The organism is Pseudomonas sp. GW821-FHT09C09 (assembly GCF_059418105.1).
The window spans coordinates 114521-171423 of record NZ_JBWKPF010000011.1 but is presented as its reverse complement, the minus strand read 5'-3'; the positions used below and the strand labels follow the sequence as shown (position 1 = coordinate 171423).

General features: G+C 62.2%; 51 protein-coding genes and 1 pseudogene (2 of these 52 running past the window's edge). 28 read left to right on the top strand and 24 right to left on the bottom strand.

All coding sequences use genetic code 11. The annotated features are described in order from the left end of the window. Positions 1–184, top strand: partial view of a hypothetical protein gene (locus AC07NR_RS28115; RefSeq protein WP_305836526.1) — the 3' portion only. It extends 89 nt beyond the left edge of the window; 184 of the gene's 273 nt are visible here — the last part of the coding sequence; its start codon lies beyond the left edge, outside the window; it ends in the stop codon at positions 182–184. A 23-nt stretch (positions 185–207) separates the two neighbouring features. Here the strand turns inward: AC07NR_RS28115 and AC07NR_RS28110 are convergent, their stop codons facing one another. The 3 genes from AC07NR_RS28110 to AC07NR_RS28100 all read right to left on the bottom strand — a co-directional run bounded on the left by AC07NR_RS28110 (position 208) and on the right by AC07NR_RS28100 (position 1835). Further along, positions 208–375: a metallothionein gene (locus AC07NR_RS28110; protein WP_085686659.1), complete on the bottom strand. Its 168-nt coding sequence runs from the start codon at positions 373–375 to the stop codon at positions 208–210. Positions 376–886: 511 nt separating this feature from the next. Beyond that, positions 887–1342 carry a DMT family transporter gene (locus AC07NR_RS28105; RefSeq protein ID WP_495079925.1) on the bottom strand — a complete coding sequence of 152 codons (456 nt, stop codon included), beginning with the start codon at positions 1340–1342 and terminating at the stop codon, positions 887–889. Positions 1343–1346: 4 nt separating this feature from the next. After that, positions 1347–1835 carry a DMT family transporter gene (locus AC07NR_RS28100; RefSeq protein WP_114884216.1) on the bottom strand — a complete coding sequence of 163 codons (489 nt, stop codon included), beginning with the start codon at positions 1833–1835 and terminating at the stop codon, positions 1347–1349. A 111-nt stretch (positions 1836–1946) separates the two neighbouring features. Between AC07NR_RS28100 and AC07NR_RS28095 the strand changes: the two genes are divergently transcribed. Next, entirely contained in the window at positions 1947–2882 is a 936-nt protein-coding gene (locus tag AC07NR_RS28095) for a LysR family transcriptional regulator (RefSeq protein WP_305836524.1), read from the top strand. A gap of 21 nt (positions 2883–2903) precedes the next feature. On the opposite strand, the gene ctpM is transcribed toward AC07NR_RS28095, so the two are convergent. Together ctpM and AC07NR_RS28085 are read right to left on the bottom strand one after the other, a co-directional pair. After that, positions 2904–4586, bottom strand: a complete 1683-nt coding sequence (gene ctpM, locus AC07NR_RS28090; protein ID WP_248740977.1) for a methyl-accepting chemotaxis protein CtpM — start codon at positions 4584–4586, stop codon at positions 2904–2906. A gap of 195 nt (positions 4587–4781) precedes the next feature. Beyond that, entirely contained in the window at positions 4782–6101 is a 1320-nt protein-coding gene (locus tag AC07NR_RS28085; protein ID WP_495079924.1) for a Na+/H+ antiporter family protein, read from the bottom strand. Positions 6102–6415: 314 nt separating this feature from the next. Here AC07NR_RS28085 and AC07NR_RS28080 point away from each other — a divergent pair. Further along, positions 6416–7705, top strand: a pseudogene (locus tag AC07NR_RS28080) (PDC sensor domain-containing protein); the annotation flags it as partial. 102 nt (positions 7706–7807) lie between these two features. Next, complete coding sequence (locus AC07NR_RS28075) at positions 7808–8563, top strand: methyl-accepting chemotaxis protein (RefSeq protein ID WP_371321017.1); 756 nt, start codon at positions 7808–7810, stop codon at positions 8561–8563. Between the two features lie 40 nt (positions 8564–8603). On the opposite strand, the gene AC07NR_RS28070 is transcribed toward AC07NR_RS28075, so the two are convergent. From AC07NR_RS28070 to AC07NR_RS28055, 4 genes are read right to left on the bottom strand one after another with little or no spacing between them, the layout of a single operon-like run. Beyond that, positions 8604–9917, bottom strand: coding sequence for an ATP-binding protein (locus AC07NR_RS28070; protein WP_495079923.1), 1314 nt, complete (start codon positions 9915–9917; stop codon positions 8604–8606). Further along, entirely contained in the window at positions 9914–10582 is a 669-nt protein-coding gene (locus AC07NR_RS28065) for a response regulator transcription factor (RefSeq protein ID WP_119428500.1), read from the bottom strand. Before AC07NR_RS28065 ends, AC07NR_RS28070 begins: the two co-directional genes overlap by 4 nt. 3 nt (positions 10583–10585) lie before the next feature. After that, the gene (locus AC07NR_RS28060; RefSeq protein ID WP_085712535.1) at positions 10586–10912 is read right to left on the bottom strand and encodes a PepSY domain-containing protein; all 327 of its coding nucleotides are present in this window, start codon (positions 10910–10912) and stop codon (positions 10586–10588) included. After that, positions 10912–11223, bottom strand: a complete 312-nt coding sequence (locus AC07NR_RS28055) for a PepSY domain-containing protein (protein ID WP_085712536.1) — start codon at positions 11221–11223, stop codon at positions 10912–10914. The genes AC07NR_RS28060 and AC07NR_RS28055 overlap by 1 nt, the downstream gene beginning before the upstream one ends. Before the next feature lie 147 nt (positions 11224–11370). Between AC07NR_RS28055 and AC07NR_RS28050 the strand changes: the two genes are divergently transcribed. From AC07NR_RS28050 to AC07NR_RS28020, 7 genes are all read left to right on the top strand, one after another. Further along, positions 11371–12450: a patatin-like phospholipase family protein gene (locus AC07NR_RS28050; protein WP_495079922.1), complete on the top strand. Its 1080-nt coding sequence runs from the start codon at positions 11371–11373 to the stop codon at positions 12448–12450. 86 nt (positions 12451–12536) lie between these two features. Continuing rightward, positions 12537–12893 carry a 6-carboxytetrahydropterin synthase QueD gene (queD, locus tag AC07NR_RS28045; RefSeq protein ID WP_007955941.1) on the top strand — a complete coding sequence of 119 codons (357 nt, stop codon included), beginning with the start codon at positions 12537–12539 and terminating at the stop codon, positions 12891–12893. Between the two features lie 84 nt (positions 12894–12977). After that, positions 12978–13790 (top strand): alpha/beta fold hydrolase, encoded by an 813-nt coding sequence (locus tag AC07NR_RS28040; RefSeq protein ID WP_495079921.1) that lies wholly within the window; start codon positions 12978–12980, stop codon positions 13788–13790. 170 nt (positions 13791–13960) lie between these two features. Then, entirely contained in the window at positions 13961–15232 is a 1272-nt protein-coding gene (gene codB, locus AC07NR_RS28035; RefSeq protein ID WP_495079920.1) for a cytosine permease, read from the top strand. A 14-nt stretch (positions 15233–15246) separates the two neighbouring features. Further along, positions 15247–16482, top strand: a complete 1236-nt coding sequence (codA, locus tag AC07NR_RS28030; RefSeq protein ID WP_495079919.1) for a cytosine deaminase — start codon at positions 15247–15249, stop codon at positions 16480–16482. A 114-nt stretch (positions 16483–16596) separates the two neighbouring features. Next, the gene (locus AC07NR_RS28025; protein WP_495079918.1) at positions 16597–17253 is read left to right on the top strand and encodes a carboxymuconolactone decarboxylase family protein; all 657 of its coding nucleotides are present in this window, start codon (positions 16597–16599) and stop codon (positions 17251–17253) included. After that, complete coding sequence (locus AC07NR_RS28020) at positions 17157–18956, top strand: glucan 1,4-alpha-maltotetraohydrolase domain-containing protein (protein WP_495079917.1); 1800 nt, start codon at positions 17157–17159, stop codon at positions 18954–18956. Before AC07NR_RS28025 ends, AC07NR_RS28020 begins: the two co-directional genes overlap by 97 nt. A 10-nt stretch (positions 18957–18966) precedes the next feature. Here the strand turns inward: AC07NR_RS28020 and AC07NR_RS28015 are convergent, their stop codons facing one another. Then, positions 18967–19962 carry a diaminopimelate epimerase gene (locus AC07NR_RS28015; protein WP_305836515.1) on the bottom strand — a complete coding sequence of 332 codons (996 nt, stop codon included), beginning with the start codon at positions 19960–19962 and terminating at the stop codon, positions 18967–18969. Positions 19963–20158: 196 nt separating this feature from the next. On the opposite strand from AC07NR_RS28015, the gene AC07NR_RS28010 reads away from it, so the two are divergent. Beyond that, the gene (locus AC07NR_RS28010; protein ID WP_495079916.1) at positions 20159–21310 is read left to right on the top strand and encodes an MFS transporter; all 1152 of its coding nucleotides are present in this window, start codon (positions 20159–20161) and stop codon (positions 21308–21310) included. A 42-nt stretch (positions 21311–21352) separates the two neighbouring features. Here the strand turns inward: AC07NR_RS28010 and AC07NR_RS28005 are convergent, their stop codons facing one another. The 4 genes from AC07NR_RS28005 to AC07NR_RS27990 form a co-directional block, all read right to left on the bottom strand. Next, a complete protein-coding gene (locus AC07NR_RS28005; RefSeq protein WP_495079915.1) occupies positions 21353–23776 on the bottom strand; it encodes a TonB-dependent siderophore receptor in 2424 nt (807 codons plus the stop codon). A gap of 98 nt (positions 23777–23874) precedes the next feature. Beyond that, the gene (locus AC07NR_RS28000) at positions 23875–24858 is read right to left on the bottom strand and encodes a FecR family protein (RefSeq protein ID WP_423203910.1); all 984 of its coding nucleotides are present in this window, start codon (positions 24856–24858) and stop codon (positions 23875–23877) included. Positions 24859–24898: 40 nt separating this feature from the next. Next, positions 24899–25399 carry a sigma-70 family RNA polymerase sigma factor gene (locus AC07NR_RS27995; protein ID WP_045121794.1) on the bottom strand — a complete coding sequence of 167 codons (501 nt, stop codon included), beginning with the start codon at positions 25397–25399 and terminating at the stop codon, positions 24899–24901. Between the two features lie 110 nt (positions 25400–25509). Next, the gene (locus AC07NR_RS27990) at positions 25510–26223 is read right to left on the bottom strand and encodes a class I SAM-dependent methyltransferase (protein ID WP_495079914.1); all 714 of its coding nucleotides are present in this window, start codon (positions 26221–26223) and stop codon (positions 25510–25512) included. A 180-nt stretch (positions 26224–26403) separates the two neighbouring features. Between AC07NR_RS27990 and AC07NR_RS27985 the strand changes: the two genes are divergently transcribed. Genes AC07NR_RS27985 through AC07NR_RS27975 form a run of 3 tightly spaced genes read left to right on the top strand, consistent with a single transcriptional unit; the run spans position 26404 to position 30322 of the window. After that, a complete protein-coding gene (locus AC07NR_RS27985; RefSeq protein ID WP_495079913.1) occupies positions 26404–27573 on the top strand; it encodes an aromatic ring-hydroxylating oxygenase subunit alpha in 1170 nt (389 codons plus the stop codon). 39 nt (positions 27574–27612) lie between these two features. Continuing rightward, complete coding sequence (locus tag AC07NR_RS27980) at positions 27613–29274, top strand: choline dehydrogenase (RefSeq protein ID WP_495079912.1); 1662 nt, start codon at positions 27613–27615, stop codon at positions 29272–29274. A gap of 13 nt (positions 29275–29287) precedes the next feature. Beyond that, entirely contained in the window at positions 29288–30322 is a 1035-nt protein-coding gene (locus tag AC07NR_RS27975; protein ID WP_495079911.1) for a GlxA family transcriptional regulator, read from the top strand. A gap of 1 nt (position 30323) precedes the next feature. On the opposite strand, the gene AC07NR_RS27970 is transcribed toward AC07NR_RS27975, so the two are convergent. The 4 genes from AC07NR_RS27970 to AC07NR_RS27955 all read right to left on the bottom strand — a co-directional run bounded on the left by AC07NR_RS27970 (position 30324) and on the right by AC07NR_RS27955 (position 38728). Continuing rightward, positions 30324–31052 carry a class II aldolase and adducin N-terminal domain-containing protein gene (locus AC07NR_RS27970; RefSeq protein ID WP_305836507.1) on the bottom strand — a complete coding sequence of 243 codons (729 nt, stop codon included), beginning with the start codon at positions 31050–31052 and terminating at the stop codon, positions 30324–30326. Between the two features lie 145 nt (positions 31053–31197). Further along, entirely contained in the window at positions 31198–35667 is a 4470-nt protein-coding gene (locus tag AC07NR_RS27965) for a hemagglutinin repeat-containing protein (RefSeq protein ID WP_495079910.1), read from the bottom strand. 94 nt (positions 35668–35761) lie between these two features. Continuing rightward, entirely contained in the window at positions 35762–37489 is a 1728-nt protein-coding gene (locus AC07NR_RS27960) for a ShlB/FhaC/HecB family hemolysin secretion/activation protein (RefSeq protein WP_495079909.1), read from the bottom strand. 105 nt (positions 37490–37594) lie between these two features. Further along, positions 37595–38728 (bottom strand): MFS transporter, encoded by a 1134-nt coding sequence (locus AC07NR_RS27955; protein WP_495079908.1) that lies wholly within the window; start codon positions 38726–38728, stop codon positions 37595–37597. A gap of 97 nt (positions 38729–38825) precedes the next feature. Between AC07NR_RS27955 and AC07NR_RS27950 the strand changes: the two genes are divergently transcribed. From AC07NR_RS27950 to AC07NR_RS27940, 3 genes are all read left to right on the top strand, one after another. Beyond that, a complete protein-coding gene (locus AC07NR_RS27950) occupies positions 38826–39590 on the top strand; it encodes an AraC family transcriptional regulator (RefSeq protein WP_495079907.1) in 765 nt (254 codons plus the stop codon). Positions 39591–39686: 96 nt separating this feature from the next. Further along, positions 39687–40808: an HlyD family secretion protein gene (locus AC07NR_RS27945; protein WP_248740959.1), complete on the top strand. Its 1122-nt coding sequence runs from the start codon at positions 39687–39689 to the stop codon at positions 40806–40808. Further along, positions 40805–42397 carry a DHA2 family efflux MFS transporter permease subunit gene (locus AC07NR_RS27940; protein WP_096822022.1) on the top strand — a complete coding sequence of 531 codons (1593 nt, stop codon included), beginning with the start codon at positions 40805–40807 and terminating at the stop codon, positions 42395–42397. Before AC07NR_RS27945 ends, AC07NR_RS27940 begins: the two co-directional genes overlap by 4 nt. A 4-nt stretch (positions 42398–42401) precedes the next feature. Here AC07NR_RS27940 and AC07NR_RS27935 read toward each other — a convergent pair whose 3' ends face one another. Next, positions 42402–42842: a carboxymuconolactone decarboxylase family protein gene (locus AC07NR_RS27935; protein ID WP_265813819.1), complete on the bottom strand. Its 441-nt coding sequence runs from the start codon at positions 42840–42842 to the stop codon at positions 42402–42404. Positions 42843–43071: 229 nt separating this feature from the next. Here AC07NR_RS27935 and AC07NR_RS27930 point away from each other — a divergent pair, with 229 nt between their 5' ends. From AC07NR_RS27930 to AC07NR_RS27915, 4 genes are all read left to right on the top strand, one after another. Next, positions 43072–43578: a sigma-70 family RNA polymerase sigma factor gene (locus AC07NR_RS27930; RefSeq protein WP_305836501.1), complete on the top strand. Its 507-nt coding sequence runs from the start codon at positions 43072–43074 to the stop codon at positions 43576–43578. Then, positions 43578–44537 (top strand): FecR domain-containing protein, encoded by a 960-nt coding sequence (locus AC07NR_RS27925; RefSeq protein ID WP_495079906.1) that lies wholly within the window; start codon positions 43578–43580, stop codon positions 44535–44537. Before AC07NR_RS27930 ends, AC07NR_RS27925 begins: the two co-directional genes overlap by 1 nt. A 99-nt stretch (positions 44538–44636) precedes the next feature. Continuing rightward, a complete protein-coding gene (locus AC07NR_RS27920; RefSeq protein WP_495079905.1) occupies positions 44637–47060 on the top strand; it encodes a TonB-dependent siderophore receptor in 2424 nt (807 codons plus the stop codon). 81 nt (positions 47061–47141) lie between these two features. Further along, positions 47142–47438, top strand: a complete 297-nt coding sequence (locus AC07NR_RS27915) for a hypothetical protein (RefSeq protein WP_134827502.1) — start codon at positions 47142–47144, stop codon at positions 47436–47438. 58 nt (positions 47439–47496) lie between these two features. Here the strand turns inward: AC07NR_RS27915 and AC07NR_RS27910 are convergent, their stop codons facing one another. The 5 genes from AC07NR_RS27910 to AC07NR_RS27890 all read right to left on the bottom strand — a co-directional run bounded on the left by AC07NR_RS27910 (position 47497) and on the right by AC07NR_RS27890 (position 51814). Next, the gene (locus tag AC07NR_RS27910; protein WP_495079904.1) at positions 47497–49068 is read right to left on the bottom strand and encodes a diguanylate cyclase; all 1572 of its coding nucleotides are present in this window, start codon (positions 49066–49068) and stop codon (positions 47497–47499) included. Positions 49069–49259: 191 nt separating this feature from the next. Then, complete coding sequence (locus AC07NR_RS27905; RefSeq protein ID WP_495079903.1) at positions 49260–49781, bottom strand: hypothetical protein; 522 nt, start codon at positions 49779–49781, stop codon at positions 49260–49262. Next, positions 49781–50509 carry an alpha/beta hydrolase gene (locus AC07NR_RS27900; RefSeq protein ID WP_495079902.1) on the bottom strand — a complete coding sequence of 243 codons (729 nt, stop codon included), beginning with the start codon at positions 50507–50509 and terminating at the stop codon, positions 49781–49783. Before AC07NR_RS27900 ends, AC07NR_RS27905 begins: the two co-directional genes overlap by 1 nt. Positions 50510–50512: 3 nt before the next feature. After that, entirely contained in the window at positions 50513–51010 is a 498-nt protein-coding gene (locus AC07NR_RS27895; protein ID WP_495079901.1) for a PAAR domain-containing protein, read from the bottom strand. A gap of 138 nt (positions 51011–51148) precedes the next feature. Then, positions 51149–51814 carry a ribonuclease T2 gene (locus tag AC07NR_RS27890; protein ID WP_265813814.1) on the bottom strand — a complete coding sequence of 222 codons (666 nt, stop codon included), beginning with the start codon at positions 51812–51814 and terminating at the stop codon, positions 51149–51151. Between the two features lie 169 nt (positions 51815–51983). On the opposite strand from AC07NR_RS27890, the gene AC07NR_RS27885 reads away from it, so the two are divergent. From AC07NR_RS27885 to AC07NR_RS27860, 6 genes are all read left to right on the top strand, one after another. Then, positions 51984–52466, top strand: coding sequence for a hypothetical protein (locus AC07NR_RS27885; RefSeq protein ID WP_114884309.1), 483 nt, complete (start codon positions 51984–51986; stop codon positions 52464–52466). 95 nt (positions 52467–52561) lie between these two features. Then, positions 52562–54265: a copper resistance system multicopper oxidase gene (locus tag AC07NR_RS27880; RefSeq protein ID WP_495079900.1), complete on the top strand. Its 1704-nt coding sequence runs from the start codon at positions 52562–52564 to the stop codon at positions 54263–54265. A gap of 11 nt (positions 54266–54276) precedes the next feature. Further along, positions 54277–55134, top strand: a complete 858-nt coding sequence (locus AC07NR_RS27875; RefSeq protein ID WP_495079899.1) for a copper resistance protein B — start codon at positions 54277–54279, stop codon at positions 55132–55134. Between the two features lie 31 nt (positions 55135–55165). Continuing rightward, positions 55166–55540, top strand: coding sequence for a copper homeostasis periplasmic binding protein CopC (copC, locus tag AC07NR_RS27870; protein ID WP_495079898.1), 375 nt, complete (start codon positions 55166–55168; stop codon positions 55538–55540). 3 nt (positions 55541–55543) lie between these two features. Next, positions 55544–56407: a copper homeostasis membrane protein CopD gene (gene copD / locus AC07NR_RS27865; protein WP_495079897.1), complete on the top strand. Its 864-nt coding sequence runs from the start codon at positions 55544–55546 to the stop codon at positions 56405–56407. Between the two features lie 59 nt (positions 56408–56466). Beyond that, a protein-coding gene (locus tag AC07NR_RS27860; protein WP_495079896.1) for a transporter substrate-binding domain-containing protein crosses the window boundary here: on the top strand, positions 56467–56903 show its 5' portion. It continues 349 nt past the right edge of the window; only the first 437 of its 786 coding nucleotides appear in the window; its start codon is at positions 56467–56469; the stop codon falls past the right edge of the window.

The window sequence follows — 56903 nt, the reverse complement described above, 5'->3', positions numbered from 1 at the left end:
CCTGGAACCCGTCGAAAACGATCCCTACTGCTTCGCCCTCCGCGTCCCGGCCCCGCAACCGGCAGACCTTGAACAAGCCACAACCGTCGACGTCCGGGTCGAAGGCCGACGCCTGCAAGGCACCGTCCGCCACACCGAACGCCTGGACGACGACAGCCTGAAACTGCAAGTGGAGCCTGACTAGGCTCCACTTTTTCATGCAGTGCGTTATTTCGGGTGCGCGCAATGGCAACCCTTGCCAGAGCACTCTTCACCGCCCTTGTGGTGATGAGCGCAGGCCTCACAGCAATAGTGCTTGCCGTGCGCCACGTAGGAATGCTCGCCTTCCTTGATCTTGCAGCTACATCCCGGGCAATCGCATTTTCTATCGGCCATGGAACAGACTCCTTTGGTGGTGGTTGTCTGAGGCTGAAGGAACAAGCCGTGCTACCAGTGTAGAAGGTGAAAAGCACCAGACAACCCAACAACCCAACAACCAAACCACCCACTCCCCCACGACTCACCACTCACTACTCACCACTCACCACTCACCACTCACCACGATGAGCGTTAGCTCGAGTACCGCTTTTGCCGTGCCGGCCCCTTCGGCAGGCTGAGTGAAGGGATTCATCCGGGGGGTAGGCGCGCAGCGCCGTTCGACGAAGTCGAACACATCGAGAGGAGGTGCAGCGAAGCAAACCGGAGGCGATGCCCCCGGATGAATCCCGTAACGAAGGAACCCCGAGCCCCAGCGAGCGGGCCGTACGCCGGGGCCCAGACCTTTGGTTACTTTGGGGCGTTTGCCAAAGTGACTCGCTGTAAGAGCGAAACCGCCAGCGCCAGCACCCGAAGAAACGGATATGTACCCAATAACCCGGGAACCTGGTCGGCCCAAAGGCCGCCACGTTCAAACAGCCTGCCGAACACTACTGCGATACATGAATACCAGCGCCAGCCCCAGACAGACCATCGCCAAAACCCGCGCCCCCGACAGCTCAATCGCCGGATTCCCCAACCACCCAAAATTATCGATCAGCATCCCCATTCCAAGCTGCCCGACAATCACCGCCACCGTGGCCACGGCCGTACCAACGCGCGGTACCGCGCCAACCATGACCATCATGTAAACCACGCCAAACAACGCGCCACTGAGTTGCCACTTCGGCACCTCCAGCAAACTCACCGCCTGCTCAGGCTCAAAAAACAGAATCAACAACCCCGTAGAAACCGCCCCCACCACAAACGTCAACAAACTGCTGCGCAACACCCCAACAGTCTCCCCCAACCGCCCGTTGATCGCCGCCTGCACACTCAACACCGCACCGGCCAACACCACCACCGCCAGCAAAATAATCAGACTCATCTCATCAACCCCGCGCAATCAAAATCAGTGCCGCCACAATCAACCCCAACGCCAGCCATCGCTCACCGTTGACCTTCTTGCGCGTAGCGCCAAACCAGCCGAAATGGTCGATCAGCACACTCTTGCCCACCTGCCCCGACAGAATCGCAATCATCGTCATCGCAATCCCGATATGCGGCGTCGCCAACGTCAGCACCACCACGTACATCGGCCCCAGAAACCCGCCGATCAACTGCCAGCGCGGCAGATCCGTCAGCGCCGGCCCCTTCTGCGGCCCCGCAAACAGCAACAGCAAAAACAGAATCGCCGAGCCGACCCCGAAAATGCTCAAAGTCGCCCATAAGTGCCCGACCTGCTCACCCAAGGGCCCGAGCAACCCGGCCTCCACCGACAAACCCATGCCGGCCAGAATCACCAGCGGTAACAGCAACAAGCGCAAACCCGGCCGGGCGACCGGGGCCGGCGCGGCACTTACTTCATCAAACGACTGCATCAACAAAACCTCTGAAGGAAACGATGGCGCGGATTATCGGCTGGCGCAGCTGTGCGATAAATGGGAGCATCCTGACAACACTTTTGCGCAATTCGCACAGCAGGACAGACGATGCACGGGCTCAACGAACTGGGATTCAAGGCGCTAAGGCTGTTTGTGGCGGTGCTCGACCACGGCAGCTTTTCCGAAGTCGCCCGCCGTGAAGGTGTGGCGCCCTCCTCGATTTCCCGACAGATCCAGTTGATGGAACAGGCGCTGAACCAGCAACTGCTCTACCGCCACACCCGCGCAGTCACGCCGACCGAAGCCGGGCGCATGCTCGGCCACCACGCACGGCTGGTGCTGGTGCAACTGGAGGAAGCCGAACAGGCGTTGCAGGAACAGCAAAGCGAGCCCACCGGTCTGGTGCGCATCAACGCCCCGGTGGTGTTCGGCCAGCGCCATCTGACGCCATGGCTCGGCCGTTTGTGCGAGCGCTATCCGAAGCTGCAACTGGACATCCAGCAGACCGATCACTACATCGACCCGCTGCAGGAAGGCGCCGACCTGCTGTTCCGCATCGGCCCATTGCACGACTCGAGCATGCAGGCACGGATCCTCGCGCCGCACCGGTTTCAGGTCGCGGCCAGCCCGGCGTATCTCCAGCGCTTCGGCACGCCGCAGCATCCCGAAGACCTCGCCCGCCACCAGTGCCTGGCGTACAAGGGCGCGACCGGCCAGCAGCGCTGGTTCTTCCGTCAGGATCAGGGCGAGTGGACGCCGTACTCGGTCAAAGGCCCGATCACCGGCAACCATGCGGACACCCTGACCCAGGCTGCCGAACAGGGTTTGGGGCTGGTGATGTTTCCGTCATGGCTGATTGGCGAGGCGGTGCGTGAGGGTACGCTGGTGCCGGTGCTGGGGGCGTATCAGGTGTCGAACAGTGTCGAGCCGCAGCAGATTGCGGTGCTGTGGCCGGGGAGCCGGCGGTTGTCGGTGAAGGTGCGGACGGTGATTGATTTCTTTATCGAGTGTTTTGGGGAGGTGCCGTATTGGGACAGGCCCTGACGGCCTGCCCCGGCAACGCCATCAGATACGGAACTGGCCGACCAGCTTGCCCAGCCGCTGTCCCAAATCCGCCAGACTCCGCGAAGTCTGCGCCCCCAACTGTGTCTCATCCGCCACGTTATCCACCGCCACCGCAATCTGATGCACGCTGCGATTGATCTCTTCGGCCACGGCCGTCTGCTCTTCGGCAGCACTGGCGATCTGGGCATTCATCGAGTTGATGGTTGCAATCAGATCCGCCATGGCATCCAGCGATGCTCCCGCCTGATTGGCCTGAGCCGAGGTACCGTCACCCGCCTCGCTGGACCGGCGCATCGCCTCGACCGCCGACTGCGTACCCGCCTGCAAGCGATCAATCATCCCCTGAATTTCCTGAGTGCTGATCTGCGTGCGCGACGCCAGCGCCCGCACCTCGTCCGCCACCACCGCAAACCCGCGCCCGGCCTCGCCGGCCCGGGCCGCTTCGATCGCGGCGTTGAGCGCCAGCAGGTTGGTCTGCTCGGCAATCGAGCGAATCACCCCGAGCACGCCGACAATCGACGACACGTCCTGCTGCAGGCTGTCGAGGGACACGCCGCTGCTGCGGATGTCGTCCACCAGCGCATGAATCTGCTTGATGCTGCCGGCCACCACACGTTTGGCGGTCTGGCCTTCTTCATCGGTCTGCTGCGCGGCGACGGCGGCGTTCTGTGCGCTCTTGGCGACTTCTTGCGCGGCGGCGGACATTTCGTTGATCGCCGTGGCCACCTGATCGGTTTCGTGACGCTGGCGCTCCATGGCCTGATCGGAACGCTGGGCCTGATCCGAGACTTGCGTCACCAGCCCGGTCAGTTGTGTGGTCATCTCGGTGATCTGCCGCACCAGGCCGTGGATCTTGTCGACGAAGCGGTTGAACGAGCCGGCCAGTTCGCCGAGTTCGTCCTGACTGGTGATGGTCAGGCGCCGGGTCAAGTCGCCCTCGCCTGCTGCGATGTCATCGAGGTTGGCTTTCATCAGGTTCAGCGGCCGCAGGATGGTATTGGCCAGCACCAGCCCCGCCACCGCGATTACCAGCAGCACGACCACCGCCACGCCGACGATGCTCAGCACCACGCCCTCCATGCGTTCCTGAACCTGGGCCTGGACCAGCGCCACTTGCGCCTCGATGCCGTCGAGGTTGACCGAGGTACCGACCGCCATGTCCCACTTCGCCAAATATTCGGTGTAGCCGAGTTTCGGCACCAGCACCTGCGCATTGCCCGGCAGCGGCGAGCTGTATTGCAGGTAGTGAGTACCGTCCTTGGCCACTTTCACCAGGTCGCGGTTGACGTAGACGCCGTTCGGGTCGCGGTTGTCCTTGAAGCTCTTGCCCACGCCTTCGGGATCGGTGGACTTGAACAGACGCACGGTCTCGGAGTCGTAGCCGAAGAAGTAGCCGTCCTTGCCGTACTTGATGCCCGACAGCAGCTTGATCACCTGCGCCCGTGCCTCGGTGTCACCGGGGGCGGCAGCGTCGTAAAGCGGTTTGATGGTGGTCATGGCCACCGCGACGTAACTGGCCAGAGTGGCTTTGGCGTCGCCAAGCAGGCGTTCGCGGGTCTGTTCGACTTCCTTGTGCGCCTGTTCCTGGAGAATGAACAGCGTGGTCAGGCTGATCACCAGCGCAAAGAGCAAGACCGGAAGGACGGCAAGGGACAGGACTTTAGCCTTGAGACTCAGGCGCATGGGGGCTCACTCTTTTGGTTTTATTGGCGTGGTTAAAGGCGTTAACGGCACGCGAAAGCAAAAGTTGAGCTGAGTCCTGACGCTATTCCCTGTGGGAGCCAGCCTGCTGGCGATAGCGGTGTATCAGTCGCCAAATGTGTTGACTGATCCGGCGTTATCGCCAGCAGGCTGGCTCCCACAGGGGAAATGGGGGTGTTACAAGACCATCGCGGCTATCCAGCCGGCCGCCAGCAACGGCAGGTTGTAGTGCAGGAAGGTCGGCACCACGGTGTCCCAGATGTGGTGATGCTGGCCGTCGATGTTCAGGCCGGAGGTCGGGCCGAGGGTCGAGTCCGAGGCCGGCGAACCGGTGTCACCCAGAGCCCCGGCAGTGCCGACGATGCAGACGATCGCCATCGGGCTGAAGCCCAGTTGCACGCACAGCGGCACGAAAATCGCCGCGAGGATCGGCACCGTGGAGAAGGACGAACCGATGCCGATGGTCACCATCAGCCCCACCAGCAACATCAGCAGCGCGCCAATGGCCTTGCTGTGATCGATCTGCGCCGCCGCGCTTTCGACCAGCGTGCGCACCTCACCGGTGGCCTTCAATACTTCGGCAAAACCCGAAGCGGCGATCATGATGAAGCCGATCATCGCCATCATTTTCATGCCTTCGGTGAACAGGCCGTCAGTCTCGCGCCACTTGACGATGCCCGACGCCGAGAAAATCAGGAAACCGGCCAGCGCCCCGATAATCATCGAGTCCAGCAGCAGTTGGATAATGAAGGCTGCAGCGATCGCCAGACCTGCAATGCCAATGGTCATCGGGTTGTAGGCGACGCTGACTTGTTCAACCTGCTCGATCTTCTCCAGATCATAGACACGCTTTTTGCGGTAGCTGAAAAACACCGCCATCAACAAACCAAACACCATGCCCGCCGCCGGAATGGCCATCGCATGCATGACGTTGACCTGGCTGATGTCCACGCCAGCCTTGCTGACGTTGGCCAGCAGGATCTGATTCAGGAAGATGTTGCCGAAACCCACCGGAAACACCATGTACGGCGTGATCAGGCCAAAGGTCATGACGCAGGCGATCAGCCGGCGATCCAGTTGCAGCTTGGTCAGTACATATAGAAGTGGCGGCACCAGCAATGGAATGAAAGCAATGTGGATCGGCAGGATGTTCTGCGAAGCGATCGCCACCACCCACAGCAGGCCGATCAGCAGCCATTTGACGCTGCCGCCACCGGATGCGTGCTGACGATCGACCATCGCCAGGGCCTTGTCGGCCAGGGCATGGGCCAGGCCGGACTTGGCAATCGCCACCGCGAAAGCACCGAGCAACGCGTAGGACAACGCAACCGTCGCCCCGCCGCCCAGGCCACTGTTGAACGCCTTGAGTGTGGCGTCGATGCCCAGGCCGCCGGTCAGGCCACCGACCAGCGCACCGACGATCAACGCGATCACCACATGCACCCGGGACAGGCTGAGGATCAGCATGACGCCGACCGCAGCAATCACTGCATTCATTTCACTACCTCAAAAACACGACGGTAAAGCCATTCACCGCCAGACAGGATGAGTCCGGCCGGCAAGCCACGAAGGTCGCCAGCGGATTTGCATAGAGGGTCTTATTAGAAGGGCGCGCACTGTGCCGCAGAGCGCGCGCAGTGTCAAAGCGACCGGTCGCGTCACTGTGTAACTTTCCATGATCAAACCGGCGACAACGGCATATCCGCCACAAAGTGCGTCAATTCGCCATATTGCGTTTGCGCCATAAAGAAAGTCGAAACGCGGCCGTTACAGTGCAAAGTCTCAGATATTTATCGAATAAGGACGTCTCCATGTCGCTCAGACAACTTTCCATCCAATGGAAAATCACCCTGCTCGCCGGCCTCTGCCTGGCCGGTATCGTGACCCTGTTGGTGGGTCTTTCGCTGTATCGAATGGAGCACAGTTCCGAACTGGTCAAAGCCTCCAGCATGGAGATGCTCACCGAATCGGCCCAGGCGCGCATCGAATCCCAGGGCGAAGTTCAGGCCGCGGGCATTCGCCAACAGTTCATGGACGCCTATCAATATGGCCACGGCTTCTCGCGTCAGGTGCTGTTCCTGCGCGAGCAGGCCGAGAAGCGCTTTCTCGATGCCTTCGACCTGCGCGAAGACATGACCCGCCAGGTGAAATCGGCGTTGCAGGCCAACCCGGAATTGCTCGGCCTGTCGCTGGTGTTCGAAGCCAATGCACTGGACGGCAAGGACGAGCTGTTCGCCGGGCAAAGTGAATTAGGCAGCAACGACAAGGGCCGCTTCGCCCTGTACTGGTCGCAGCCGACGCCGGGCAAAGTGACCTCGATGGCGCTGCCGGAAAGCGACATGGCCGACACCAGCACCGGCCCCAGCGGCCAGGCCGCCAACGCCTGGTTCACTTGCCCGCGCACCACGCTCAAGCCGTGCGTGATCGAGCCCTATTTCTACGTGATCGAAGGGCAAAAGGTGCTGATGACCAGCATCGTGTTCCCGCTGATGGTCAACGGCAAAGTCATCGCCTCGCTGTCGGTGGACATCAACCTCAACAGCCTGCAGGCAATCAGCCAGGGCGCGAGCAAAAAGCTCTATGACGGCCAGACCGCCGTGAGCATCATCAGCCCCGCCGGCCTGCTCGCCGGTTACAGCCCGGACGCCAACAGACTCAGCCAGCGCCTCGATGCCGTGGACACCACCAGCGGCGCTGAACTGCTGCGCCTGCTCGCTTCGAGCCCCACCGTCAGCAGCCTGCACAGCAACGCGCAACTGAAAGTGCTGTCGCCGTTCCAGCCGATTCCCGGCGGCCCGTCGTGGGGCGTGCTGCTCGATGTGCCGGAGAAAGTGCTGGTGAGTCGCGCCGAAGCCCTCAAGCAACAACTGGATGCCAGCAACACCTCGGGCACCCTGATCGAGCTGAGCCTCGGCGTTCTGGCGGCACTGCTCGGCCTGCTGCTGGTGTGGCTGATGGCACGCAGCGTGACCAAGCCGATTCTCGGCGTGGCGCACATGCTCGAAGACATCGCCAGCGGCGAAGGTGACCTGACCCGTCGTCTGGCCTATGACAAGAAGGACGAACTCGGTCAGTTGGCCGGCTGGTTCAACCGCTTCCTCGACAAGCTGCAACCGATCATCGCCGAGGTGAAACGCTCGGTGCAGGACGCGCGCAACACCGCCGACCAGTCCTCGGCCATTGCCACCCAGACCAGCGCCGGCATGGAGCAGCAATACCGTCAGGTCGATCAGGTCGCTACCGCGTCCCACGAAATGAGCGCCACCGCCCAGGACGTGGCCCGCAGCGCCGCGCAAGCCGCCGAAGCGGCCAAGGACGCCGACCGCGCCACGCGTCAGGGCCTGACCGTGATCGACCGCACCACCGCCAGCATCGACACCCTGGCCGCCGACATGAGCGCGGCGATGGTGCAGGTCGAAGGCCTGGCCGCCAACAGCGAGAAGATCGGCACGGTGCTGGAAACCATCCGCGCCATCGCCGAGCAGACCAACCTGCTGGCACTCAACGCCGCCATCGAAGCCGCCCGTGCCGGCGAGGCCGGGCGTGGCTTTGCGGTGGTCGCCGACGAAGTGCGCAACCTCGCCCGCCGTACCCAGGAGTCGGTGGAAGAAACCCGCCAGGTCATCGAGCAATTGCAAAGCGGCACGCAGGACGTGGTCGGTTCGATGGGCAACAGCCATCGTCAGGCCCAGGGCAGCGTCGAACAGGTCGGCCAGGCCGTAACCGCGTTGCGCCAGATCGGCGATGCGGTGACGGTGATCAGCGACATGAACCTGCAGATCGCCAGCGCCGCTGAAGAACAGAGCGCGGTGGCCGAAGAGATCAACAACAACGTGGCGACGATCCGTGATGTGACGGAGTCGTTGTCGGGGCAGGCGAATGAGTCGGCGCGGGTGAGTCAGTCGCTCAATAGCCTGGCGAATCAGCAGCAGAGTTTGATGGATCAGTTCCGGGTCTGACGCTCAAACCCGCTCACCACAGATGCCTGTGGGGGCGGGTTCACCGCCGGGGCAACTGAATCTCCACCTTCAACCCGCCCCACTCACTTTCGCCCAGCGCCAGCACCCCGCCCCACGTTTCGACAATATCCCGCACAATCCCCAGCCCCAACCCATGCCCATGGGTCTGCTCATCCAGCCGCGCCCCCCGGCTGAACACCTGAGCCCGCTGCGCCTCGGGAATCCCCGGCCCATCGTCTTCCACGCTCAGCACAAAACCTTCAGCCGTCTCGACCACGCTCAACCGCACCTCGGCATCCGCCCACTTGCAGGCGTTGTCCAGCAGATTGCCGAGCAGTTCCAGCAAGTCTTCACGGTCCCACGGCAATTGCAGCCCGGTCGGCGCGACGTAGCACAACGAAAGGTGTTCGCCGTGGATCATGTTCAATGTCGCCAGCAACCCCGGCAGCTCCGCGTCGCAATCGAATAGCGCGCCCGGCAGCGCATCGCCGGAAAGCCGCGCACGGTTGAGCTCGCGGTTCAGCCGTTGCTGCACCTGTTCCAGTTGTTCCTTGAGGATCCTGCGCAGCTCGGGATGGGCATCGAGCTTTTCGTTAGAAGCCAGGCTCAGCAGCACCGCCAGCGGGGTTTTCAGCGCATGCCCGAGGTTGCCCAGGGCATTGCGCGAACGCTTGAGGCTGTCTTCGGTGTGGGCAAGCAGATGGTTGATCTGTGCCACCAGCGGTTCCAGTTCTGCCGGCACTTGCTCATCGAGTTGCGAGCGCTGGCCTTGCTGTAACTGGGCGATCTGTTCGCGAGCCTTTTCCAGTGGTCGCAAGGCGCGGTGCACGGTCAGGCGCTGCAGGATCAGGATCAGCAGCAACCCTGCCAGCCCCAGACCCAGACCGATCTGACGCATGCGCTGGAAGCTCTCGCGCACCGGGGTGTAGTCCTGGGCCACGCTGATCGAGATCGACTGGCCGAGCCGTCGGTAATCCGAGCGCAGCACCAGCAGTTGCTGCCCGTCCGGCCCCAGTTGCAGGTTGCTGTGCAGACCGGGTTCCGGCAGCAACGGCAGGTCCTGATCCCACAGCGAGCGTGAACGCCAGTGACTGTCGGCAAAATCGATACGGAAATAGTGTCCGGAAAACGGCCGCTGATAGGCCGGCGACAGGTGTCGTTCATCGAGCTGCAAACCTTGCGGGCCACGTACCAGCGCCACCAGCAGGCTCTCGCTGTCGTTGCGCAGACCGGCTTCGAGGTAGCGCTGCAAGCCCACTTCGAACAGCCATAGGCTGGTTTGCGCCAGTATCACGCCGACAACCACCATCACGCTGATCAGGCCAAGACTCAAGCGGCGCTGGATCGATCTCACGAAGCCTGTCCGCCGAACAGATAACCCTGGCCGCGACGGGTTTCGATCACGCTTTTGCCGAGCTTGCGCCGCAGGTGATTGACGTGGACTTCAAGCACGTTGGAGTCGCGCTCGGTCTCACCGTCGTAGAGGTGTTCGGCGAGATGGCTTTTGGAAAGGATCTGCTCCGGGTGCAGCATGAAATAGCGCAGCAGGCGGAACTCGGCGGCGGTCAGTTGAATGTCGGCGCCGTCACGCACGACACACTGGCGGCCCTCGTCCAGGTGCAGCCCCGCGGCCTTGAGCGTCGGCTGGTTGGCCTGGCCCTTGGAGCGGCGCAGCAGCGACTGGATGCGCAAATACAGTTCTTCCGGGTGGAAGGGTTTGGTCAGGTAATCGTCGGCACCGGCCTTCAGGCCTTCGATGCGCTCGGCCCAGGAATCCCGGGCCGTGAGGATCAGCACCGGTATCGCCAGTCCGCCGGCACGCCACTGCGCCAGCACTTCAAGGCCCGGCACGCCCGGCAGGCCGAGGTCGAGCACGATCAGGTCGTACGGTTCGCTGCGACCCTGATAGACCGCATCGCGCCCGTCCGCCAGCCAGTCCACGGCATAACCCTGGCGCTGCAGGCCGGCGATCAGCTCATCGGCCAAGGGGACGTGGTCTTCCACCAGAAGCAAACGCATCGATCAATCTTCCTTGTCTTTCAGCAAACGGCCGGTGGCGGCTTCGAAATGCAGTTCGCGGGCCTCGCCTTCGGCGGTCAGGAGCTCGATTTCATAGATGTACACATCGTGTTTCTCTTCCAGCTCGGCTTCCAGCAATTTGGCACCGGGGTAGCGTTCCATCGCGTTATGCAGCACCTGCTCCAGCGGCAGAATCACGCCTTGCTGACGCAGGCGCAGGGCTTCGTCCTGATTCAGGTCGCGAGCAAGCGTCACCGAGCAGAACGTAACAAGCGCTAGGGCCAGAAGTCCCGTGGCGCGCGTCGATGAATACGGCAAAAACAGTTTCATTAAGTGTCCTGATGATCCCTGCGCAGCAGCCCGTCGCTTGCGTCCAGTTCCATTTCCCATTCCACGCCTTGCGAATCTTTCAGCTCGATCTGGTACAGATAAATGCCGTAACGCTTTTCCAGTTCGATATCGATGACGGTCGAATCCGGATGGCGAGTCATGACCGTGGCCTTGACCGTTTCAATCGGCACAATGGTACCAGCGTCGATCAGTTTCCGGGCTTCATCCGCCAGCAGATCGCGGGTATGGGCGAGATTCGAGGTCAGACCGTAAAGGAGGAGCGCGATGAACAGGGGCGCGAGAATTTTCATGGGTTTTCCTGATGTCCGGTGTTTCTTCCTGAGCGCCACCTTAGAGATTCGAACTTAACTGAAGCTGAATGGCCATCACCGGGCCAGTTTCAGCAGGGCCGGCAACATGTGCTTATAATCTTTCGCTTGCTAACGATCGAGACCGGTATGACAGCCATCCACATCAAGTTCCCTGCCCTCACCCTCAAGGCCGGCCCGCGGGCCATGGCACGCATCCGCGCCCAGGGCCTGAACGCCGCCGACGTCGGCACCCTGCCCGGTGCGGCCGGCGGACCGAAGGCGCTGGGGATTCAGGGGCTGGATCTGGCGCTGTTCGGCGAGTGGTTGCCGGCGGCTCCCCGTGAGCGTTCGCTGATCGGTGCCTCGGTGGGTTCCTGGCGCTTCGCCAGCGCCTGCCTGCCGGACGCCGCCGAAGGTATTCGTCGCCTCGGCCATCTGTACACCGAGCAGAACTTCAACAAGGGCGTGACCATCAGCGACGTCAGCCGCAGTTCGCAGCGCATGCTCGATGACCTGCTCGACGGCCGCGATGCGCTACTGCTCGACAATGCCCATTACCGCTTGAACATCATGGTGGTCAAAAGCCACGGCGGGCTGGCAGACGACCATCGTGGCCGGCTCGGGCTGGCGCTGGGTTCGGTGATCGCCGACAACTTGCGGGGTCGGGCGCGGCTGTCGCGACACTTCGAACGACTGATCATCCACGACCCGCGCCTGGCGCCGCCGGTGCACGCGCTGAACGATTTTCCGTCGCGCTTCGTCGCCCTCAATGCCGGCAACCTGCGTCAGGCGCTGCTGGCCTCGGGGTCGATCCCGATGGTCATGGAAGGCGTGCGCGACCTGCCGGGCGCCGGCGCCGGCACCTTCCGCGACGGCGGCCTGCTGGACTACCACCTCGACCTGCCCTACAGCGGCGATGGCATCGTGCTCTACCCGCACTTCACCGACCGGGTGATCCCGGGCTGGTTCGACAAGACCCTGCCGTGGCGTAAAGCCTCGACCGAGCGCCTGCAGGACGTGCTGTTGCTCGCGCCGTCGAAGGAATACCTGGCCCGCCTGCCCTACGGCAAACTCCCCGACCGTAACGACTTCAAGCGCTTCATGGGCGATGCGCCGAGCCGGCAGAAATACTGGCGCGCATCGATGGACGAGAGCCGCCGACTGGGCGACGAGTTCCTTGAACTGACTGCCAATGGTCGCCTCGCCGAGCGCTTGCTGACCCTTTAGTCAGCACAGCCGGGAACAAGCTGATAAACTCGCCGCCTGCCCGAATTCGCTGCGGCGAACGCCATCTGAACAGAGCTGAAATCACTGTGGAAATCTTCAAGGAATTTACGTTCGAATCCGCCCACCGCCTGCCCCACGTACCGGACGGCCACAAGTGCGGACGCCTGCACGGTCACTCGTTCAAAGTGGCGATTCACCTGAGCGGTGACCTCGATCCGCACACTGGCTGGATCCGTGATTTCTCCGAGATCAAGGCGATTTTCAAGCCGCTGTACGAACGTCTGGACCACAACTACCTGAACGACATTCCGGGCCTCGAGAACCCGACCAGCGAAGTGCTGGCCAAATTCATCTGGAATGAATTGAAACCCCTGCTGCCGGAACTCAGTGCGATCCGCATCCACGAGACCTGCACCAGCGGTTGCATCTATCGCGGCGAGTAAATCCCGCGACACAAAAAACCACCGAGACCGGTGGTTTTTTTACGCCTATGCTTTTTGGCTCGAACCCGCCAAGAGAACAGGCCCATGACGGACTGGCTGCTGGATCAGGTCTTTGAATTCAACGGGCGACAGATTCGCCACGGGGTGCGCGGCGACGGCCCGCCGCTGGTGTTCGTGCATGGCACGCCCTTCTCTTCTTACGTATGGCATCGCATCGCGCCGCATTTTTTCGCCAGCCATCGGGTGCATTACTTCGACCTGCTGGGCTACGGGCAGTCCGAGCAACCGGACGCCGACGTCTCCCTCGGCGTGCAGAACGAATTGCTCGCGCAACTGCTGGATCACTGGGGCCTGCAACGCCCGGATGTGGTTGCCCACGACTTCGGTGGCGCCACCGCCCTGCGCGCGCACCTGCTCAACGGCAAGGATTACCGCACCCTGACCCTGATCGACCCGGTGGCACTGACGCCCTGGGGCTCACCCTTCGTGCAGCACGTGCGCCAGCATGAAGCGGCGTTCAGCGGCCTGCCGGATTACATCCAGCGCGCCATCGTCCCGACCTACATTCGCGGCGCCATTCACCGGGATATTCCCGATGATGAACTCGCCCCTTACGTGCAGCCGTGGCTGGGCGATCCGGGGCAAGCGGCGTTCTACCGGCAGATCGCGCAGATGGACCAGCGCTACACGCTGGAAGTACAGCCGCTGTATCCGACGATCCGCTGCCCGGTGCAGATTCTCTGGGGCGAAGCGGATCAGTGGATTCCCATCGAGCGAGGCCAGGCCTTGCACCAGATGATCCCCGGATCGCAGTTTCATCCGATTCCGAATGCCGGGCATCTGGTGCAGGAAGATGCGCCGGAGGCCATCGTTGCCGCCCTGCTGCGCTTTCTCTGAGCCGAAAAATAACCGGCCTGATGGCTCCCACATTGTGCTTCAGCGGAGGCTGGCGCACTGCTTTCGCGCCAAATTCAATCCCTCGTCTATACATAACCTCGCCAATCGGTAACTGGCATGACCGCTGCAACAACCTCGCGTCCTCCCCTTTCCAGCAAGGAACGCCCGCCATGACGCAGAACGATCCCGGCAACGACTACCCCCTCAGCGAAGTCCCCATGCACGCGCGCAAAGGCCTGGCCTCGACGGCCATGGTGCTGCTGGGTTTCACCTTCTTCACCGCGACCATGTTTGCCGGCGGCAAGCTCGGCGTGGCGTTCGGCTTTGGCGAGATGATGGCGGTGATCATCATAGGCAACCTGCTGCTGGGCCTGTACGCCGCCGCCCTGGGTTACATCGCCTTCAAGAGCGGCCTGAACTCGGTATTGATGGGCCGATTCTGCTTCGGCGAAGTGGGCAGCAAGCTCAGCGACCTGATCCTGGGTTTCACCCAGATCGGCTGGTACGCCTGGGGCACCGCCACGGCAGCGGTGGTGCTCGGCAAATATTTCACTCTGGACGACGGCACGGTGCTCGGGCTCATGGTGCTGTTCGGCCTGGTGTTCTGCGCCACGGCGTATGTCGGTTATCGCGGGCTGGAGATTCTGTCGTACATCGCGGTGCCGGCCATGATGTTGCTGCTGATGCTGTCGATGTGGGTGGCCACGGTGAAGGTCGGCGGCCTTGATGGTTTGCTGGCCGTGGTGCCGACCGGTTCGCTGGACTGGTCCACCGCCATCACGCTGGTGTTCGGCACCTTCGTCAGCGGCGCGACCCAGGCCACCAACTGGACGCGCTTCTCACGCTCGGCGCGGGTCGCGGTGCTGGCCAGCCTCATTGGCTTTTTCATCGGCAACGGACTGATGGTGCTGATCGGTGCCTATGGCGCGATCGTCTATCAACAACCCGACGTGGTTGAGGTGTTGCTGCTGCAAGGTTTCGCCATGGCGGCGATGGCCATGCTGCTACTGAATATCTGGAGCACCCAGGACAACACCATCTACAACTTCGCCGTCGCCGGTTGCAACCTGCTGCGCACCGGTCGGCGCAAGACCGTGACCCTGGCCGGTGCTGTGATCGGTACGCTGCTCGCGCTGTTGGGCATGTATGACATGCTGGTGCCTTATCTGATCCTGCTCGGCACCGTGATTCCGCCGATTGGCGGCGTGATCATGGCCGACTTTTTCTTCCGCTGGCGCGGTCACTATCCACGCCTGGCCGACGCACGGCTGCCGGCCTTCAACTGGCCGGGGCTCGGGGCCTACGCGGTTGGCACCGTTGCCGCGTTTCACTCGCCGTGGATCGCGCCGCTGGTGGGGATCGCCGCTGCCGCGCTAACGTATGTCACCGTCACCGGCCTGCTGGGCGCCCGCCGCGCCAGCGCGCCACTACAAGACCTATAAGAAGGATTTGCCTGATGCACATCATCAACGCCCGCCTGCGCAACCAGGAAGGTCTGCACGAATTGCACCTGGAAGACGGCCTGATCCGCAGCATCGCGCGCCAGACCGAAGCGCCGACCCTGGGCCCCGACGACCTCGACGCCGGCGGCAATCTGGTGGTGCCGCCCTTCGTCGAGCCGCATATTCACCTCGACGCCAGCCTGACCGCCGGCGAGCCGCGCTGGAACATGAGCGGCACATTGTTCGAAGGCATCGAGTGCTGGGGCGAGCGCAAGGTCACCATCACCCAGGAAGACACCAAAACCCGGGCGAAAAAGACCATTCAGACACTGGCCGCCCACGGCATCCAGCATGTGCGCACCCACGTCGACGTCACCGACCCGCAACTCACCGCGCTCAAGGCCATGCTTGAAGTCCGCGAGGAAAGCCGGCACCTGATCGACCTGCAAATCGTCGCGTTCCCCCAGGAAGGCATCGAGTCGTTCCGCAACGGCCGCGAGCTGATGGAAGAAGCGATCCGCATGGGCGCCGATGTGGTCGGCGGGATTCCGCATTTCGAATACACCCGCGACCAGGGCGTCAGCTCGGTGAAGTTTTTGATGGACCTGGCCGAACGCACCGGCTGCCTGGTGGACGTGCACTGCGACGAAACCGACGACCCGCATTCACGCTTCCTTGAAGTGCTGGCCGAAGAGGCCCGCAGCCGCGACATGGGCGCACTCGTGACGGCCAGCCACACCACCGCGATGGGCTCCTACGACAACGCCTACTGCGCCAAACTGTTCCGCCTGCTCGGGCACTCGGGGATAAGTTTTGTCTCCTGCCCGACCGAAAGCATTCACCTGCAAGGCCGCTTCGACAACTTCCCGAAACGCCGTGGCGTGACCCGCGTAAATGAATTGCTCGAAGCCGGCATGAACGTCTGCTTCGGCCAGGATTCGATCGTCGACCCGTGGTATCCGCTGGGCAACGGCAACATCCTGCGGGTGCTCGAAGCCGGGCTGCACATCTGCCACATGCTCGGTTACCGCAATCTGCAAAGCGCACTGGATCTGGTCACCGACAACAGCGCCAAGGCCATGCACCTCGGTGAACGCTATGGCCTGGAACAGGGTCGCCCGGCCAACCTGCTGATCCTGTCGGCGGACAGCGATTATGAAGTCATCCGCAGCCAGGGCCTGCCGCTGTATTCGATCCGTAACGGCAAGGTGTTGATGAAGCGGCAGATGCCGGTGGTGGAGTTCGTCTAAGGTGTAGAGGTCGGCGTCGCAACGGCGCCGACCTTTCCCGATGGACGCCCTGTCATGCCGTAGTTCGCGCGTAGTTGCTCCGCTGCCATCCTCATTGCTGCATGAGGACGCGACATGAAGCCCAAATCTGCTTCCGATCCCATGGCCACGCTGTATCGCGAAGGCCGCCATACGTTTTTCGATCTGGTGCCCGATGGTCGCGCCCGGCTCGCCGCCTTGTTTCATACCGTTCCCGCACTGGGAGAACTGGCCGTTGGCGTGGTGTACGGACATTTGCACGCGCGCCCCGGTCTCGACCCGCGATTGCGCGAGGCGGTGTCAATTGCCTCCGTTGTGGCATCGGGCATGGTCGGGCCACCGCTGAGCGTGCACCTCAAGACCGGGCTCGCATCAGGCCTGGCCCCCGGCGAAATGACCGAGGTGCTGCTGCAGGCCTCAGCCTTTGCCGGTTTTCCGCGAGCCGTCAGTGCGGCGGAGCAGCTCAATCATTTATTTGCAGAAGCAGGACTGGCTTCACCGCCACCGCCCACACCAAGAGAAATCGCTCTGAATTTCTGCACAGCGGTTCGCGAGGGCCACCCACCGATCCCGGTCAGTGCGGCGGTGAAACGGCAGCTGCGCGACGCTGACCGGCTGGCGATACAGGCCTGCGCGGCGCAAGCGGTCATCGTCGAATGTTTCAAGGATGCGCAAACCACTCCGCAGGCACTGCTGCATCTGACGGTGGACACCACTGCCGTGGTTGCAGTGAAACTGTTCAAGGCCCACTGAATCGAGGGTACTCATGGTTATGGGACGGAGCGGTCTTATCGCAAAACGATAGAGCCGCCCTGTCAGATCTGACAGGCGACAACCGCAGCGAACCGGCTCACAGTGAAGTCCAAGGGATCCTCGTTCCCGGGGGGACGATCATGAAAGGGACTTCACCATTTCGCCTGATCTTCGCTATCTATCTGGCAATCGCCACGACCTCGGCAGTCGCCGGCGTGCGAAATGGCAACGGTGAAGAAATCCTGCTCCAAGGCTTCCACTGGAACTCCAGCCGCAATTCTGTGCCTTGGTACTCGGTGCTTGCACAGCAAGCGGCAACCATCGGCAACGACGGTTTTACGTTGATCTGGATGCCGCCACCCTGGACCGATTCCTCACAGTGGAACACCCCCACGGCAGCCGGCGGCGGTGAGGGCTATTTCTGGAATAGTTTCGACAAGAACAGCCGTTACGGCAGTGATCAACAACTCAAACAAACTGTGCTGGCGCTCAACAACGCTGGCGTGAAAGTCGTCTTCGACGTGGTACCCAATCACATGAGCGATAAAGCGGTCTATTCAATGTTCCCGAGAGGGACCAACGAATGGCGGCAAGACTGCATGCAATGCGATGAGGGTGACGCGTTCATGGATGGCGCCGCGGACCTGAACACGGCCAATCCTGCGGTTTTCGAAGCGTTCAAAAACGAATTCATCAATCTGCGTGACAACTACAACGCCCAAGGGCTGCGCTTTGACTTCGTCCGTGGTTATGCACCGGAAACGGTGGATCGCTGGATGAACGCCTTCGGCAGCCAACAATTCTGCGTCGGTGAAAACTGGAAAGCCCCCAACGAATACCCGCAGGATGACTGGCGACACAATGCAAGCTGGCAAGATGTGCTCAAGGACTGGTCGGATCGCTCGCACTGCACAGTGTTCGATTTTGCCCTCAAGGAGCGAATGCAGAATGGCTCGCTGGCCGAGTGGCGCCACGGTTTGAATGGCAATCCGGATCCCGCCTGGCGCGCAATCTCGGTGACCTTCGTCGACAATCACGATACCGGTTATTCGCCAGGTGCTTACGGAGGCCAACATCATTGGGCCCTGCCGGACCCACTGGTCAATATGGCGTACGCCTACATCCTCAGCAGTCCCGGTACACCCACGGTGTACTGGCCGCACATGTACGATTGGCAGAGGGATCGATTGATCCGGCAATTGATCAAATTGCGTAAGAGTGCCGGTATCCGCGCTGATTCGCCGATTCGCTTCAACACCGCTTATTCAGGCCTGGTCGCCACCACATCGGGGGCACGCGGGACTTTGGTAATCGCGCTGAAATCCGATCTGCAACAGTTGCCGCAAGGCCTTGGCGCGCCAGCCTTGAGCTGGGATAACGGCGACATCCGTATCTGGAACAACCCTGTCGAACCGGCGACCGTTGCAGTCAACGTGCATTGCGACAACCCCAATCCGCAACCCGGCGAACGTGTCCTTGCGGCAGGCTCCTCGCTGGAGTTCGGGGCCTGGGATCCCCAACATGCTTTGGCACTGACACTAGCCAATGGCCGCTGGAACGCTACGGTCAACCTGCCAGCTCAGCAGAACATCGAGTGGAAATGCATCGTGCGGGGGCAAGCCCCGGGAGCGGTGTATTGGCAGACGGGGGCGAACAACTCATTCATCAGCGGAGCAGTCAACGACGCTGTCGGCCGGTTCTGATCCAGCATTTCTATAATTTCCCTGTGCGTATTGCGGTGCCGAACAGGCGCACCCGGATCAGTTCACCGTCACTCTCTTCCAGTAATACCGGTGCGGTCCCGCCCGGCATGACCACCTGCACTTCTCCCGCCGACACCCAACCCGCCCGCCACGCCGCACACGCCACTGCACTGGCGCTGGTACCGGAGGAGGCGGTCGGCCCCTCGCCCCGTTCGAATACTCGTGCGGCGATGCGTTGATCGCCTGCGTGCATCGCCCACTGCAGATTGATCCCGGCCGGGCACGGCTGGCCGGCGCCGACGGGCATGGCGAAGGCGATGGCGGTCAGGCTGTCTGCCAGCGGTGACTCAAGCATCTGCGCGTTGCTCGGCAGTGCCGCTTCGTCCTGCACCAGCGTCACGCAATGAGGATTGCCGATGCGCACGAACTGACTGTGTTCCCAGGCAGGATCAAATTGCGCCAATGGCCGGACGCGGCTGACTTCCACATTGTTGAACTGTACGGATTCAACGCCGACTGCACCGACGGCTGCCGGACCGAAACCGGGTTGCCCGAGATCCAGCCAGAAGCCTTGCACGCCGGCCACTTCAGCCGGCTTGACGGAAACGGGCACTGGCGATGACGCATCCTGTTTGTCGTGATGCACCTGCAACGATGCGCCCTCTTCCGGCATCAGCCCTTGCTCAAGCAGTGCCTGAGAGAAAATCGTCAAACCGTTGCCACTGCGCTCGGCCAGCGTGCCGTCGGTGTTGACGATCAGCAGGTCGAAAGGTGGCGAGGACTGGAACGGACCGATCAGCAAACCATCGCTGCGGTGAGCCTTGCTGCCGGCAGGTCGCTGACCGTCAGGCCAGTCACAACACAGGGCGATCGCGGCGCGGCTCCACGCCTGTCGAGACAAGGCACACTGCGCGGCATCGATGAGCAGATCGATGCCCGACTCCCGCAGCGCCCGGGGTGAGACCACTCCGTAGATATTGCCCCGTGCATCGTAGAACTGCGTCATGAACCGCCCCTTGGTTTCAAATTGCCAAAGGCGTCACTGTAAAACGCAACTCCCTGTGGGAGCGAGCTTGCTCGCGATGGCGGTGTATCAGTCAATGAAAGTCCGACTGACACGACGCTATCGCGAGCAGGCTCGCTCCCACAGAAGAGCTGTGCAAGGATGTCCCCTGCTGAAACGTTTTTTGCCAAGGATTCCCATGACCAGTCTCACGCCCAACGACACCTTCGTCCCCGGACGCCTGCAACAGATGTCCACGCGCATCGCCTTCTTCATCGCCGGGCTCGGCATCGCGGCGTGGGCGCCGCTGGTGCCGTATGCCAAGGCGCGGGCCGGGCTCGATGAAGGGACGTTGGGTCTGTTGCTGTTGTGTCTTGGCGTCGGGTCGATTCTGGCAATGCCGCTGGCGGGGATTCTGGCTACGCGGTTCGGCTGTCGGCGTGTGGCTACCGGCGGCACGTTGCTGATCTGTGCGGCGTTGCCGTTGCTGGCGACGGTGTCGTCGATCCCGGCGCTGATCGCCACGCTGTTCATGTTCGGCGCCGGGCTCGGCACGGTGGATTCGACGGTGAACCTGCAAGCGGTAATCGTCGAGCGGGCCAGCGGCAAGAACATGATGTCGGGGTTTCACGGCCTGTTCAGCCTCGGCGGGATCGTTGGCGCGGCGGGCGTCAGTGCCTTGCTCGGCCTCGGCTTGTCGCCACTGTCGGCGATGCTGGTGGTGGTCGCGGTGCTGATCGCGGCGCTGTTCAAGGCTGTGCCGCACATGTTGCCTTACGGCAGTGAAAGCTCGGGACCGGCGTTCGCGATCCCTCACGGAATCGTGCTGTTCATCGGCGGGATGTGCTTCATCGTGTTCCTCACCGAAGGCGCGGCACTGGACTGGAGCGCGGTGTTTCTCGCGCAGGAACGCGGGATCGATACGGCCTATGCAGGGCTGGGTTACGCAGCGTTCGCGCTGACGATGACTGCGGGTCGTTTGACCGGTGACCGGATCGTTCGCGCACTGGGTGCGACGCGGATCATTCTGTTTGGCGGTCTGCTGGCGGCGGCGGGATTGTTTCTGGCGACGTTCGCCCCAAGCTGGGAAGCCGCACTGGTCGGCTATGCACTGGTCGGCGCCGGCTGCTCGAACATCGTGCCGGTGCTGTACACGGCGGTGGGCAAACAGACGGTGATGCCGGAAAGCATCGCCGTGCCGGCGATCACCACGCTGGGTTACGCGGGGATTCTGGCGGGGCCGGCGGTGATCGGGTTTGTCGCCCATGCCAGCAGCCTGAGTTTCGCCTTCGGATTGATGGCGACGTTGCTGGTGGCGGTGGCGATTGGCGGGAAAGCGCTGAAGGTCTGAGCCAGCCCGTTCCCACACAGCGTGGGAACGAGCCAAACAGCATCAGAAACCGACGCTCGCCTGCACGAAGAACGTACGCGGCGCGCCGACATACATCCCCGAGTTGTTGTCGCTGGAGCGGGTGAAGTACTGCTTGTCGAAGATGTTTTTCACCCCGGCGCCGAGCTTCAGGTTCGACAGCTGCGCACCGAAGTCATAGCCGCCGCGCACGTTCCAGGTCACGTAACCCGGGATGTCGCCGTACTGACCGTCCGCCGTGCCTTCGGTGATGTAGTTGTTGCTGAAGCTGCCGTCGGCATTCACGCCGGTGCCCGGTGAACGCTGTTTGGACTGGGCGAAACCGTCGATGTTGTAGGTCCAGCGGTTGATGTCGTAACGCAGGCCGACGGTCGCCACCTGACGCGAGTAGAACGGCAGGTCGCGGCCTTTGAAGCCCGGGATCTCGCCTTCATAGGTCGCGCGGGTGTAGGTGAAACCGGCGTTGGCGGTCAGGCCATCGAGGCGCGGATCGAGCGCCGCCATGTCGTAGTGCACCGAAGCCTCGATACCCTGGTGCTTGGTGGCGCCGAGGTTGGTCCAGCCCACATCGTTGCTGATGTATTGCAGCTCGTCGTCGAAGTCGATGTAGAACAGCGTCACTTCACCGCCCCACACGTCATCGTTGTAGCGGGTACCGATTTCGTAGGTCTTGGCCTTTTCCGGCTCCAGGCCATTGGCCGTCTGGTCACCCGAGCCGCCCTGGCCCAGCTGGAAATACTGCAGGCTGCCGAACGAGGTTTCGTAGTTGGCGAACAGCTTCCACGCGTCCGACAGGTGATACATCACGCTCAGTGCCGGCAGCGGTTCGTTGCTCTCGATGCTGCGGTTTTTCTCCGGCACGCGCTTGCCGGCAGTGTCGAGCACGGCGCGGTCGTGCCAGTCGGTGTTGATGTGCTCGAAGCGAATGCCCGGGGTGATGGTCCATTTGCCGACGTCGATCTTGTTGTCGACGTAGACCGAGTTGGCCTCGGTGCCGCCGGTACGGTCCTGGAACACATGGCCGTCGGACGTCTTGGTGACCACCGGCTCATTGTTGACCAGCGCCAGACGGCTCGACTGCTCGTGCATGGCCTCTTTCAGGTAGCGATAACCGACGCTGACTTCCTGAGTGGTCGGGCCGACATCGAATACCCGCGAGACACGTGGCTCGATACCCAGCGTGTAGTAGGAGCGCGGGTACGAGCTCAGGGTTTTCTGGTCGCGGGCGGCGATGGTGCTGCCACGGAAGCTGTCGGTGTAATAGGTCAGCACTTCGGCCTGGGTGCGCTCGTCGATCTGGCGGATCCACTTGAACGACACGTCCTTGCGGCGGCCGCTGAAGTTGTCGTAGTCGCGCACCGAGTCATACGGTTTGTCGTCGTACTGCTTCTGCGTCAGGCCGCCGGGCATGTCGGCGCTGGCATCGTAGTAGTGAAAATTGAGACTGAAATCGTCCTGATCGGTCGGCGCCCAGTGGGTCTTGAGCAGCACGTCGTCGATGTCGTTGCCGTTGTTGCGCTCGCGGTAACCGTTGCCGTTGACCCCGGAGTACAACAGCGCCACGCCCATGCCGTTGTCGGCGGTGCCGCCAAGGAACGCGGTGTCGATGTGTTTCCAGCCGCCATAACGGGTGGTTTCCAGGGTGGTGCCGATTTCACCGGTGGTTTTTTCCGGGATGGCACGGGTCACGAAGTTGATCACGCCGCCGACGTTCTGTGGCCCGTAACGCACGGAACCGGCGCCGCGCACGACGTCGATGCTGTCGAGGTTGCCGGAAGAAATCGGTGCCATCGACAGTTGTGGCTGACCGTACGGCGCGAATGCCGCCGGTACGCCATCGATCAGCACGGTGGAGCGCGGCGACAGGCGCGAAGTCAGGCCACGTACGCCGACGTTCAGTGAGATATCGCTGCCGCCGGTGCCGTTGGAGTCCTGCACCTGCACGCCCGGCACACGCTTGAGGACGTCGCTGACGTTCATCGCGCCCTGCTCGACCATGGCCTCGCGGCGGATCACCGTCCGCGCGCCCGGGTGGTTCTGTACCACGGCGGCATCGGCGTCGCCGAGCCAGTCACCGACCACCTTGATGTCGGTCACGCCCAGTTCCAGCGGGCCGTTGGCGGCTGCGGTCGGCGCTGGCGAAAGGGTCACCGAGCCTTCATTGATCTGATAGTTAAGGCCGCTGCCTTGCAGCAACTGGCGCAGCGCATCTTCCGGCGAAAGATTGCCATCGACGGCCGGAGCCTGTTTGCCGGCGACCAAGTCCGGGCTGAAAAACACCTGCAGCGAGGTTTGCTGACCCAGTTCGCTCAGCGCCTGGCCCAGTGGCTGCGCGCGGATATGAATGGCGTCGGCGGCGAATGCCAGCGGCATCGCGGCGTTGACCGCCAGCGCAAGCGCCAGCGGCAACCAGGGGGATTTTTTGTTGTTGGCAGTGGTGTTTTTCACGTCGTACGGAGTCCTGTGGATCGCAAGAGTGTGCGACTGTTAATGCAAACCAGTTGCAGTTGAACAGGAAGACGACGAACTCGAAAAAAACCTGAATTTTATTTTGAAATTATTTCCTGACTGCCGTCGGCGTGGGTACGCACGGCCACCGGAAGGATGCTCGGCAAGGCCTTGAGCAAGGCGTCGGTGTTGTCGGACTTGAACACGCTGGTCAGCCGCAGACTGGCCACGGCCGGGTTGGCGACGGTCAACGGCTTGTCGCGGTATCGGGACACTTCTTCGACCACTTCGCTGAGACTGGCGTTGTTGAACACCAGTTTGCCGCTGCGCCACGCCGTCAGTTCCGCCGGGTTGACTGCGTAGGCCTGAGCCACAACGCCATGGGCATCGACATGGGTGCCGAGGCCGGCCGTCAGGTTGATGAATTGGTTGTCCGGGGCATGACGCCCCTGCACCTTGACGGTGCCCTGCTCCACGGCAACCCGGGTTTGCGTCACGTCGCGGCGCACATCGAAGCGCGTGCCGGTGACCGTCACCTTGCCGCTGCCGGCCTCGACCACGAATGGCCGCGAGGTATCGTGCTCGACGCTGAACATCGCCTCACCTTCGCTCAACTCGATCAGGCGCCGATCCTTCTCGAATCGCACCTGCAGGCGGCTGCGGCTGTTGAGATCGATCACCGAACCGTCCGGCAGCGCGACATGCCTGCGCTCGCCCAGCGCCGTGGCGAATTCGGCGCTGTAACCCGCCGGGTGATTCAAGCCACTGAACAGACCGAGCCCGAGGGCCACCGCGACCACGCTGGCCGCCACCGCATAACGCAGCAACAGACGGCGTTCGCGACGCGCCGGCGGGGTTTCACACAGAGCCTTGAGCCGTGACGCCGGCAGCAGATCCGCCGCCGTCCACAGCCCTTGCAGCAACTGGAATTCGTCACGGTGCTGCGGATGCTCGTTCAGCCAGACTTCGAAGTTCCGATATTGTTCGGCGTCGACAGCAGGCTCCTGCAAACGCACAAACCAGCGTGCCGCCTCATCGCGCACCGTTGTTTGCCCGCACGCGCAATCACGAGTATCCATCATGGAATGTCCTGTTTGGCTGGGGATGAAAAGACGCCGCGGCTCATGATTGCGCCCCGTCCAGGCGATCACGCAGATGCCGCAGGGTGCGGATCATATACTTTTCCACCATGTTCTTGGACAGGCCCAGGCGTTCGGCGATTTCCGCCTGGGTCAGGCCTTCGATCTTCTGCCAGACGAAGATCCGCCGACAGTTGACCGGCAATTCGGTGAGCGCCCGTTCGATGGAATCGGCCAGCTGGATCGCATGCATGTAATGCTCCGGGTCACCGGTCGGCGACTCACTGAGATCGATCGCCTCCGACTCCATGGCACCCCGCCGGTCCTCACGCCGATAGCCGTCCACCGCGATGTTGCGCGCCGTCTGGTGCAGATACGCCCGGGGTTGCTGCACCGCCGACGAATCGGATTCGAGCACCCGCACAAAGGTGTCGTGCGCCAGATCCTCAGCCTGCGAGCGATTGCGCAGGCGACGGGTCCAGGTGCCGATCAACTCTTCGTAATGCTCGAGAAAGCCGGGTCTGCGGGGCAGCATGGGGATCATTGCGGCGTGCTGAGGAAAGGGGTGTGAATAGTAATGCTTCCTATTAAACCGAAGCAATGGATTCCTCGGGAATGCCGATCAAACTGTTTTCCCCCAATAACTTCAGTGCTCTAACTCGCGCCAATTGCTGCCGCGCGCGAGCAAAACCACCCATGCATCAAACCCGCCTGAAAGAACTGCACCGGCGCCTCGAAACCGGCCGATTCGATCAGTCCGGCGACCTGTGGCGCCGGCAGGATCGCCACATCGCTGGCATACGCCGCTCGCGCTCGTTCGAGCATTTGCGCCGGCACCTGCGCCGAAGCCATCAGCGTCATCCAGTGACGCAGCAGTGCTTCGTAGGCTGGCGACGCAGTGTCAGAGGCGAGATCAGCGTTAGCCAGAATCCCGCCCGGCAGCAGACGACGAGCAATCTCGTGGAAAAAGTCGATACGGGCCTGCGGACCGAGCAAAAACTGCGACACCAGAAAACAGGTCGCCCCGTCGTAAGCGGACTCCTCCGTCAGCGTATCGAGGTAGCCTTCATGAAAACGGCAACGGGCCAGGAAGCCGCCTTCGGCCGCTCTTTGACGGCACACGTCGAGCATCGCGCCCGAAGGATCGACCCCGGTGAATTGCCAGCCGGGAAACCGCTGGGCCAGGTGCGCCATTTCCACGCCGGTGCCCACGCCGACACAGAGAATCCGGGCATTTTCCGGCAGGCCCGCGAACACCGAATCCAGCAGCAAATACAGGGCATCACGAATGGGCGCCATGCCGCTCCACTGCTTGTCATAGACAGCGGACTGCTGGTCGAACAAAGCCTTGAGTGCTTGATTGTCCATGGAGAAATTTCCTCTGCATCATGATCGCGGTGAAGTTTCATTATCGCAGGGCTGTCAAGGCCTCCCCGGTCCAGCGTGCGATTGATCATTCCGTCCAGCAACTGGTCGCAATCCATCAACCCCCACAACGCCCCGCACCCTAGATTAGATCCCACAACAACAAGCCGTGGAGATCGCCTCATGCACAGTTTCCAGACCCGCAAGCAGCACAGCCCGGTCGATGCCTGGGATCAGCAGGATCCGGAGCAGGCCTTCACCCTGCCCTCGCGCTATTTCTACGACGACAGCCTGTTCCGTGCCGAACGCGACAATATCTTCATGAAGGCCTGGCATGTCGCCGGGCATGTCAGTGAGTTCGCCGAACCGGGGCAGTTCGTGGTCACCGATCTGTTCGACCAGAGCGTGGTGGTGGCGAAGAACCGGCAGGGGCAGATCCATGGTTTTCACAACGTCTGCCAGCATCGCGGCAATCGCTTGCTGGAGGACCGCCGTGGCACCACCGGCGGCGTGGTGCGCTGCGCCTATCACTCGTGGTGCTACGAGATGGACGGCAGCCTGCGCGGTGCGCCCCGTTGCGAGCGGATGAAGAATTTCGAGCTGGCACAGTTCAACATTCCCCAGGTACGCACCGAAGAACTCGGCGGTTTCATCTACTTCAACCTCGACCCGAATGCGCCGTCGCTGCGGGATCTGTTCCCCGGTGCCGACGAAGAAATGCGTCGGGTGTTCCCGGATCTGGCCGACATGCACCTGATCGAGGAACAGGACGTAATCGTGCCGGCCAACTGGAAAGTGATCATGGACAATTCCATCGAGGGCTATCACTTCAAACTGTCCGGCCCGTGCCACATCGACCTCGCCCGGTTGATCGACTTCAAGGGTTACCAGTTGATCAAACGCGACAACTGGTGGACCTACGCCGCACCGGCCAACCTGTCGGCGACCGAGGCCTATGGCGTGCCGCTGAAAAGCGAGCTGAACCCGCAGGAATGCTTCTTCAACATCGGCATGTGGCCGAACAACACCTTTTACACCTTCCCGTTCTCCGAGTTTCTCGGCTCGTTCATCATGATTCCGCTGGATGCCGAGCGCTCGCTGCTGCGCTTCGGTTACTACTCCAGCAACCCCGAGACAGCCGCCGTCAGCACGGCATGCATGAAGTGGATGAACGAAGACCTCGGCCCCGAAGACATCGCCCTGAACATCTCGGTGCAAAAGGGCCTGCGCTCGCTCGGCTACGACCAGGGCCGCTACATGATCGACGCCCAGCGCAGCAATGAAAGCGAGCATCTGGTGCACCACTTTCATCGCTTGGTGTTCAACGGCATTCACGGCCATTCCGTGGACTGATCCGCCCTTCCCTCGTCATTTGTCAGAACGGAGCAAACCATGGACGAAACCGGGTTTGATTACCTGATCGTGGGCGCCGGCTCGGCCGGTTGCGTGTTGGCCAATCGCCTGAGCGAAGACCCGAACGTGCGCATCCTGCTGCTGGAGGCCGGCCCTGAAGACAAGAGCTGGACGATCGACATGCCGTCCGCCGTGGGCCTTGTGGTGGGCGGGTCGCGCTACAACTGGCGCTATCAGTCGGAGCCCGAGCCGTACCTCGACGGCCGGCGGATCGGCACGCCAAGAGGCCGCACCCTCGGCGGTTCATCGTCGATCAACGGCATGGTCTACATCCGTGGCCATGCCCGGGATTACGACGGCTGGGCCGAACAGGGCTGCACCGGCTGGAGCTATCGCGAGGTGCTGCCGTACTTCAAGCGTGCGCAGACTCACGCCGATGGCGGCGATGACTATCGTGGTGCCGGCGGCCATTTGCACGTCACCCCTGGCAACGTCGGCACACCGCTGTGCGCAGCGTTCATCACGGCCGGGGCCGAGGCCGGTTATGGCGTCAGCCAGGACTTGAACGGCTATCGACAGGAGGCTTTCGGCCCAGTGGATCGCACCACACGCAACGGTCGGCGCTGGAGCACTTCACGCGGCTATCTCAGCGAAGCGCTGGCTCGGGGCAATGTGCAAGTGGTCACCGATGCGTTGGCGCTGCGCATCCTGTTCGAGGGTCGGCGAGCGGTCGGGATTGACTATGAACAGAACGGCGAAACGAACACCGTCCGCGCCCGCCGGGAGGTGTTGCTGACTGCCGGGGCGATCAATTCGCCGCAATTGCTGTTGCTCTCGGGCGTGGGCCCGGCGGCAGAACTGCGCGACCTCGGAATCAGCGTGATTCACGATCTGCCCGGCGTCGGTAAACGCCTCAACGATCACCCGGACGCGGTGGTGCAATTTCGCTGCAAGCAACCGGTGTCGCTGTATCGCTGGACCACCGCGCCGGGCAAATGGTGGATCGGTGCACGCTGGTTCGTCCGTCACGATGGTCTGGCGGCGAGCAATCATTTCGAGGCCGGTGCATTCCTGCGTTCTCGGGCCGGGGTCGAACACCCGGACCTGCAACTGACCTTCATGCCGCTGGCCGTGCAACCGGGCAGCGTCGAACTGGTGCCGACCCACGCGCTCCAGATCCACATCGACCTGATGCGTCCCACCAGCCTCGGCAGCGTGACATTGCACAGCGCCGAACCCCGGAGGCCGCCAAGGATTCTGTTCAACTACCTGAAGACCGCGCAGGACCGTGCCGACATGCGCGCCGGCGCACGGCTGGTGCGCGAGATCCTCGACCAGCCGGCCATGGCCTCGTTCAAGGGTGAAGAACTGGTGCCGGGCCGTTCGGTGCAGACCGACGCCGAGCTCGACGCCTGGGCGCGGCAAGTCACGGAAACCGGCTACCATGCCAGCGGCACCTGCAAGATGGGACCGGCGGGCGACCCTGAAGCGGTGGTCGATCCGCAATTGCGAGTGCATGGCCTCGACGGTTTGCGTGTAGTGGATGCGTCGATCATGCCGGTGATCGTCAGCGGCAACACCAACGCGCCGACGGTGATGATCGCGGAAAAGGCCAGCGACCTGATCCGCAACCTCGCCCCGCTGCCAGCCGCCGATGTACCGGTGTGGAGCCATCCGCACTGGCAGACCGAACAACGATAAAGCAGAGATGGCGATGACCCGATCCGCTGAAGCTGTACCGCGCCATGAAGCACCGCTGCGAGTGGCGGTGCTGCTGTTGCCGGCGTTTTCCAATTTCGGTCTGGCGGCGGTGCTGGAACCGCTGGCCATCGCTAACTGGCTGAGCCAGCGTACGCTGTTCGAGTGGACGTTGCTGTCCTTGCAGCAGGGCCCGGTGACGGCCAGCAACGGTCTGGCGAGCATTGCCGAAGCTGGCTTGAACAACGAGCAGGCCTTCGACGCCTGCGTGGTGCTGGCCAGTTTCGAGGTGCATCAACACAGCCGCAATCCCGCGCTCAAGAGCTGGCTGCGCAAGCAGGCGTTGTTCGGCGCGGTGTTGATCGGCGTGGAAACCGGCACCGAACTGCTGGCGGCTGCCGGTGTGCTCGACGGCTACGAAGCGGCGGTGCATTGGGACAACCTGCAGGGTTTTCAGGAGAGTTACCCCAAGGTCCGCGCCCGACCGCAGCTCTACACCCTCGAACGCCAGCGCCTGACCTGCGCCGGCGCGACTACCATTCTCGACATGCTGCTGGGCTGGATCGGCCAGCGCATCGATCCTGATCTGGCCCGGGAAATCGGCCTGCACCTGCTGATGGGCCAGATGCGCGCCCCGGCGGACAATCAGCTCGACGGCGGCCTGGGCAACAGCGGGATGTACGGCAACAAGATCCGCCGCGCCGTGCAGTTGATGGAAAAGGCGCTGGAAGAACCGCTGGACTGCGAGGCGATTGCCAGTGAAGTCGGTTTGTCGCGGCGGCAACTGGAGCGCCAGTTCAAACATCAGACCGGGCTCTCGCCGCTCAAGTACTACATCACCCTGCGCCTGGCCCGGGCGCACAACCTGCTGCAACAGACGCAGATGAGCGTGGCCCAGGTTGCGGCGTGTTCGGGGTTCGGCTCGCTGGAGCATTTCTCCCGCACTTACCGCGCACGTTTCGGCTGCCCGCCGAGCGAGGACCGGCGTCAGGCGTGGAGCGCGCCGGTGATGCGCCAGCCGTTGAGCAAGGCGCATTCGTCACAGGAGTGAGTCACTGTCGGTACGCCGGCTCTTCCTCATCGAGGATGCCCATCAAAGCGTTGAAATGCTTGTCGGCAAACCCCGGATAATCCAGCCATTGCCGACAGGTCTTGCGCGCCACTTCATCGCTGACCACACGCAATCCGCGCCCGGTGGCCAATGCGGTGATGTACACCTCGCAAGCCCGCTCGAAGTAATACAGATCATCAAACGCCTGGGCCACGCTCGGCGCCGCGACCAGCAAGCCGTGATTGCCCATCAGCAGGATCGGCTTGTCGCCGAGCAGCCTGCTCACGCGCTCCGCTTCTTCACCCAGCCCCATGCCATCGAAGCCGTCATCGATCGCCACCCGCTCGAAAAACCGCATGCTGTTCTGCTCGATCGGTGGCAGGTGCGAGTCCTTCAGGCAAGCCAGGGTCGTCGCGTATTTGCTGTGGGTGTGCAGGATGCAACGGGCCTGGGGCTGGTTGCGGTGCAAGGCGCTGTGCAAGGCCCAGGCGGTGATGTCCGGCGCGTCCGGACGGTCGAGACTGGCCGGATCGTCGGCGTCGAGCAACAGCAGATCACTGGCGCGGATCCGCGAGAAATGCTTGCCGTAAGGATTGATCAGAAACTCGCGGCCGTCCGGTGAAGTGGCCACGCTGAAATGATTGGCGATGGACTCGTGCAGGTTCAAGCGCGCCGCCCAGCGCAGGGCGCAGGCCAGCTGGATTCTCAGGTGTTGGACGTTGTCGTGCATGGCGCGGCCTCCCGGTTTCACCCGAGTGTAGAGCGCATGCATTCATCGACTTGACGGGAAACGACAGTGGCTGCCGTTTTGAGAGAGGCGCACATCAGAAGCGGGAGCGAGCTGGCTCGCCCCCGCCGGTTTCACTGATGGTGAATCAACCTTTTTCGTCGATCCCTGCTTGCAGGGACTGACTGTCCAGATGACCGCTCAGGGTCACCGGGCCGACTTTCAGGTTGCCGTTTTCAAGGGAAACCTTCGGTGCGTTTTCTTCGGTTTTGTGTGGCAGGTCCAGGCCGGCTTTCACGCCGTAATCGCGGTTGCTCAGGTCAGTACTGCTGACCTTCGAACCACCCAGATCGACTTTGCCTTCAGTGGCGGAAATCCGCGCGCCGGTCAGCTGCGTAGCGCCGCCGACGGTCAGGTTCACACCCTGGCTACCGCTGATGCCGGCAGCCTGTTTGACGCTGTCCTTGTGCGCGTATTCGCCTTCGGCTTTCAGTGTCGGCTTGTAGTCGGTGCCCGCGAGTTTTCCCTTGTCGTCGGCTGGAGTCTTCTTGGCAGTCAGGCCCAGATCGACATCGACCTTGGCGTGAGTGCTGGAGTCCTGACGGCTCTCGACCGACAGATCACCGGCCACGTTGCCGCTGACGTTGCGCGCATCGATCCGCGCACCGCTCAGGCTCGCATCACCTGCGCTGTTCAGCACCACAGTGTCAGCCTTGATCTGGCTGTTCTGCTGGGTGGTGCCTTGCAGGTAATCCACGCCGACCTTGGCCCCGGCATTGAAGCCGTGATCGCTGCTGACTTTTTCATCGGCGGCGGTCGGCGTGCTTTTGCTCAGATTGCCACCGGCGTTGAGCGCGACGTTCCAGTTGTTACGGTTGTCAGTGGACTGCGCGGACTCCTGAACGAAACCGCCCTTCTGCGCGTCGATGCTGACGTTTGGCGCGCTGACCTGAGTGCCTTGCAGGCGCACCGAATCACCGCTCAGTGCGATGCCGTTCTGGCTGTTGAGCTGGCCACCGGTGAGGGTCTGCGTGTTCTCGTTAACCCGGCCGATATTGAAGTTGCCGCTGAGGTTGCCGCCCTGATCGCGGCTCTTCTCGCTGCTGGTCTTGCTGCCGCCCGCCTTCAGGCCGCCGCCGAGATTGCTGCCGGTGGCGACGTGGGTGTCGGTGGCCGCTTGCAGGTCGAGCTTGCCGTCGGCCTTCAGGTCGATAGCGCCAGCGCTGTCGATCTTCGTGCCTTGCTGAACCTGATTACCGCCGCTGCTCAGTTGCACCGGACCGTTGCCGCTGAGGCTGGCGACATGGGCCTGGGTGTCGGTGGTCTGGTTGCCTTTGTGATCGAGCTGGAACCCGGCGCCGAGATCGACGCTGGTGCCATCGGTACCCGGCAAGGTACCGACAGTCAGCGAGCCGTTGCCGCGCAGGCTGGAGCTGTCGCTGCTCTGACGGTCGCTGGCCTGGTTCAGCGCCAGATCACCGCCGGTCTTGACGCTGACACCGCCCTGGCCACCGTCGAAACGGCTGCCTTCGAACCGGGCATCGCCGCCGACATTGATGTTCACACCCTGATTGCCGGCATAACCGCCGACCACCGCCGTGGAACTGTCCTTGCTCGACTGGCTGCTGCCGCCCGCGCCGCTGCCGGCCACGTTCACGTCTTCACCGGTCTTGGTGTAGACGCGCACATCGACCTTGGCATCCACCGCGTTGTCGGTGCTGCTGCGGGTGTTGCTGGCCGCGTCGGCCACCAGTTTGTCGGCGCTGATGTTCACTTTGCCGGCGCTGGCGTTGTACTGGGTGCCCTGGTCGTGCAGCGTGCCGCCGACCTTCACGTCCACGGTCTGGCCGTCGAACCGGCTGACCACCGCGTTGCTGCCCTGCCCGGTTTTATCGGCGCTGGCATGACCGACCGCCACGTCGATACCGACGTTCGGCTGACCGAGATTGGCCAGTGCGTCCTTGTCCGGCACCTTGCCGTCGAGCACGTCTTTCACCGCGCCGGCAATTGGCCGGGCGATGTCTTTGTACTCGACGTTGGCGCCGATGTCCGCCGACCAGTTGCTCTCGCTGTGGGTGCTGCTCTCGGTGTTGCTGGCGGCACGGTTGTCGACTTCGTTGGCGGCGACGTTCAGACCGTTGCCGGACTTCAGTTGCGCGCCTTCGGTGGCGAGTTTGTCAGCGTTGATGTTGAGGCTGCCGCTGCTCTGCACGCCGGTGGTTTGCGCGGTGGTTTTGCCGGTAGTGTCTTGCGAGGTGCTGTGCGAGAAATCCACGCCGCTGCCCGCGCGGTCGAGGCCGCCGGTGTAGTAGAAACCGCCGCCGGTGCTGCGGGTCTCGGTCGAGGTGCTGTGGCTGTCCTGCTCGGCCAGCAACGAGACGTTCTTGCCGCTCAGGGTGGTGTCGCCAGCGGTGGATTTCACCTCGGCCCCCTTGAGCGTCACGTCACCGCCCGCCTTCACCTGCACGGTACCGCCGCTGAGGCTGGAACCCTGCTGGGTGATGTCATTGGCGGTAACGGTTTGGGATTTGTCTTCGTAATGCACACCGGCGCGATACTGCTCCGCCGTCTGCTCCTTGGCGTAAGCGTCGAAGCCACGGGTCTGGGTGCTGTTGCTGCTGTCGTGGGTGTTCTGCGTCGAATGCACATTCACATCACCCGCCGCATCCGCCGTCAGCGAACCGCCGGCCTTGACCGTGGAGCCGGCGACTTCGATGTCCTTGGCGCTTTTCAGCTTGAGGTTGCTGTCGGACGCCAGCTCGCTGCGCACCGTGGTGCTGTCCTTGCTGTTCTGCCGGGACTCGTCCTTGGTGATGCCGAAGAACTTGCTGTCCTTGTCGTGGTTGTTGCTGTGCGAAGTGTCCTGCACGCCATCAATGGTCAACGAACCGTTGTCGCTGATCACGCTGGCGTCCTTGGCGCCACGCACCTGGCTGCCGCTGATGCGCACGTCGTCGGCCTTGACCACCAGTTTGCCGGCGGCGTTGATCTTGCTGCCCTGATGCTGGGTCTGGCCCTTGTCGGCGTCGCCGGTCTTGCCGAAGAAACCGCCGCCGACCAGATCGCCGGAATAGCGGTTATCGCTGCTGCGGTTGGTGCGGGTCGCGGTGGTGATTTCCACTTGTTTGCCGGCCAGTTGCAGGTCACCGGCGCTGTCGATTTCGGCGCCTTCGGAGCGCAGCAGTGCTGCGGTTTGCAGGGCGATGTTGCCGCCCTTCAACTGGCTGGTGACGCTGTGCTGTTCTTCGCTGCTGCTGTCCCAATCGGCTTTCCACAGGTGTTTGCGGTGCTTGCCCTGATCGGTTTGCACATGGCTTTCAGTGGCGGCGGTCAGGCGCAGGTCGCCGCCGCTTTGCACGCTGAGGTTGTTCTTCGCGTCGACCTTGGCGGCTTTCAGTTCGGTGTCTTTGCCGGACGACAGTTGCGCGTCGCGGCTGGCGATGATCTGGCTGCCGTGCTGGCGCGAATCGCTGTCGGTCTTGGTGCGCTCGTAGGTTTCCCAGGTGATGCCGATGGTGCTGTTGTTCCAGTTTTCGCGCTGTTCCTGGAGCTTGCGGCTTTCGACGGTGGTCAGGGTCAGATTGCGCTTGGCATCGACTTTCACGTCGCGACCGCTGACATCGGTCGCGGCCAAAGTCAGGTCCTTGCCGCTGTGCAGGCCGACGTCGCCCTGGCTGCTGCGAATGCCGGCGCGGGTCACGTCGAGGCTGTCCGGGATCGCCTGACCGCTGACGCTCAAGTCGCCAGCCGAACGAATCTGTACGCCATCACGCCCGGCGACTTGCACCGCGCCGACCTTCACGCCCGCGCCTTCGGCGGTGCTGACGATGTTGATGCGCCCGGCCTGCATCGCGCCGAACAGACTGGCGTCGATCCGCTGATCGGTGGTGTTGCCCGCCGGGTCCACGGCTTTCACCTGGCCGCTGGCGTAATCGATCTGATTGCGCCCGACGGTGAGATTCAGTTGATCACGGGCAGTGATCGCACCCTGGCTGTCGATGCGTGGTGCGATCAGGTTGATCGAACCTTCGCCGTTGCGCAGGCCGCCGCTCTGGATCTGCAACTGGCCGGTGGCGTCGCGGGTGCTCAAGGCTTGCAGCTTGCCGTCGTTCAGCTCGGGACGACCGACCACCAGATTGGCGTTCGGCGTGTTGATGAAACTGCCGCCGTTCACCGAAATGCCGTTCGGGTTGGCGAGTACATAGTCGGCGGCGCGACCAAAGATTTCCTGGGCGCCGTTGATGGCCGACGGGTTGCGGCTGATCACTTCGTTGAGGATCACGCTCGCGGCCTGCCCTTGCAATTGCGGGTTGGCTGCCAGTTGCCCGGCGAGCTGCGATTGCCCGGCCTGCAAGGCGTTGTTCAGGACCAGGCCCTGACGATCGACGTTGTAGTCGAGGAACTGGTTGTGCGACAGGCCCGAACCGTTGGGCGCGACGATGTTGACGATCGGGACGCCGCCCTGGGTTTGCAGTTGCGCGGTGCCGCCAGGGCCGGGCGCGACCACCACACCGCCGGCCATGGCGCCCGGCAGGTGAGCGACCAGGAACAGGCTGGCGATGGCCCAGCGCAGTTTGCCCCGTGGGGAAAGATGAAACGCAAAGGTATTCATTGGCATAAAAAACTCTCCATGTAGTGCGGCATCACGTTGCGCGTTGAGTTGAAGGCCACGGCTGTCGCGCTCAGGTCCGATGGCTGTTGTTCACTGACGTTCATATCTGTAATCCGACCCGCATCAGCCAGGTTTCAGGCTCGCGGTGCAGGCCGGTCGGGGTGTTGAGGCTGCGTTGGTAATCGACATCCAACTGCAGGTTTTTCCAGCCCAGATTGAGGCCGATGCTGGCGCCGCTCAGGCGTTGAAGCGGAGCGCCGTGGTCAGCCTTGATCCAGCCGTGGTCGAGACCGACACGCGGGGTAAGCTGCACTGTCGAATCGGTACGCAGCGGCAGGCGCAGGGTGTTGCGCCAGATCGCACCGCTGGCGCCGGACGCACTGCTGACCCGGTAACCACGCACGGCGGAATCGTCGGTGCCGAGCAGTTGTTCGATGGCCGGCAACGGATCCGGGCTGTACTGCACGTTCAGTTGGCTCTGCCATTGCCAGGCTTGCGCGCCGAACTGGCCGTTGCGCCATTGGCTGAGGCCGGCGCGGTACTTGCGAAACTGTGCCTTGGGCAGGTTCTTGACCTGGTGATCGGCATCATCGTCGGCACCCAGCCAGCGCAGGCCTTGGGCGTAGTTGAAATCCAGATTCCACACCGCGCGGTCGAGCCAGAACAGATTGAGCCCGGCTTCGGCCACGGTCAGGGTCGGGCTTTGAATGCCGAGCCGAACGTTTTCCAGGTAGCTGTCGACGTCCTTGTGCGCCAGTTGCAGGTTGGCGCTGAGCTGATGGCTCTGATCACGCCACAACACGCGGTCGGCGCGCAGGCTGAGCTGATCGGTGATGCCGGTGCTGTGAAAGGTCAGCGTGCTGAGCTTGAACGGCGCGCGGTATTCGGCGTGGCTGGCAAACGTACTGAACGTCCAGTAGCCATAGGGAATTGCGTAATAGAGGCTGGCGTTACGGTTGTAGCGGTCACCCCGGTTGAGGGTGTCGCTGGCACTCACGCTCAACAGGTCGTTGAGTTCCAGCGGGCTGTCGAGGCTCAGGCTCAGCGTGTTGCGGTCGCGCCCGGTGCTGGCGCTGCCGAGGTTGTCGAAACCGGCACCGAGGGCCCAGCGCGACTGCCCGGAAGTACGCGAGCGCAAGATGATTTTTGACGCGCCGGGCTGGCTGCCGGGGGCGATGTCGGCGGTCAGATCGAGGGAGCGCAGACGGTTCAACTGATCCAGGCCCTGCTCCAGATCCCGCAGGTTCAACGGTTTGCCGAGCATGCCCGGGAATGCGCCACCGAGTGACACCGGCAGGCTCTGGTCAGCCAGTTCGATGGACTCGATGTAGCCTTCGTCGATCAGGATATCCAGCGACTGCCCCGCTGCCGGCGCGCTGCTCAGATATGGCCGGCTGGCGATGTAGCCCTTCTCCACGTAGAGCGCAGTGATGGTCGCCAGCAGATGGTTGATCTGGCCGACGCCCATGCACGGCGCCAGCAGTGGCTGGATGCGCGCGTTGAGCTGGTCTTTGTCGATCAGCGTGACCCCGCCGATGCGCGTACCGCTCAGGGGCCAGCAGCGTTCGTCGGGTTTGATCGAATCGGGAATGGCCGGGGTGGCAGGCGTCGGGCCGAACGCGCCGCGCTCCAGTTGCCGCTTGCGCTGTTCAAGCTGCAGTTGTTGCAGATCGCGCTGTTGCTGTTGCTGCTGGCGCAGCACTTCCTGGCCAGGATTCGACAGTTCGGCGGCGAAAACGCTGGGCGCACACACACTCAACAACAAGGCCGACAACAGCGGACGAGGCAGATAACTACGACGAGAAACAGCGCGAATCGAATACGGCACTCAACATCCTTGCAATCAAATGGCTTAATGCCATCCCATCAATTGCAGTGATAGTCAGAGCCTTCCTACACAAATGCAAGACGCTTCCTACATCGCTTACATTTCTTAAACAAATGCGTTTTTAGCGCGGATCGCCAGCGATAACGCCAGCAAGTTGCAGATCATCAGGGTTTCCCCGAGGGCCTGAGACCACGCCGCCAACATCAATCCCGCCCCGATCAGCAGGTAATAAAACAGCCCCAGCAATGCACCGGCGGTGCCCAAACGATCCGTGTAATTGCGCAAGGCTGCACCGAGGATATTCGGGATTGCCATGCCGAACGCCAGTACCACAAGGAGCATCGGCAGCACGAACCAGACGTGCGCTTCCAGCAGCCACACGCCGATGCCACCGAGCAAACCGGTCAGCGCAGCCAGGCGAATCAACTGCAGTGGACGGCAACCGATTTGCAGCAATTTTTTGTTAAGCCATGCTCCAAACCCTGAGGCCAATGCGAGCATCACGCCGCTGTAGCCGAACCACTCGCCGCTCAGGCCGAGACGTTCGAACCGGAAAGGTCCGAGGCTGTAATAGCTGAACAACGCGACGTTGAACGATGCGATCCACAGCGCCGAACGCCAGATGCCGGGATCGCGCAACATGTCGCCCATGGTTGCGAACAGGCCGACGGAGGTGAGTTGCGACGGACGGGTTTCCGGCAGGTTGCGCCAACTCCAGATCCACAAGATCGACGCCAGCAGCAACAACGCAGCGAGCACGCCGCGATAACCAAAGCCTTGAACCAGACTCGCCCCGCTGAACAGACCGATGGCCGGGCTGGCCGCCAGCGCCATGCCCACCAGAGAAAACACCTGGGCCAGTTCGGTTCCGCGAAAACGATCGCGCAATAAAGTCTGTGTCACCACCGAGCCAACAGCAGCGCCGAATGCCGCCAGTGCCTGGGCCATCAACAAGCCGTTGAAGCTGCGAACGCTCAAGCCCAATGCGCAGGCAATCGCATAAATCGCCAGACCGGCGAGCATCGAAGGCCGCCGGCCAATCCGGTCACACACCCGCCCCCACGTCACCACGCCAAAGGCAAACGCCAGGAAGTACACCGACAAGGTCTGCGCCGCCACTTGCGGAGCAACATCGAACGCCCGGCCGATATCCCCCAGCGCCGGGCTGAACAACGTCTGGGCGATCTGCGGAAACATCAGCAGTGCAATCGCCAACATCAAAAACTTTCTATGGCTCATCACCCTGACTCCTCAACAAAAACGCCGAGGAGTTTAAAAAGCCGTGGCTGGCGTATTATCCGAATCCTGACAATTTATCGTTGAAATCGGACAACCCATGGCCTGGCTCGAAGCCCACGACCGTTTTGACCCGGATCGCTTCCCGGCGCCGGTCATCGGCATCGCCTCCACCCTCGGCGATCACGACTCCGGCCTGCATCGGCATCAGCGCGGGCAACTGCTCTACACCCGCCAAGGCTGCACCCGCATCACCCTGGCGCAGCAGCTGTGCCTGCTGCCGCCGTCGCGGGCGGCGTGGATTCCCGGTGGCGTCACGCATCGGGCGGTGATGCAGCAAAGCGTCGATTACCGCTCCATCTACCTGACGCCCGAGTTGTGCCGTGACCTGCCGCAACAGGTTTGCGTGATCGAGGTCAGCCCGCTGCTGCGCGCGGTGCTGGAACCGATGGCGATTGCTGATTTCGATACCGATTGGCAGCAGGGCAAATTCGTCCATCTGCTGGGGCTGTGCCTGAGTGAAATCCGCGAGGCGGCGCAGCAACCGATGCTCCTGCCCCTGCCGAAAGACAAACGCCTGGCTCCCCTGCTGACACACCCCGAGCGACTGCCGCCGGAACTGCAAGTGCTGGAGCAACAGATCGGCGCCAGCAGCCGCACCATCGGCCGGATCTTCCAGCGCGAAACCGGCATGAGCTATCAGCAATGGCGCCAGCAATGGCGATTGATGCGCGCCATGGAATTGCTCGCTATCGGGCGCAACCTCGGCTATTGCGCGTTTGAACTGGGCTTCGCCAGCGACAGCGCATTCATTGCGTTCTTCAAATCCATGACCGGCAGCACACCCGGCACCTGGCTCAGATAAGCAACTGACGACCGGCGATAAAAATCAATTGCCACAAAATATTACTCGCGTCATATTACAGCCGTAATAACAACCTCGCTTCGCAGGTATTACGCCATGACCAGCATGCCCACCGTTGAACCCGACCTCGCCGTTCCGGTCAGCGCTCCCAAACCTCCCCTGCTCAAACGCCTGCTGTTGCCCACTGCGGGGCTGACCGCGCTGGTGCTCGCCGGGCTGTATGCCGTGCATTGGTGGGGCGCCGGACGCTTTCTCGAAGAAACCGACGATGCCTACATCGGCGGCGACGTCACGGTCATCGGTCCGAAAGTCGCCGGTTACATCGAAGAGGTGCTGGTCAGCGACAACCAGTCCGTGAAGGCCGGCGACGTGCTGATCCGCCTCGACGCCCGGGACTATCGCGCCAATCTGGCCAAGGCCGAAGGTGCGGTCGCCGCTGAAGAAGCACTGCTGGCCAACCTCGATGCCACCGAACAATTGCAGCAAGCAGTGATCGGTCAGGCCCGCGCCGGCATCGATGCCGCCGGCGCCGAAACCGCCCGTTCCCGGGACGACAACGCACGCTACAAACGTCTGGTCACTACCAATGCAGTCTCGGTGGAAGCCGCACAACGGGCCGACGCCACTTTCAAGACCGCCCAAGCCCTGAGCGCCAAGGCCCAGGCCGAATTGCTCGCAGCGCAACGCCAGCTCTCGGTGATCGAAACCCAGAAACAACAGGCCCGCGCCGCCCTCCAGCAAGCCCGGGCCGAGCGTGATCTGGCGCAACTCAACCTTGGCTACACCGAACTGCGCGCCCCGGTCGACGGTGTGATCGGCAACCGCCGCGCGCGGGTCGGCGCTTATGCCCAGGCCGGTTCGCAACAGTTGTCGGTGGTGCCGGCCAGCGGTCTGTGGGTCGATGCCAATTTCAAAGAGGACCAACTGGCGCGGATGAAACCGGGCCAGCGCGTAAGCATCCGCGCCGACGTGCTGTCCGGCCAGGAATTCCATGGCCGCCTCGACAGCCTCGCCCCGGCCACCGGTTCTCAGTTCAGCGTGCTGCCGCCGGAAAACGCCACGGGCAACTTCACCAAAATCGTCCAGCGGGTGCCGGTGCGGATCCTGCTCGACCCCGCCGACAGCGTGCTCGGTCATCTGCGTCCGGGCCTGTCGGTGACTGCGGAAGTCGACACCCGCGCCCAGCCTGAAACCACCGCCGTGGCCAGCGCGCCATGAGCCGCGCCCTCGCCGTCCCTGCACAGCCGTTCAATGCCGCCGAGATGGCGACGGCGACCAAAGTGTTCGCCTTCGCCACCATGTGCATCGGCATGTTCATCGCGCTGCTGGACATCCAGATCGTCTCGGCGTCGCTGCGGGATATCGGCGGCGGACTGTCCGCCGGCACCGATGAAACGGCCTGGGTGCAGACCAGTTACCTGATCGCCGAAATCATCGTGATTCCGCTGTCGGGCTGGCTGTCACGGGTGTTCTCCACACGCTGGCTGTTCTGCGCCTCGGCGGTCGGTTTCACCCTTGCCAGCCTGTTGTGCGGCGCAGCCTGGAACATCCAGAGCATGATTGCCTTTCGGGCGCTGCAAGGGTTTCTCGGCGGCTCGATGATTCCGCTGGTGTTCACCACGGCGTTCTTTTTCTTCACCGGCAAACAGCGAGTGATCGCCGCTGCGACCATCGGCGCCGTGGCGTCGCTGGCGCCGACATTGGGCCCGGTGATCGGTGGCTGGATCACCGACATTTCGTCCTGGCACTGGCTGTTCTACATCAATCTGGTACCGGGGATTTTCGTTGCCGTGGCGGTGCCAATGCTGGTCAAGATCGACCAGCCGGAACTGTCGCTGCTCAAGGGCGCGGATTATCTGAGCATGGTGTTTCTGGCGCTGTTTCTCGGCTGCCTGGAATACACCCTCGAAGAAGGTCCGCGCTGGAACTGGTTCAGCGACCAGACAATTCTGACCACCGCGTGGATCAGCGCCCTGGCCGGCGTGGCGTTCGTCGGCCGCACGCTGCACGTGGCCAATCCGATCGTCGACCTGCGCGCCCTCAAGGATCGCAATTTCGCCCTCGGCTGCTTCTTTTCCTTCGTCACTGGCATCGGCCTGTTCGCGACGATTTACCTGACGCCGTTGTTTCTTGGCCGAGTGCGCGGCTACGGTGCGCTGGACATTGGCCTGGCGGTTTTTTCCACCGGGGTGTTCCAGATCATGGCGATTCCGCTGTACGCCTTTCTGGCCAATCGCATCGACCTGCGCTGGATCATGATGGCGGGCCTGGCGTTGTTCGCTTTGTCGATGTGGGAATTCAGTCCGATCACCCACGATTGGGGTGCCGGGCAGTTGATGCTACCGCAAGCCCTGCGCGGGATTGCCCAGCAACTGGCGGTGCCGCCAGCGGTGACGTTGACCCTTGGCGGTCTGGCCCCGGCGCGATTGAAGCACGCCTCGGGCCTGTTCAACCTGATGCGCAACCTGGGCGGTGCAATCGGGATTGCCGCGTGCGCGACCATTCTCAACGACCGCACCAACCTGCACTTCACCCGGTTGGCCGAGCATCTGAACAGCAGCAACGAAGCCTTGAACCAGTGGCTGGCCCAGGTCGGCGGCAACTTCGCCGCACTGGGTCAGAGCGGTGACGTGGGCATCACCGCCGGCCTGCATCAGTTATGGCTGCTGACCTACCGCGAGGCGCAGACCCAGACCTACGGCGATACGTTCCTGATGATCATGGTGTGCTTCGTGATCGCCACGGCGATGGTGCCCTTGATGCGCAAGGTGCAACCACCGGCCGCGCCGAGTGCCGATGCACATTGACCGATCAGGCTTGTGGGGTTTTGCGAAAGCCCACGGCCAGACGGTTCCAGCTGTTGATGGTGCTGATCGCCACGGTCAGGTCGACCATTTCTTTTGGCGAGAACTGGGCAGCGACCGCATCGTAATCTTCGTCCGGGGCGTGGGTCAGGCTCAGTTGGGTCAGGGACTCGGTCCACAGCAGCGCGGCGCGCTCGCGGTCGGTGAAGAACGGCGCTTCACGCCAGGCCGTCACGGCGAACAGCCGGCGTGGGGTTTCGCCACCCTTGATCGCGTCAGCGGTGTGCATGTCGATGCAGAACGCACAGCCGTTGATTTGCGAAGCGCGCAGTTTCACCAGTTCGATCAGGGTCTTTTCCAGCGGCAGTTTCGAGACGGCGGTTTCCAGGGCGATCATCGCTTTCAGGGCATCTGGGGAAGCGGTGTAGAAATCGGCACGAGGTTTCATGGTGGTTCTCCGGGGCGAGTGAATGTGTGGCTACGTTAGTCCCGGGACCGGACCAAACAAATAGCCAATCTCCCGGAAGACGGGTAGGCCACTCCTTTCTGGCGCCAGAAAAGAAAGTGCAACAGGGCAATTGCCAGCGCTCGTTCCGCGCCACTAGAATGCGATCCATTCTTAATTGCACTCTAATTGCAGCCAGGCATCGGATGCCCGCAACGAGTATCTGCCGCCCATGTCGTCTTTCGATCCGCCATTGAATCAGCAAGTCCAGACGCTCTACAGCGAACACCACGGGTGGCTGCAGGGCTGGTTGCAGCGCAAGCTGGGCAATCGCTGCGATGCGGCCGACCTGGCGCACGATACGTTCCTGCGCCTGCTCACCCGCCAGGTGATCAAACCGCTGGGCAGCGAACCCCGGGCACTGCTGACGCACATCGCCAAAGGTCTGGTGATCGACCGCTGGCGGCGTCAGGACATCGAGCGCGCCTACCTGGAAACCATCGCCAGCCTGCCCGCCGCCGAGGTGCCGTCGCCGGAAACCCGCTACCTGATTCTCGAAACCCTGTGGCGCATCGAAGCGTTGCTGCGCGAGTTGCCGGCGCAGACCCGCGACACTTTCCTGTTGTCGCAGATCGAAGGCCTGACCTACGCGCAGATCGCCACGCGCCTGAACGTTTCGCTGATTACCGTCAAACGCCACATGCGCGCTGCGTTCATTGCCTGCTTGAGTGTCGCCTGATGAGTTCGTCGATGATCAATCCGCAGATTCTTGGTGAAGCCGCCGACTGGCTGGTGCAGCTGCATTCGGGCACCGCTTCGCCGTCCGATCATCAGGCCATCGCCCAATGGCGCAGCCGCAGCGCCGAACACGCGATCGCCTGGCAACGGGCCGAAGCCTTGCTCGGTGATTTGCGCAGCGTGCCGGCCAACGTCGCGATCCAGACCTTGCAACGGGCTTCGCGCAAGGAAGGCCTCAGTCGTCGACAGACCCTCACCCGCCTCGGCCTGCTGTTGATGGCCGGGCCGTTGGGCATGGCCTCGCAACATGTGCCGTGGCAGCAATGGACCGCCGACCAGCGCACCGCCATCGGCGAGCAGAAGAACCTGCAACTGCCGGACGGCACCCAGTTGCTGCTCAACACCGACAGCGCCGTGAACATCGCTTACAGTCCGGTCGAGCGCCGGGTGCTGCTGCTCAGCGGCGAGGTGCTGATCAACACCGCCAGCGATGCTGCCGCCCGCCCGTTCATTGTCGAAACCCCACAAGGCCTCGCCCGCGCGCTCGGCACGCGGTTCTGCGTGCGCACCGAGGGTTCGCGCAGCCTGGTGTCGGTGCTGGAGGGCCAGGTGCAAATCACCCCGGAATTGCTCAAGCAAAACGCGATCATCAAGGCCGGCGAGCGCCAGCGCTTCAAGCTGAACGGCTTCGACAGCGCCGAAACCTTCGACACCGCCAGCCTGGCCTGGGACAAGGGCATGCTGCTGGCCAGCAACATGCGCCTGGACGAATTGCTCGGCGAACTGAGCCGTTACCGTCGAGGCGTCTTGCGCTGTCATCCGGACGTCGCGGCGATGCGTGTGTCCGGGGCGTTTTCCCTGCGCGACACCGACGCCAGCCTGCGTTTGCTCAGCGACACCCTGCCGCTGAACATCAACAGCCTGACCCGCTATTGGCTGTCGGTGGAGCCCCGCGTCTGAGCCCTCGGGAAAAACTTTCAATGTTCACTGATACCTTTTCGCGCCTCGTCCGGTGAGTGGATAGACCTTTCAATTCCACGCGCCCGACAGGATCGCCGAATGACCGCATTACCCAAACCCCGCCCCGCCATTTTTCCGTTCAAGGCCCTGAGCCTGGCCCTGGCTTTCGGCGCACTGTTGCCGACTGTCGGCCACGCCGCCAACAGCCTCAACGAAAGCACCAGCCAAAGCGTCAACATCGGCCCCAGCCTGCTCAGCCATGTGCTGGCGCAATTTGCGGTCAGCGTCGGCGTGCCGCTGTCGTTCGACCCGGCGCAACTGGGCAACCGCCAGAGCCCGGGCCTGCAAGGCAATTACACCGCGCAAAGCGGTTTCGCCCGTCTGCTGGAAGGCAGCGGTTTCGAACTGATCAGCACCGGCGACAACGGCTACACCGTGGCGCCGAAAGTCGCGGCGGACGGCGCGCTGGAGCTGGGCGCCACCACCGTCAGCGCCCTGCACGACAGCAGAGATGACACCTACGGCGGCGAACAGATCGCCCGTCGCGCGCAGGTCGGCATGCTTGGTAATCAGGCGGTCAACGACCTGCCCTTCAGCGTCACCAGCTACACCGCCAAGACCATGGCCGACCAACAGGCGCAAACCATTGGCGATGTGTTGCTCAACGATGCCTCGGTGCGCCAGTCCAACGGCTTCGGCAATTTCTCGCAGATGTTCATGATCCGCGGCCTGCCGCTGGCTTCCGATGACATTTCCTATAACGGCCTGTACGGCGTGCTGCCCCGGCAGATCATCGCCACCGAAGCGCTGGATCGCGTCGAGCTGTTCAAGGGCCCGAACGCGTTCGTCAACGGCGTCACCCCGAGCGGCAGCGGCATCGGCGGCGGGATCAACCTGCAACCGAAACGCGCCCTGGACACCCCGACCCGCAGTGTCACCCTCGACTACAGCGCAGACGGTCGGGTCGGCACGCATCTGGACCTCGGCCAGCGCTTTGGCGAGGACAACCGCTTCGGTGCGCGGGTCAACCTGATGCAGCGCGAAGGCGACACCGCGGTCGATCAAGAAGACCAGCGCTCGTCGCTGTTCAGCGTCGGCCTCGACTATCGCGGCGAGCGCCTGCGGGTCTCCACCGATTTCGGTTATCAGAAGCAGGTGATCAATCAGGGCCGCTCGGTGATCTACGTCGACTCAAGCCTGAGCAAAGCCCCCAAGGTGCCGCACGCAAACGCCAGCTACGCCCAGAGCTGGAGCTACTCGCAGCTCGAAGACACCTTCGGCATGGCCCGCGCCGAATATGACCTCAACGATAACTGGACCGCCTACGTGTCCGGTGGCGCCAAGCACACCCGGGAAAACGGCGTGTACTCGTCGCTGACCGTCACCGACCTCAACGGCAACGCCCGTGGCGGCATGCTTTATCCGCCCCACGACGAGGACAACCAAAGTGCAATGGCCGGCCTCAACGGTCATTTCGACACCGGCCCCGTCAGCCATCAGTTGAATGTCGGCTGGGCGGGCATCTGGGGCGAGCAACGCTCGGCGTTCGAAACCATCGGCAACGCCTCGCGCTACTCCACCAATCTGTACAACGTCACCGACAAACCGCGCCCGCCGGCCACCTCGTTCGCCGGAGACATCAATGATCCGCGCGTCGTCGGCAAGAACACCCTGCGCAGTGAAGCGATTTCCGACACCCTCGGTTTCCTCGATGATCGCGTGCTGCTGACCCTCGGTCTGCGCCGCCAGCAAATGAAGGTCGATGGCTGGGCCACGGCCACCGGGGCACGCACTTCGAGTTACGACGAATCGATCACCACTCCGGTCTACGGTCTGGTGATCAAGCCGTGGGAACACGTGTCGTTCTACGCCAACCGCATCGAAGGCCTGGCCAAGGGCCCGACGCCGCCGACCAGCGCAATCAACCGCGACGAAACCTTCGCCCCGGTGCGCAGCAAACAGGTCGAGGCCGGCGTGCGGCTGGACATGGGCAGCTATGGCGCCAGCCTCGGCGTCTACCGCATCGAGCAACCGTCGAGCTACACCCAGGACGGGATCTTCCGGGTCGACGGCCAGCAGACCAACAAAGGCGTGGAACTCAACGTCTACGGTGAACCCGTCGACGGCCTGCGCCTGCTCAGCGGCGCGACCGTGATGAAGACCGAACTCGACGGCAGCAGCAACGGCGTCAACGACGGCAACCGCGCCATTGGCGTGCCACGCTTCCAGTTCAACATCGGTGCCGACTGGGACATCCCGGGTCTTGAAGGCGCAGCCCTCAGCGCCCGTATGTTGCGCACCGGCGGCCAGTACCTGAACGCGGCCAACACCCAAAGCATCCCGTCGTGGAACCGATTCGATCTCGGCTCGCGCTACGCCTTCAAACTCGATGAAAAGCAGATCACCCTGCGCGCCAATCTGGAAAACGTCGCCAACGAAGCCTATTGGGCCTCGGCCAATGGCGGCTACCTGACCCAGGGCGCACCGCGCACGTTGAAGGTTTCGGCGACCGTGGATTTCTGAGTACCGCTGGTCACCCGGTCGGCACCAAGCGATGCGCGCTTCAGACCAATATCAGGTAAATCCCCTTTCTGGAGACGTACCATGAAGACGCGCACATTGACCTCGATGCTGCTGGCCGGTTTGTTGGCCACAGCGTCCGCCGCCAGTTTTGCCGCCAATGACGGTGCCAACACGTCGGGCACCCAGTCCGGCGCCAACGGCGGAACGAGCATGCCGCCGGACAACACCACTAACCGACCTAACGACGGCCCTTCCGACGGGATGAAAACAGGTACCGGAACCAACGGCAGCGCCAGCGGCTCAGGTTCGGGCGCGGGTGGTGGAACGGGCGCAGCGGGTGGCGGAACGGGTGGTTCCGGAGCCGGTACCGGCGGCTGAACGAACAAGAACAGGCCATGGTGAACGCATCATGGCCTGTGTCTGAATCATTTTTCCGTCAGCGATCCGAACGCATCAACTCACCAATGCCGCCGTCCATGGACAACACGGCCGCACGGTTACGGCCCGCGTTCTTGGCCTGATACAGCGCCGCATCGGCGCGCTGGATGAACAGTTCCGGGCTGTCGTTGCCCAGCGGAATGAACGAATAGCAGCCCAGGCTCACGGTGAGATAACCGGTGGGCGAGCCGCTGTGGGTGATGTGTTTGTCCATGACGCTGCGGCGAATCTGCCCGGCAATCGCCAGCGCGCCGTTGATGTCGGTGTCCGGCAACAACACCGCGAACTCTTCGCCGCCGTAGCGCACCGCCAGATCGGATTTGCGCTGGCAGCAGTTCTTCACCACTTGGGCAACCTGGGTCAGGCAATGGTCGCCGGCCACATGGCCGTAGGCATCGTTGTAGCGTTTGAAGAAGTCGATATCGAGCATGATCAGGCTGACCGGGCTCGACTGCCGGGCGCCCCGGGCGAACTCAATCTCCAGAGACTGCTCGAACAGGCGCCGGTTGGCCAGCCCGGTCAGGCTGTCGTGGGTGGCAATCAGCTCCAGCGCCCGCTGGGCCTTGATCAGGTTTTTCTCGATCCGCTCGCCGTCGCGCACCTGATGGATGAACACCCAGCCAAACAGCCCCACACCGAGCATCACCAGCGCCACGATCACGCTGGACTGAAAGGCACGGTCATGCCAGCCCTTGAGAATCGTGTCCCGGGATGAAGAGGCAGACACCACCAGCGGATAGCTGTCGAGCTGCCGATAGCCGTAAAGACGCGTGACCCCGTCGACCACCGAATCGATCATTGCCGTGCCGGCCGAGGCGTTGGGGAGCAACGTCTGATAAATCTCGCCCTTGGCCAGCGAGGTGCCGATCAAGGACTCGTCGAACGGCCGGCGCGCAAGCAAGGTGCCGTTGGTCAGGCCGAGGAACATGGTGCCGTTGTCGTCCAGGCTGAAGCTTTTGAAGAACTTGTCGAAGTACGACATCTTGATGCCGGCCATCAGCACGCCCTGAAAATTGCCGGCGTGGTCGTTCACTCGCTTGGAAATCGGGATGATCCACTCGCCGTTTTCGCGACTGCGGATCGCCGGGCCGATGTGCGCCACGGACGACACGTTCTGCTGGTGATATTTGAAGTACTCGCGATCCGCCACGCCGTTGCCGCGGGGCAGATCAAGGAATGAGGTAATCACCCACTGCCCTTCGCGATCGAACAGGAACATGCCGTGCAACTGCTCCAGCTGCTGCACCCGGCGTGCGAAGGTTCTCTGCAAACGCGGTCTCTGCGCCGCGCCATAGCCGTCTTCCTGAATCCAGTCGACCAGGCTGGTCATCACCAGATCGGCGGCCAGAAAAGTGTCTTCGGCCTGCTGCGCCATCGCCCGGGTCAGGTTGGCCGAGGCCATCTGCGCATTCGCCAGATCCTGCCGCCGCGACTGCTCGATCTGCAAATACAGCAGACCGGACAGGCACAGACACACGGCAACGATGAACAGCACCGCCGCCTTGCGCAGGGGCAAACGCTTGAGAGTGCCGCCGGGGGCCTGATGCGGATCGTGAATGGGGATAGGCAAAAGCGTGTCCTGGGCAGGTACGACAGGGGCAAAGGCCCGAAACCCTTGTTTTTTGTGAGCGTAGCCCACCGGGTTGTAGGGGGCAACCAAGTGCCACCGAGACAATCCCGACCCCGTTGATATCGGCGCGCAGGTCAATTGGATGACCTGCGATGCGAATTATTTTTTCAGGACACACGCCTCAAGCCGGCTCAGGGCTTGTTGACTTCGCGCAGCAGGTCTGCGACCGGGAGGTTCATGGTGTTTGAGTAGTAGGGTTTGTAGCCGTAAGCGGTGACGACGACTTTGCAGGGGATTTGTTGTTTGCCTGAGAGGAGTTGGTTCAGCTCGCTTGTTGGCAAGTGCCTTTGTGAACTACGGTTGTTATACGTTTCAACTAGAAACGCGTTAGTAATGTACGAAAAACTGCCATCACGTCCTTCACCTTTGTCAGACTCAACCAAACCAACTGCAGAAAACTGGATCGCTTTATCAACCGAAAAATCCGTATCATCCGCCAAAGCGCACTCAAGACTTCCAGAAGCCATCCCGACTCTTTCCCCTCGGCCAAAAAGATCCAGAACATCAATATCGGACCTATACCTTATATCGTAAAGCAGCGACCCGCTTTTCCTATCAACCGATATGAAGCTTAGGGTCGCAGGAGGCTTTAAATGATCTTTAGCACACCCCGCACAGGCGACCAAAAAGGCGCAGAGCATAAACTTATGCATTAAGAGAACTCCTCCATGATTGCGTCATACAAAAAGTCGCTCGCTGATTTTGTTCCCGCTATCTGCGCGTTAAACAGTCCCAGTGCATTTGCATGGTTTGTGTCGACGTTCACATTTAGTGAGGGTCCGCAGGACACTAGCCATTTCTCCCCAAAGTCAGCCACGCCGTCTGATGGATCTCTTTGACTGGGTGTCGCTTTGATGTTGATCCAATCGGCGGAAACAGGTTCAGGACGCTCGCGATATATATCGGAGCCCAACCACACCAAAGCGCCCTCTCCCACTGGATCAAGGGTAATCAACATCTGAATCCGGTAACCCCAGTCCGACATGATTTTTGTCAGATGCGCACCGTTCCATCCCCCTAGGCTATGACCCACAACATAGATTGGGCAACTTTTGTACGGGATAAGGTTTAAAACATTCTTCTGAATATCTTTTTTCCCTCTGACCTCGTTATACCCTAGCCACTCCGATCTGTATTTCCCCTGCTTCGCTAGTTCTTCGGTTCGTTTATCAAAGCGCTGTTGAGCCCCTTGGATATTTCTATAAGGCCCTGAAAAATAGTAACTCTCTTTATCCCCCGCACCTCCCACAAAAAACACAACCGCCTTGGTACTCTCCACCGGAACAGCCTTCACACTGACATCCTTCTTGTCCGTCAGTGTATGTTCCTTGTGCAGCTTGTAATTGTTGCCTTTCTCGCACGTAACCGTTTCCGCACACATGCCTCATTCCTCCAGAAACAGTTTGATGGATTCCGGAAGATGCGAACTGATCGTGTGGGTGAAACCGCCAGCATCGGACACGCCGTGCTCCATCCGACCGTCCGCACGCTGGATCATGTATGGATGATTCGGCATCGGTTCACCGGTGGTATCGTTCACCAACTGCAATTTGTCGGTGAAGTGCACGGGCATTGGCAGCAGCCCGCTGAAGGGCGCGTTCGTCACGGTATCGCCAATGATGACCGTGCCAGATCCACCAATGACCACATTCCCGTGACCACCGGTGCTGTCCAGGGTGGCGGCGTTCAGACCATTGATGAAAACCGTCGAGGAAACGCCAGCGGTAATCGGGCTGCCGCACGCCGACTTGTCCGTCATACGCGCAGCGGGCAGCCCGTCGAAATTCACGTTCGGCGAACCACTGACAATCGGGTTGGTGCCATGTCCCGGTAATGGGCAGGCTGTCGGGTCGGTCACTCGGGCAGCGGGTTTTCCGCTCATGAAAAAGCTCCTTGCAGTATCGCGTCATCATCCGTGGGGCGCGCAGCATGAACAAAGTCCTTCCATTGATCAAACCCGATTGCAAAAAAACAGGCGCCTGAAAAGGCGCCTGTTTTTTATGGCCGGTAACCGATTGCTTTACCGCGACGGCGGAACCCGAATATCCCCCGCCCGGCACTGGGTTTTCACGCCCTTGCCGCACGCACCGAATTGCAGGTCCTTGCCCATGCACACCCGCACTTCCGAGAGCTCCGGGCCGCTGCAGATGACGGCGATGCCGTCGGCCGGGATGCCCGGATTGCTCTTGCGGAACAGGTCGGCGATTTCCTGTGCTTCGAAGTAATAAGAGTTGCTGAACGGTTGCAACTCTTGCGGGATTGTCACCGCCGCCACGGCTTTGTCCGCTTCGTCGAAGTAGCCCATCGCACCGAGGCCGCTGCAGGTGCCGTGCTTGCTCCATTCGTGGTCGAGGAGTTTTTTCGTCGGGAACAATGTCATGCCCTTGGCTGTTTCAGCGGCCGAGAGCGTGGTCAGTGGCGGGCAGGACTCCGGCCAGCCGCCCTTGGCGTATTGCGGCCACAGGCCATGCAGGACAAAACCGTAGCCCTTGCCGGTGCATTGCGGGTCGTCCTTGTGGGTGAGGCAGAACGTCGGCGACCAGGACAGTGTCAGCAGGTAGTAATCGAACACCCCCGCCACCGATTCCGTCGGTGCCTTGTTGGCGTGTGACTGGCGCGCCGAACTCAGGCCGATGCTACCGACCGTCAGCGCAATCAGCGCCATAATTGTAAAAAGCTTTTTCATGTTCCCGTTCCTTGGGACGCGTGCGTCCGTGGTTTTAGTGATCTGACCGTCAAATGGTCAGGGGCTGATTGAGTCATGCCAGTGTTGCAGGCGCATGACGCAAGGCAAAGCTGTACTACGTTGAAAGGTCTACGATTAATAAGCAGACACCACAAACAGGGATCCCGAAATGAGTAAAGCAGACGAACTCGCCGCGAAGCTCAAGCAAACCCGGCACACTCACGCGGACGACATCACCTGCGCCGAACTGGAAATCGATTGCTGGCCGGCGGTGGTCTACGACCTGTATCACCGCATCGAGGGCTGGTTGCAACCGGTCACCGAGGTGGGACTGAAGATTCGGCGAAATCCTACCCATGTTTGCGAAAGTTCACCGGACGGCGAGCCTCACGACTACGCCATCGACCAGTTGATCATCGAAGCCAACCATCACAGCCTGACGTTCGATCCCATCGCGCGGTTCACCGAAGACGGTGCCGGGCGCGTGCAAATTGTCCTGCCGGGAAAGGAAACTTCACTGCTGCGTACCGTCGATGAACACGGCGAGAGTCACTGGTGGTTGCAGACCATCGAGACCGGTCAACAACTGGATGCGATTGCGCTGACGGAAAACAACCTGTTGCTGGTGGTCCAGGAGGGACTCGGATTGTAGGTTGAACCTGACGCAACTGTAATCCGCGCCTCAGCCAACTGAAAGCTGCCGCTGGTTAGCCTCCCCGTCATTGGTCAAACGGGGACTTCCAGCGCATGCTTTCCAACACCTCAAGACGCACCTTCGTCAAAGGCCTGGCCGCCGGCGGTCTGCTCGGTGGCCTCGGCCTGTGGCGCACGCCAGTGTGGGCACTCAACAGTTCCGGTCAACTCAACGAACTGACCGGCACCGATTTCGAGCTGTTCATCGGCGAAACCCCGGTCAACTTCACCGGCCAGTCGCGTACCGCGATGACCATCAATGGCGGTGTCCCCGGGCCTTTGCTGCGCTGGCGCGAAGGCGACACCGTGACGCTGCGGGTGCGCAACCGGCTCAAGGCCGACACCTCGATCCACTGGCACGGCATTCTGCTGCCGGCCAACATGGACGGCGTGCCGGGCCTGAGCTTCAAGGGCATCGAGCCGGGTGGCGTGTATGTCTACCAGTTCAAGGTCCGCCAGCACGGCACCTACTGGTATCACAGCCATTCCGGGTTGCAGGAACAGGCCGGCGTCTACGGGCCGCTGGTGATCGACGCCCGGGAGCCGGAGCCGTTCCAGTACGACCGCGAGCACGTGGTGATGCTCAGCGACTGGACCGACGAAGACCCGGCCAGCCTGATGAAGACCCTGAAAAAGCAGTCCGACTACTACAACTACCACAAGCGCACCGTCGGCGATTTCATCCAGGACGTCGGCGAAAAAGGCTGGGGCGCCACCGTCGCCGACCGCACGATGTGGGCGCAGATGAAGATGAATCCCACCGACATCGCCGATGTCAGCGGCGCCACGTACACCTTCCTGATGAATGGCTACGCACCCGATTCCAACTGGACGGGGCTGTTCCGGCCTGGGGAAAAACTGCGTCTGCGGCTGATCAACGGCTCGGCCATGACTTATTTCGACGTGCGTATTCCCGGCTTGAAAATGACCGTGGTCGCCGCCGACGGCCTGCACGTCAAACCGGTGACCGTCGATGAACTGCGCATCGCCGTGGCCGAAACCTATGACGTGATCGTCGAGCCCGCCGCCGGCGCCTACACCCTGTTCGCCCAGGCCATGGACCGCACCGGCTACGCCCGTGGCACCCTCGCCGCCCGCGCCGGGTTGTCGGCCCCGGTGCCGGCGCTGGACCCGCGACCGCTGGTGACCATGGACGACATGGGCATGGGCGGCATGAATCATGGCTCGATGGACATGAGCGGCATGGACCACGCCAGCATGAACATGGGCCCGATGCAGTCGCACCCCGACAGCGAAAAGGACAACCCGCTGGTGGACATGCAAGCCATGACCACCGCCGCGAAACTCGATGACCCCGGCCTCGGCCTGCGCAACAACGGGCGCCGCGTGCTGACCTACGCCGACCTGCGCAGCACCTTCGAAGACCCCGACGGCCGCGACCCGGGCCGCACGATCGAACTGCACCTGACCGGGCACATGGAGAAATTCGCCTGGTCGTTCAACGGCATCAAGTTCTCCGACGCCGAGCCCCTGCGTTTGAAGTACGGCGAGCGCATCCGCCTGGTGTTGGTCAACGACACGATGATGACCCACCCCATTCACCTGCACGGGATGTGGAGCGATCTGGAGGACGAAAACGGCAACTTCCAGGTGCGCAAACACACCATCGACATGCCCCCCGGCACCCGCCGCAGCTACCGCGTGACCGCCGATGCGCTGGGCCGTTGGGCCTTTCACTGTCACCTGCTTTATCACATGGAAATGGGCATGTTCCGTGAAGTGCGGGTGGAAGAATGAGGACGCCGACCATGACTCGATTTGCCGCGTTTTCGTTGTCACTTCTGTCGCTGTCTTCGGCGTTCGCCGCCAGCGACATGCAGGGCATGGACCACAGCCAGATGGGCGATCTGCAAAGCATGGACGACGGCATGATGCAGCCCGCCGCGCCGACCGAAAGCCGAACCCCGATCCCGGCGCTGACAGACGCCGACCGTGCCGCCGTGTTCACCAGTCACGGTGGCCACCAGGTGCACGACAGTGCCATCAACACTTACTTCCTCGCCGACAAACTTGAATGGCAGAACGGCGACGACGCCAGCACCCTGGCCTGGGACCTGTCCGGCTGGATCGGCGGCGACATCGATCGCCTGTGGCTGCGCTCCGAGGGCGAACGCAGCAACGGCAAGACCGAAGACGCGGAGATCCAGGCGCTTTGGGGCCACGCGATTTCGCCGTGGTGGGACGTAGTCAGCGGCGTGCGCCAGGACTTCAAACCCGGCGCCCCGCAAACCTGGGCCGCGTTCGGTCTGCAGGGCATGGCGCTGTACAACTTCGAAGCCGAAGCCACGGCGTTCCTCGGCGAAAACGGCCAGAGCGCGGTGCGGCTGGAGGGTGACTACGACATCCTGCTGACCAACCGGCTGATCCTGCAGCCCACCGCAGAACTCAACGTCTACGGCAAAAACGATCCGCAACGCGGGATCGGTTCAGGCCTTTCGAACACCGAAGCCGGCTTGCGTCTGCGCTATGAAATCCGCCGCGAATTCGCGCCGTACATCGGCGTGACCTGGAACCGCACCTACGGCCACACCGCCGATTACGCACGGGAAGAAGGCGAGGATCGCAGCGAAGCGCGACTCGTCCTCGGCGTGCGGATGTGGTTCTGAATCCCTTCAAAAAACAACACAGAGGTCTTGCATGCGCACACTGAAAATCTCCCTCGTCCTCGCCACTGGGCTGCTCCTGAGTTCACTGGCCCAGGCCCACCCGAAACTGCTGTCGTCGACCCCGGCCGAAGGCACGGACGGCGCGTCACCGGAGAGAATCGAACTGCGCTTTTCGGAGAACCTGATGACCCAGTTCTCCGGCGCCAAACTGGTCATGACCGAAATGCCCGGCATGGCCCACTCGCCGATGCCGATGAAGGCCAAAGTCAGCGCCGGCAGCGACCCGAAAACCATGCTTGTCACCCCGCTCTCGCCGTTGCCGGCCGGCACCTACAAGGTCGAATGGCGCGCAGTGTCGTCGGACACCCACCCGATCACCGGCAACGTCACGTTCAAAGTGAAGTGATCGATGGCCGACCTGATCAACATCCTCCTGCGGATGGCGTTGTACGTGGATTTGCTACTGTTGTTCGGGATGGCGTTGTTCGGGTTGTACAACACTGACTCGACGCTGCGGTTTCGGCCGATGCTGCGCGGGATGGCGTTGTTCGGGGCATTGCTGTCAGTGGTGGGACTGATGCTGATGACCCGCGCCATGAGCGGCGAAACAGAATTCGCAGCGCTGTGGCCGCATCTGCAAATGATGGTGCTGGAAACCGACGTCGGTCTGGCGTGGACGCTGCGCATGATTGCGCTGATCGCCGTGATGATCTGGCCCGGATTGTGGCTGGCGTCCACGGCCGGCGCACTCGCCCTCGCCTCTCTGGCCTGGAGCGGGCATGGCGCGATGGATGGCGCCTGGCATCTGCTCAGCGACATCCTGCACCTACTCGCGGCGGGTGCATGGATGGGCGCCATGTTGGCGCTGATCTTGATGTCGCGGCTCGACGCTCTGTGCAGCGAAGCGCGCATTCGTTCGCTGGCCGATGCCGTCAAACGTTTCGAAGGCGTGGGAGCGTCGATTGTGCTCATCCTCTCGATGACCGGTGTGGCGAACTACCTGTTCATCGTCGGCCCGACACTGGACGACGTGCTGATCCGCACCTACGGGATACTGCTGGCAATCAAGGTTGCGTTATTTGCGGGCATGCTGGTTTTAGCGGCGCTGAACCGCTTCCACCTCGGCCCGTTGCTGGAGCAATCGTTGCGCGCGGGGCAACATCAGGTGGCGGCCAATGCTCTGCGCCGCAGCGTGTTATTTGAGCTGGTTATTGCGCTGTTGATTGTGGGGTTGGTGGCATGGCTGGGGACGCTCGGGCCGGACGCCGGATGACACCCGGCAAACCCTTTCACTACACTGGCCCGCACTCCCACTGCACAAGCCCGATCACAATGACCATTCGAAAAAACACGATGATCTTCTGCGGTCTGCTGGCGCTGGCCGGCACCGCTCATGCGCAAGAGCCGGTTTCGCACCTGGACACCATCCAGCAACAAGGCCAGTTGCGCGTCTGCACCACCGGCGACTACAAGCCCTACACCTTCAAACGCGAAGACGGCGGTTTCGAAGGCATCGACATCGCCATGGCGCAATCGCTGGCCGACAGCCTCGGCGTGAAGATCGAGTGGGTGCAGACCACCTGGAAAACCCTGATGCCCGACATGCAGGCCGGCAAATGCGACATCGGCATGGGCGGGATTTCGGTGACGCTGGAGCGACAGAAAAAGGCCTACTTCAGCAACACCCTCGACGTCGACGGCAAGATCCCGCTGGTGCGTTGCGCCGACCAATCGAAGTACCAGACCATCGAACAGATCAACCAGCCGAA

Excerpts from the sequence above, each read along its gene's own strand:
- AC07NR_RS28110 (WP_085686659.1), bottom strand. The coding sequence starts at position 375 with ATGGCCGATAGAAAATGCGATTGCCCGGGATGTAGCTGCAAGATCAAG.
- AC07NR_RS28105 (WP_495079925.1), bottom strand. The coding sequence starts at position 1,342 with ATGAGTCTGATTATTTTGCTGGCGGTGGTGGTGTTGGCCGGTGCGGTG.
- AC07NR_RS28100 (WP_114884216.1), bottom strand. The coding sequence starts at position 1,835 with ATGCAGTCGTTTGATGAAGTAAGTGCCGCGCCGGCCCCGGTCGCCCGG.
- AC07NR_RS28095 (WP_305836524.1), top strand. The coding sequence starts at position 1,947 with ATGCACGGGCTCAACGAACTGGGATTCAAGGCGCTAAGGCTGTTTGTG.
- ctpM (WP_248740977.1), bottom strand. The coding sequence starts at position 4,586 with ATGCGCCTGAGTCTCAAGGCTAAAGTCCTGTCCCTTGCCGTCCTTCCG.
- AC07NR_RS28085 (WP_495079924.1), bottom strand. The coding sequence starts at position 6,101 with ATGAATGCAGTGATTGCTGCGGTCGGCGTCATGCTGATCCTCAGCCTG.
- AC07NR_RS28075 (WP_371321017.1), top strand. The coding sequence starts at position 7,808 with ATGGAGCAGCAATACCGTCAGGTCGATCAGGTCGCTACCGCGTCCCAC.
- AC07NR_RS28065 (WP_119428500.1), bottom strand. The coding sequence starts at position 10,582 with ATGCGTTTGCTTCTGGTGGAAGACCACGTCCCCTTGGCCGATGAGCTG.
- AC07NR_RS28060 (WP_085712535.1), bottom strand. The coding sequence starts at position 10,912 with ATGAAACTGTTTTTGCCGTATTCATCGACGCGCGCCACGGGACTTCTG.
- AC07NR_RS28055 (WP_085712536.1), bottom strand. The coding sequence starts at position 11,223 with ATGAAAATTCTCGCGCCCCTGTTCATCGCGCTCCTCCTTTACGGTCTG.
- AC07NR_RS28050 (WP_495079922.1), top strand. The coding sequence starts at position 11,371 with ATGACAGCCATCCACATCAAGTTCCCTGCCCTCACCCTCAAGGCCGGC.
- AC07NR_RS28040 (WP_495079921.1), top strand. The coding sequence starts at position 12,978 with ATGACGGACTGGCTGCTGGATCAGGTCTTTGAATTCAACGGGCGACAG.
- codB (WP_495079920.1), top strand. The coding sequence starts at position 13,961 with ATGACGCAGAACGATCCCGGCAACGACTACCCCCTCAGCGAAGTCCCC.
- codA (WP_495079919.1), top strand. The coding sequence starts at position 15,247 with ATGCACATCATCAACGCCCGCCTGCGCAACCAGGAAGGTCTGCACGAA.
- AC07NR_RS28025 (WP_495079918.1), top strand. The coding sequence starts at position 16,597 with ATGAAGCCCAAATCTGCTTCCGATCCCATGGCCACGCTGTATCGCGAA.
- AC07NR_RS28020 (WP_495079917.1), top strand. The coding sequence starts at position 17,157 with ATGTTTCAAGGATGCGCAAACCACTCCGCAGGCACTGCTGCATCTGAC.
- AC07NR_RS28015 (WP_305836515.1), bottom strand. The coding sequence starts at position 19,962 with ATGACGCAGTTCTACGATGCACGGGGCAATATCTACGGAGTGGTCTCA.
- AC07NR_RS28010 (WP_495079916.1), top strand. The coding sequence starts at position 20,159 with ATGACCAGTCTCACGCCCAACGACACCTTCGTCCCCGGACGCCTGCAA.
- AC07NR_RS28000 (WP_423203910.1), bottom strand. The coding sequence starts at position 24,858 with ATGATGGATACTCGTGATTGCGCGTGCGGGCAAACAACGGTGCGCGAT.
- AC07NR_RS27995 (WP_045121794.1), bottom strand. The coding sequence starts at position 25,399 with ATGATCCCCATGCTGCCCCGCAGACCCGGCTTTCTCGAGCATTACGAA.
- AC07NR_RS27990 (WP_495079914.1), bottom strand. The coding sequence starts at position 26,223 with ATGGACAATCAAGCACTCAAGGCTTTGTTCGACCAGCAGTCCGCTGTC.
- AC07NR_RS27985 (WP_495079913.1), top strand. The coding sequence starts at position 26,404 with ATGCACAGTTTCCAGACCCGCAAGCAGCACAGCCCGGTCGATGCCTGG.
- AC07NR_RS27980 (WP_495079912.1), top strand. The coding sequence starts at position 27,613 with ATGGACGAAACCGGGTTTGATTACCTGATCGTGGGCGCCGGCTCGGCC.
- AC07NR_RS27975 (WP_495079911.1), top strand. The coding sequence starts at position 29,288 with ATGACCCGATCCGCTGAAGCTGTACCGCGCCATGAAGCACCGCTGCGA.
- AC07NR_RS27970 (WP_305836507.1), bottom strand. The coding sequence starts at position 31,052 with ATGCACGACAACGTCCAACACCTGAGAATCCAGCTGGCCTGCGCCCTG.
- AC07NR_RS27965 (WP_495079910.1), bottom strand. The coding sequence starts at position 35,667 with ATGCCAATGAATACCTTTGCGTTTCATCTTTCCCCACGGGGCAAACTG.
- AC07NR_RS27955 (WP_495079908.1), bottom strand. The coding sequence starts at position 38,728 with ATGAGCCATAGAAAGTTTTTGATGTTGGCGATTGCACTGCTGATGTTT.
- AC07NR_RS27950 (WP_495079907.1), top strand. The coding sequence starts at position 38,826 with ATGGCCTGGCTCGAAGCCCACGACCGTTTTGACCCGGATCGCTTCCCG.
- AC07NR_RS27945 (WP_248740959.1), top strand. The coding sequence starts at position 39,687 with ATGACCAGCATGCCCACCGTTGAACCCGACCTCGCCGTTCCGGTCAGC.
- AC07NR_RS27940 (WP_096822022.1), top strand. The coding sequence starts at position 40,805 with ATGAGCCGCGCCCTCGCCGTCCCTGCACAGCCGTTCAATGCCGCCGAG.
- AC07NR_RS27935 (WP_265813819.1), bottom strand. The coding sequence starts at position 42,842 with ATGAAACCTCGTGCCGATTTCTACACCGCTTCCCCAGATGCCCTGAAA.
- AC07NR_RS27930 (WP_305836501.1), top strand. The coding sequence starts at position 43,072 with ATGTCGTCTTTCGATCCGCCATTGAATCAGCAAGTCCAGACGCTCTAC.
- AC07NR_RS27925 (WP_495079906.1), top strand. The coding sequence starts at position 43,578 with ATGAGTTCGTCGATGATCAATCCGCAGATTCTTGGTGAAGCCGCCGAC.
- AC07NR_RS27920 (WP_495079905.1), top strand. The coding sequence starts at position 44,637 with ATGACCGCATTACCCAAACCCCGCCCCGCCATTTTTCCGTTCAAGGCC.
- AC07NR_RS27915 (WP_134827502.1), top strand. The coding sequence starts at position 47,142 with ATGAAGACGCGCACATTGACCTCGATGCTGCTGGCCGGTTTGTTGGCC.
- AC07NR_RS27905 (WP_495079903.1), bottom strand. The coding sequence starts at position 49,781 with ATGCATAAGTTTATGCTCTGCGCCTTTTTGGTCGCCTGTGCGGGGTGT.
- AC07NR_RS27900 (WP_495079902.1), bottom strand. The coding sequence starts at position 50,509 with ATGTGTGCGGAAACGGTTACGTGCGAGAAAGGCAACAATTACAAGCTG.
- AC07NR_RS27895 (WP_495079901.1), bottom strand. The coding sequence starts at position 51,010 with ATGAGCGGAAAACCCGCTGCCCGAGTGACCGACCCGACAGCCTGCCCA.
- AC07NR_RS27890 (WP_265813814.1), bottom strand. The coding sequence starts at position 51,814 with ATGAAAAAGCTTTTTACAATTATGGCGCTGATTGCGCTGACGGTCGGT.
- AC07NR_RS27885 (WP_114884309.1), top strand. The coding sequence starts at position 51,984 with ATGAGTAAAGCAGACGAACTCGCCGCGAAGCTCAAGCAAACCCGGCAC.
- AC07NR_RS27880 (WP_495079900.1), top strand. The coding sequence starts at position 52,562 with ATGCTTTCCAACACCTCAAGACGCACCTTCGTCAAAGGCCTGGCCGCC.
- AC07NR_RS27875 (WP_495079899.1), top strand. The coding sequence starts at position 54,277 with ATGACTCGATTTGCCGCGTTTTCGTTGTCACTTCTGTCGCTGTCTTCG.
- copC (WP_495079898.1), top strand. The coding sequence starts at position 55,166 with ATGCGCACACTGAAAATCTCCCTCGTCCTCGCCACTGGGCTGCTCCTG.
- copD (WP_495079897.1), top strand. The coding sequence starts at position 55,544 with ATGGCCGACCTGATCAACATCCTCCTGCGGATGGCGTTGTACGTGGAT.